Source organism: Mesorhizobium sp. M0052, from assembly GCF_040323255.1.
GTDB lineage: Bacteria > Pseudomonadota > Alphaproteobacteria > Rhizobiales > Rhizobiaceae > Mesorhizobium.
This window is the reverse complement of the sequence record NZ_JAMYUS010000004.1, coordinates 1-56,602: the sequence shown is the minus strand read 5'-3', so window position 1 is coordinate 56,602 and position 56,602 is coordinate 1. Positions and strand designations below refer to the sequence as shown.

General features: G+C 63.4%; 51 protein-coding genes and 1 pseudogene (1 of these 52 cut by a window edge). 27 read left to right on the top strand and 25 right to left on the bottom strand.

Annotated features, from left to right (window positions below; genetic code table 11):
• A protein-coding gene (locus tag NKJ77_RS06120; protein WP_023702648.1) for an amidohydrolase family protein crosses the window boundary here: on the bottom strand, positions 1-264 show its start. It extends 1,017 nt beyond the left edge of the window; 264 of the gene's 1,281 nt are visible here — the first part of the coding sequence; its start codon is at positions 262-264; its stop codon lies beyond the left edge, outside the window.
• Positions 265-439: 175 nt separating this feature from the next.
• On the opposite strand from NKJ77_RS06120, the gene NKJ77_RS06115 reads away from it, so the two are divergent.
• Positions 440-2,197, top strand: coding sequence for an ABC transporter ATP-binding protein (locus NKJ77_RS06115; protein ID WP_023685110.1), 1,758 nt, complete (start codon positions 440-442; stop codon positions 2,195-2,197).
• Between the two features lie 68 nt (positions 2,198-2,265).
• On the opposite strand, the gene ilvD is transcribed toward NKJ77_RS06115, so the two are convergent.
• Positions 2,266-4,110: a dihydroxy-acid dehydratase gene (gene ilvD / locus NKJ77_RS06110; protein WP_023806963.1), complete on the bottom strand. Its 1,845-nt coding sequence runs from the start codon at positions 4,108-4,110 to the stop codon at positions 2,266-2,268.
• A 270-nt stretch (positions 4,111-4,380) separates the two neighbouring features.
• Between ilvD and NKJ77_RS06105 the strand changes: the two genes are divergently transcribed.
• Positions 4,381-4,851 (top strand): VOC family protein, encoded by a 471-nt coding sequence (locus NKJ77_RS06105; RefSeq protein ID WP_023823794.1) that lies wholly within the window; start codon positions 4,381-4,383, stop codon positions 4,849-4,851.
• Positions 4,852-5,029: 178 nt separating this feature from the next.
• Here the strand turns inward: NKJ77_RS06105 and NKJ77_RS06100 are convergent, their stop codons facing one another.
• Positions 5,030-6,622 carry a peptide chain release factor 3 gene (locus NKJ77_RS06100; RefSeq protein ID WP_023831174.1) on the bottom strand — a complete coding sequence of 531 codons (1,593 nt, stop codon included), beginning with the start codon at positions 6,620-6,622 and terminating at the stop codon, positions 5,030-5,032.
• 140 nt (positions 6,623-6,762) lie between these two features.
• Between NKJ77_RS06100 and NKJ77_RS06095 the strand changes: the two genes are divergently transcribed.
• Positions 6,763-7,836 (top strand): NAD(P)/FAD-dependent oxidoreductase, encoded by a 1,074-nt coding sequence (locus NKJ77_RS06095; RefSeq protein WP_023831175.1) that lies wholly within the window; start codon positions 6,763-6,765, stop codon positions 7,834-7,836.
• Here the strand turns inward: NKJ77_RS06095 and NKJ77_RS06090 are convergent.
• From NKJ77_RS06090 to NKJ77_RS06080, 3 genes are all read right to left on the bottom strand, one after another.
• On the bottom strand, positions 7,830-9,203 hold the full coding sequence (locus tag NKJ77_RS06090) for an amidase (protein ID WP_023736179.1): 1,374 nt from the start codon (positions 9,201-9,203) through the stop codon (positions 7,830-7,832). The genes NKJ77_RS06095 and NKJ77_RS06090 overlap by 7 nt on opposite strands.
• 300 nt (positions 9,204-9,503) lie before the next feature.
• Positions 9,504-10,298 (bottom strand): class II glutamine amidotransferase, encoded by a 795-nt coding sequence (locus NKJ77_RS06085; protein WP_352534575.1) that lies wholly within the window; start codon positions 10,296-10,298, stop codon positions 9,504-9,506.
• A 15-nt stretch (positions 10,299-10,313) separates the two neighbouring features.
• Entirely contained in the window at positions 10,314-10,568 is a 255-nt protein-coding gene (locus tag NKJ77_RS06080; RefSeq protein WP_023685117.1) for a DUF6356 family protein, read from the bottom strand.
• A 114-nt stretch (positions 10,569-10,682) separates the two neighbouring features.
• Between NKJ77_RS06080 and NKJ77_RS06075 the strand changes: the two genes are divergently transcribed.
• The 6 genes from NKJ77_RS06075 to NKJ77_RS06050 all read left to right on the top strand — a co-directional run bounded on the left by NKJ77_RS06075 (position 10,683) and on the right by NKJ77_RS06050 (position 15,270).
• Positions 10,683-11,153, top strand: coding sequence for an Lrp/AsnC family transcriptional regulator (locus NKJ77_RS06075; protein WP_023690042.1), 471 nt, complete (start codon positions 10,683-10,685; stop codon positions 11,151-11,153).
• An 85-nt stretch (positions 11,154-11,238) separates the two neighbouring features.
• Positions 11,239-11,724 carry a dUTP diphosphatase gene (dut, locus tag NKJ77_RS06070; protein ID WP_023690041.1) on the top strand — a complete coding sequence of 162 codons (486 nt, stop codon included), beginning with the start codon at positions 11,239-11,241 and terminating at the stop codon, positions 11,722-11,724.
• Positions 11,725-12,384, top strand: coding sequence for an HAD family hydrolase (locus NKJ77_RS06065; RefSeq protein ID WP_023831176.1), 660 nt, complete (start codon positions 11,725-11,727; stop codon positions 12,382-12,384).
• A 176-nt stretch (positions 12,385-12,560) separates the two neighbouring features.
• Positions 12,561-13,379 carry a hypothetical protein gene (locus NKJ77_RS06060; protein ID WP_245266108.1) on the top strand — a complete coding sequence of 273 codons (819 nt, stop codon included), beginning with the start codon at positions 12,561-12,563 and terminating at the stop codon, positions 13,377-13,379.
• Between the two features lie 76 nt (positions 13,380-13,455).
• Complete coding sequence (locus tag NKJ77_RS06055; RefSeq protein ID WP_023831178.1) at positions 13,456-14,259, top strand: isocitrate lyase/PEP mutase family protein; 804 nt, start codon at positions 13,456-13,458, stop codon at positions 14,257-14,259.
• Between the two features lie 12 nt (positions 14,260-14,271).
• Positions 14,272-15,270 (top strand): proline racemase family protein, encoded by a 999-nt coding sequence (locus NKJ77_RS06050; protein WP_023692651.1) that lies wholly within the window; start codon positions 14,272-14,274, stop codon positions 15,268-15,270.
• A 5-nt stretch (positions 15,271-15,275) separates the two neighbouring features.
• Here NKJ77_RS06050 and NKJ77_RS06045 read toward each other — a convergent pair whose 3' ends face one another.
• Complete coding sequence (locus NKJ77_RS06045) at positions 15,276-15,977, bottom strand: sulfate transporter family protein (RefSeq protein ID WP_023831179.1); 702 nt, start codon at positions 15,975-15,977, stop codon at positions 15,276-15,278.
• A gap of 197 nt (positions 15,978-16,174) precedes the next feature.
• Positions 16,175-17,077 carry a DMT family transporter gene (locus tag NKJ77_RS06040; protein ID WP_023831180.1) on the bottom strand — a complete coding sequence of 301 codons (903 nt, stop codon included), beginning with the start codon at positions 17,075-17,077 and terminating at the stop codon, positions 16,175-16,177.
• A gap of 215 nt (positions 17,078-17,292) precedes the next feature.
• Here NKJ77_RS06040 and NKJ77_RS06035 point away from each other — a divergent pair, with 215 nt between their 5' ends.
• Positions 17,293-18,285 carry an adenosine kinase gene (locus NKJ77_RS06035; RefSeq protein WP_352534572.1) on the top strand — a complete coding sequence of 331 codons (993 nt, stop codon included), beginning with the start codon at positions 17,293-17,295 and terminating at the stop codon, positions 18,283-18,285.
• A gap of 71 nt (positions 18,286-18,356) precedes the next feature.
• On the opposite strand, the gene NKJ77_RS06030 is transcribed toward NKJ77_RS06035, so the two are convergent.
• From NKJ77_RS06030 to NKJ77_RS06020, 3 genes are all read right to left on the bottom strand, one after another.
• The gene (locus tag NKJ77_RS06030; protein WP_352534570.1) at positions 18,357-19,430 is read right to left on the bottom strand and encodes a diguanylate cyclase domain-containing protein; all 1,074 of its coding nucleotides are present in this window, start codon (positions 19,428-19,430) and stop codon (positions 18,357-18,359) included.
• A gap of 124 nt (positions 19,431-19,554) precedes the next feature.
• Positions 19,555-21,834, bottom strand: a complete 2,280-nt coding sequence (locus tag NKJ77_RS06025) for an NADP-dependent malic enzyme (protein ID WP_023745223.1) — start codon at positions 21,832-21,834, stop codon at positions 19,555-19,557.
• Positions 21,835-21,977: 143 nt separating this feature from the next.
• A complete protein-coding gene (locus NKJ77_RS06020) occupies positions 21,978-23,159 on the bottom strand; it encodes a glycosyltransferase family protein (protein WP_032897583.1) in 1,182 nt (393 codons plus the stop codon).
• Between the two features lie 165 nt (positions 23,160-23,324).
• Between NKJ77_RS06020 and mutS the strand changes: the two genes are divergently transcribed.
• From mutS to NKJ77_RS06005, 3 genes are all read left to right on the top strand, one after another.
• Entirely contained in the window at positions 23,325-26,054 is a 2,730-nt protein-coding gene (mutS, locus tag NKJ77_RS06015; protein ID WP_352534567.1) for a DNA mismatch repair protein MutS, read from the top strand.
• Positions 26,055-26,127: 73 nt separating this feature from the next.
• Positions 26,128-26,592: a nuclear transport factor 2 family protein gene (locus tag NKJ77_RS06010; protein WP_352534565.1), complete on the top strand. Its 465-nt coding sequence runs from the start codon at positions 26,128-26,130 to the stop codon at positions 26,590-26,592.
• Between the two features lie 66 nt (positions 26,593-26,658).
• Positions 26,659-27,213: a TetR/AcrR family transcriptional regulator gene (locus tag NKJ77_RS06005; RefSeq protein WP_023755661.1), complete on the top strand. Its 555-nt coding sequence runs from the start codon at positions 26,659-26,661 to the stop codon at positions 27,211-27,213.
• Positions 27,214-27,217: 4 nt separating this feature from the next.
• Here NKJ77_RS06005 and NKJ77_RS06000 read toward each other — a convergent pair whose 3' ends face one another.
• From NKJ77_RS06000 to NKJ77_RS05985, 4 genes are all read right to left on the bottom strand, one after another.
• Positions 27,218-27,976, bottom strand: a complete 759-nt coding sequence (locus NKJ77_RS06000; RefSeq protein ID WP_023685132.1) for an MBL fold metallo-hydrolase — start codon at positions 27,974-27,976, stop codon at positions 27,218-27,220.
• 52 nt (positions 27,977-28,028) lie between these two features.
• Positions 28,029-28,874, bottom strand: a complete 846-nt coding sequence (locus tag NKJ77_RS05995; RefSeq protein WP_023685133.1) for an aldo/keto reductase — start codon at positions 28,872-28,874, stop codon at positions 28,029-28,031.
• 92 nt (positions 28,875-28,966) lie between these two features.
• Positions 28,967-29,350 (bottom strand): CopM family metallochaperone, encoded by a 384-nt coding sequence (copM, locus tag NKJ77_RS05990; protein ID WP_023685134.1) that lies wholly within the window; start codon positions 29,348-29,350, stop codon positions 28,967-28,969.
• A gap of 43 nt (positions 29,351-29,393) precedes the next feature.
• Positions 29,394-31,907, bottom strand: a complete 2,514-nt coding sequence (locus tag NKJ77_RS05985; protein WP_023831185.1) for a heavy metal translocating P-type ATPase — start codon at positions 31,905-31,907, stop codon at positions 29,394-29,396.
• Between the two features lie 176 nt (positions 31,908-32,083).
• Here NKJ77_RS05985 and NKJ77_RS05980 point away from each other — a divergent pair, with 176 nt between their 5' ends.
• The 6 genes from NKJ77_RS05980 to NKJ77_RS05955 all read left to right on the top strand — a co-directional run bounded on the left by NKJ77_RS05980 (position 32,084) and on the right by NKJ77_RS05955 (position 40,027).
• Positions 32,084-32,926 (top strand): glycosyltransferase family 25 protein, encoded by an 843-nt coding sequence (locus tag NKJ77_RS05980; protein WP_023690024.1) that lies wholly within the window; start codon positions 32,084-32,086, stop codon positions 32,924-32,926.
• Positions 32,927-32,959: 33 nt separating this feature from the next.
• Positions 32,960-35,755 (top strand): [protein-PII] uridylyltransferase, encoded by a 2,796-nt coding sequence (locus tag NKJ77_RS05975; RefSeq protein ID WP_023715570.1) that lies wholly within the window; start codon positions 32,960-32,962, stop codon positions 35,753-35,755.
• A 58-nt stretch (positions 35,756-35,813) separates the two neighbouring features.
• Entirely contained in the window at positions 35,814-37,421 is a 1,608-nt protein-coding gene (murJ, locus tag NKJ77_RS05970; protein ID WP_352534562.1) for a murein biosynthesis integral membrane protein MurJ, read from the top strand.
• Between the two features lie 174 nt (positions 37,422-37,595).
• The gene (gene trpS, locus NKJ77_RS05965; RefSeq protein ID WP_023672858.1) at positions 37,596-38,663 is read left to right on the top strand and encodes a tryptophan--tRNA ligase; all 1,068 of its coding nucleotides are present in this window, start codon (positions 37,596-37,598) and stop codon (positions 38,661-38,663) included.
• 101 nt (positions 38,664-38,764) lie between these two features.
• On the top strand, positions 38,765-39,256 hold the full coding sequence (locus NKJ77_RS05960; RefSeq protein ID WP_023672856.1) for a universal stress protein: 492 nt from the start codon (positions 38,765-38,767) through the stop codon (positions 39,254-39,256).
• Between the two features lie 201 nt (positions 39,257-39,457).
• On the top strand, positions 39,458-40,027 hold the full coding sequence (locus NKJ77_RS05955; RefSeq protein WP_352534560.1) for a NifU family protein: 570 nt from the start codon (positions 39,458-39,460) through the stop codon (positions 40,025-40,027).
• A gap of 183 nt (positions 40,028-40,210) precedes the next feature.
• On the opposite strand, the gene NKJ77_RS05950 is transcribed toward NKJ77_RS05955, so the two are convergent.
• Positions 40,211-40,828 (bottom strand): L,D-transpeptidase, encoded by a 618-nt coding sequence (locus NKJ77_RS05950; protein WP_023692663.1) that lies wholly within the window; start codon positions 40,826-40,828, stop codon positions 40,211-40,213.
• A gap of 238 nt (positions 40,829-41,066) precedes the next feature.
• Here NKJ77_RS05950 and cueR point away from each other — a divergent pair, with 238 nt between their 5' ends.
• Positions 41,067-41,486 (top strand): Cu(I)-responsive transcriptional regulator, encoded by a 420-nt coding sequence (gene cueR, locus NKJ77_RS05945; RefSeq protein ID WP_023703112.1) that lies wholly within the window; start codon positions 41,067-41,069, stop codon positions 41,484-41,486.
• Between the two features lie 259 nt (positions 41,487-41,745).
• Here cueR and NKJ77_RS05940 read toward each other — a convergent pair whose 3' ends face one another.
• The gene (locus NKJ77_RS05940; protein ID WP_352534558.1) at positions 41,746-42,018 is read right to left on the bottom strand and encodes a hypothetical protein; all 273 of its coding nucleotides are present in this window, start codon (positions 42,016-42,018) and stop codon (positions 41,746-41,748) included.
• Positions 42,019-42,169: 151 nt separating this feature from the next.
• On the opposite strand from NKJ77_RS05940, the pseudogene NKJ77_RS05935 reads away from it, so the two are divergent.
• Positions 42,170-42,322 (top strand): annotated as a pseudogene (locus tag NKJ77_RS05935) (transposase family protein); the annotation flags it as partial.
• A 106-nt stretch (positions 42,323-42,428) separates the two neighbouring features.
• Here the strand turns inward: NKJ77_RS05935 and NKJ77_RS05930 are convergent.
• Positions 42,429-43,280, bottom strand: a complete 852-nt coding sequence (locus NKJ77_RS05930) for a DUF3800 domain-containing protein (protein WP_081732365.1) — start codon at positions 43,278-43,280, stop codon at positions 42,429-42,431.
• A gap of 5 nt (positions 43,281-43,285) precedes the next feature.
• On the opposite strand from NKJ77_RS05930, the gene NKJ77_RS05925 reads away from it, so the two are divergent.
• Positions 43,286-43,471: a hypothetical protein gene (locus NKJ77_RS05925; RefSeq protein ID WP_023819521.1), complete on the top strand. Its 186-nt coding sequence runs from the start codon at positions 43,286-43,288 to the stop codon at positions 43,469-43,471.
• 5 nt (positions 43,472-43,476) lie between these two features.
• Here the strand turns inward: NKJ77_RS05925 and NKJ77_RS05920 are convergent, their stop codons facing one another.
• Both NKJ77_RS05920 and NKJ77_RS05915 read right to left on the bottom strand, forming a co-directional pair.
• Positions 43,477-43,743 (bottom strand): hypothetical protein, encoded by a 267-nt coding sequence (locus NKJ77_RS05920; RefSeq protein ID WP_155923952.1) that lies wholly within the window; start codon positions 43,741-43,743, stop codon positions 43,477-43,479.
• A complete protein-coding gene (locus tag NKJ77_RS05915) occupies positions 43,743-44,024 on the bottom strand; it encodes an NAD(P)/FAD-dependent oxidoreductase (protein WP_023819519.1) in 282 nt (93 codons plus the stop codon). The genes NKJ77_RS05920 and NKJ77_RS05915 overlap by 1 nt, the downstream gene beginning before the upstream one ends.
• A 519-nt stretch (positions 44,025-44,543) precedes the next feature.
• On the opposite strand from NKJ77_RS05915, the gene NKJ77_RS05910 reads away from it, so the two are divergent.
• On the top strand, positions 44,544-45,044 hold the full coding sequence (locus NKJ77_RS05910; RefSeq protein WP_023819518.1) for an MmcB family DNA repair protein: 501 nt from the start codon (positions 44,544-44,546) through the stop codon (positions 45,042-45,044).
• Positions 45,045-45,097: 53 nt separating this feature from the next.
• Here the strand turns inward: NKJ77_RS05910 and nhaA are convergent, their stop codons facing one another.
• The 5 genes from nhaA to NKJ77_RS05885 all read right to left on the bottom strand — a co-directional run bounded on the left by nhaA (position 45,098) and on the right by NKJ77_RS05885 (position 52,059).
• A complete protein-coding gene (nhaA, locus tag NKJ77_RS05905; RefSeq protein ID WP_023732524.1) occupies positions 45,098-46,285 on the bottom strand; it encodes a Na+/H+ antiporter NhaA in 1,188 nt (395 codons plus the stop codon).
• Between the two features lie 372 nt (positions 46,286-46,657).
• The gene (locus NKJ77_RS05900; protein ID WP_023672848.1) at positions 46,658-47,221 is read right to left on the bottom strand and encodes an ActR/PrrA/RegA family redox response regulator transcription factor; all 564 of its coding nucleotides are present in this window, start codon (positions 47,219-47,221) and stop codon (positions 46,658-46,660) included.
• Positions 47,222-47,307: 86 nt separating this feature from the next.
• Positions 47,308-48,633, bottom strand: a complete 1,326-nt coding sequence (locus NKJ77_RS05895; protein ID WP_023738116.1) for an ActS/PrrB/RegB family redox-sensitive histidine kinase — start codon at positions 48,631-48,633, stop codon at positions 47,308-47,310.
• 32 nt (positions 48,634-48,665) lie between these two features.
• A complete protein-coding gene (gene hrpB, locus NKJ77_RS05890; protein WP_352534554.1) occupies positions 48,666-51,128 on the bottom strand; it encodes an ATP-dependent helicase HrpB in 2,463 nt (820 codons plus the stop codon).
• A gap of 40 nt (positions 51,129-51,168) precedes the next feature.
• On the bottom strand, positions 51,169-52,059 hold the full coding sequence (locus NKJ77_RS05885; RefSeq protein WP_023831190.1) for a DMT family transporter: 891 nt from the start codon (positions 52,057-52,059) through the stop codon (positions 51,169-51,171).
• Positions 52,060-52,085: 26 nt separating this feature from the next.
• On the opposite strand from NKJ77_RS05885, the gene NKJ77_RS05880 reads away from it, so the two are divergent.
• The 4 genes from NKJ77_RS05880 (at position 52,086) to NKJ77_RS05865 (ending at position 56,494) form a co-directional block, all read left to right on the top strand.
• Positions 52,086-52,784 (top strand): PIG-L deacetylase family protein, encoded by a 699-nt coding sequence (locus NKJ77_RS05880; RefSeq protein WP_023715560.1) that lies wholly within the window; start codon positions 52,086-52,088, stop codon positions 52,782-52,784.
• Positions 52,785-53,038: 254 nt separating this feature from the next.
• On the top strand, positions 53,039-54,370 hold the full coding sequence (locus NKJ77_RS05875; RefSeq protein WP_023755609.1) for an ABC transporter substrate-binding protein: 1,332 nt from the start codon (positions 53,039-53,041) through the stop codon (positions 54,368-54,370).
• 229 nt (positions 54,371-54,599) lie between these two features.
• The gene (locus NKJ77_RS05870; RefSeq protein ID WP_032897586.1) at positions 54,600-55,547 is read left to right on the top strand and encodes a carbohydrate ABC transporter permease; all 948 of its coding nucleotides are present in this window, start codon (positions 54,600-54,602) and stop codon (positions 55,545-55,547) included.
• Entirely contained in the window at positions 55,544-56,494 is a 951-nt protein-coding gene (locus tag NKJ77_RS05865) for a carbohydrate ABC transporter permease (protein WP_023711245.1), read from the top strand. The genes NKJ77_RS05870 and NKJ77_RS05865 overlap by 4 nt, the downstream gene beginning before the upstream one ends.
• Positions 56,495-56,602: the final 108 nt, after the last annotated feature.

Here is a 56,602-nt window from a genome sequence, read left to right as displayed (position 1 = left end):
CTTCAGCTCGCCCCATAGCGAAATGCCCTCCAGCAGCGTACCCGAAGCGTTGATGCGTGGAATGCCGTAGGACAGCGTTGCATCCATATGGAAATGCGGATCGACGAAGGGCGGCGAGATCAGATTGCCACGGGCGTCGATCGACGTGCCGGCGCTGACATGCAGTTCGGGCTCGATGGCGACGATCGTCTCGCCGATGATGCCGAGGTCGGCGACGGTGCCGTCGGGCAGCGTTCCGCCGCGCACAACAAGGTCGAAATCCATCTGTCGTCATCTCCCCGCAGATCAATCGCCGCAATCGTGGCGCAAAAGACACCGTGCCGCAGCCGATTGTCTCCGCGACAGCGAAAGGTTCCATCCGGCCACAACTCGCTCTATAAGCCGCCTTTCGCCCTGGTGGCGAATCCGAAATTCGTCAGTCAGGCATGGGATCGGCCATTTGTTTCGCTTCTTCCGTTCGACGGAAAACCAGCGCCTTATCGCAAGGCTTTTGCGGGAATCCTTTCACGCGCATAGATTTGGCTACGCTGCGGCCATTCTGTCGATGCTGGTGGTGGCGGCAACGACAGCAGCCAGCGCCTATATGCTGCGCGAAATCACCAATGAATTCGTGGTTTACAAGCGGATTGGGCAGGTCAATCTGATCGCGGCGGCGACCGGAGCGATTTTCATTCTCAAGGGCTTCGCAAACTTCATCCAGGCCTACTTCATGAGCAGGGTCGGCAATGCCATCATCGCCGACCGGCAGCGCAAGATCTATGACAGCATTCTTGCGCAAGGCATCGAATTCTATCATTCGACCTCTTCGTCCGAACTGATTTCGCGCATGACGAACAATGCCCAGGCCGCGCGCAGCGTGCTCGACCAAATCGTCACGTCCTATGTTCGCGACCTGGTGACGCTGGCTGCGCTGGTGGGTGTGATGGTCTGGCAGCAGCCGGCGCTGTCCCTGATCTGTCTGGTGATCGGGCCGATCGCCATTTACGGCGTCAATCGTATCCTGAAGCGCGTCCGAAAAATTGCCTCGCAAGAATTCCGTTCGCTCGGCCAGATCGTGCAGGTGATGCAGGAAACTGCGATCGGCGTGCGCGTCGTCAAATCCTTCGGTCTCGAAGGCGCCATGCGCAAGCGCATGTACAAGGCCGTGTCGGACGTGGAGAGCCGCGCCAACAACATCGCCACGCTGGAGGCCGCCACCAGCCCGGTTATGGAAACGCTTGCGGGGCTGGCCATCGCTGGCGCCGTTTTTGTCAGCGGCTTCCTGGTTCTGGGCGGCGGCGGTCAGATGCCGGGCAACATCATGGCCTTCATCGCGGCGCTGCTGTTGGCCTATGAGCCGGCCAAGCGCCTGGCCCGCGTACGCATCTCGCTTGAAACCGGCATTGTCGGCGTGCGCATGATGTTCCAGCTCGCCGACCGGCCGCTGACGCTGGCCGAAAAGCCGGATGCAAAGCCGCTGCGGGCCGGGCCGGGCGAGATCCATTTCGACAATGTCAGCTTCGCCTACCCCGAAAGCGCGCCGGTGTTCGAGGGACTGGACCTGACGCTTGCCGCAGGCAAAATGACGGCGCTCGTCGGACCCTCGGGCAGTGGCAAGTCGACCATCCTCAACCTGATCATGCGCATGTACGACCCGCAGAGCGGCAGGGTGATGTTCGACGGGCAGGACATTTCTTGTGCCACGCTCACCTCGGTCAGGGAAAAGATCGCCTATGTCAGCCAGGACACGTTCCTGTTTGCCGGCACGATCATGCACAACATCAGGCTCGGGCGCGAGGGCGCCACGGACGAGGAAGTAATGGCCGCCGCAAGGGCCGCCAATGCACATGACTTCATCAGCGCCCAGGCGAAAGGCTACGACACGGATGTCGGCGAGAATGGCGCGCTGCTGTCAGGCGGCCAGCGCCAGCGCATCTCGATCGCACGCGCCATGCTGCGCAATGCCGAAATCCTGCTTCTGGACGAGGCGACCAGCGCACTCGACGCCGAATCCGAGGCGCTGTTCCGCGACGCGCTGCAGCAGCTGACGGTCGGGCGCACCACCATCGTCATTGCCCACCGCCTGTCGACCGTGCACCAGGCCGACACGATCGTGGTGCTGGAGGCCGGCAAGGTGGTGGAAAGCGGCGCGCATCGCACGCTGCTCAACCAGGGCGGGCTGTATCAGAAGCTTTACGAATATCAGCTGATGCCGTGAGCTTTACCCTCCCCCTTGTGGGGAGGGTCGCTGCGCAGCAGCGGGGTGGGGGTCGGCGCCGCACCCCCTCACTGCGGCACGTGCCTCACCGCGCCCTTGTCTGCGCTGGTGGCGAAGGCTGCGTAAGCGCGCAGCGCGGTCGTCACCTTGCGCTTGCGCTTTTCCTCGGGCTTCCAGGCCATGGCGCCCTTTGCCTCCATGGCCGCGCGGCGCGCATCTAGCTCGGCGTCACTGACCGCCAGACGTATGGTGCGGTTGGGGATGTCGATCTCGATCGTGTCGCCCTCTTGCACCAGCCCGATCAATCCGCCTTCGGCCGCCTCCGGTGAGGCATGGCCGATCGACAGGCCTGATGTGCCGCCCGAGAAGCGGCCGTCGGTGACCAGCGCGCAGGCTTTGCCGAGGCCTTTCGACTTCAGATAGCTGGTGGGGTAGAGCATTTCCTGCATGCCGGGGCCGCCACGCGGCCCTTCATAGCGGATGACGACGACATCGCCGGCCTTGATCTCGTTGGACAGGATCGCTTTGACGGAAGCGTCCTGGCTTTCGAACACGCGGGCCGGGCCGGTGAACTTCAGGATCGACTCGTCGACCCCGGCGGTCTTCACGATGCAGCCGTCGAGCGCGAGATTGCCTTTCAGAACCGCAAGCCCGCCGTCTCTGGAGAACGGCGTTTCGGCCGAACGGATGACGCCCTTCTCGCGGTCGAGGTCGAGCTCGTCCCAGCGGCGGTCCTGGCTGAAGGCGACCTGTGTCGGCACGCCACCCGGAGCGGCGAGAAAGAAGTCGCGGACGCTCTGGCTCGAGGTGCGGGAGATGTCCCAATGGTCAAGCGCTTCGCCGAGGCTTGCCGTATGCACCGTGGGCAGGTTGCGGTTGAGCAGCCCGGCATTGTCGAGCTGGCCGAGGATCGCCATGATGCCGCCGGCGCGGTGGACGTCTTCCATATGCACGTCGGACTTGGCCGGTGCGACCTTGCATAGCACCGGAACCCGCCGTGACAGCCGGTCGATGTCTTCCATGGTGAAGTCGACTTCTCCCTCGTGCGCGGCGGCAAGGATATGCAGCACGGTGTTGGTCGAGCCGCCCATGGCGATGTCGAGCGTCATGGCGTTCTCGAAGGCGCCCTTCGACGCGATGCTGCGCGGCAGCGCCGTCTCATCATTCTGCTCATAATAGCGCTGGGCGAGATCGACGATAAGGTGACCCGCCTCGACGAACAGCCGCTTGCGGTCGGCGTGGGTTGCCAGCGTCGAGCCGTTGCCCGGCAGCGAGAGCCCCAGTGCTTCGGTCAGGCAGTTCATCGAATTGGCGGTGAACATGCCCGAGCACGAGCCGCAGGTCGGGCAGGCCGAGCGCTCGATGACCTTGACGTCCTCGTCGGAGATCTTGTCATCGGCGGCGGCAACCATGGCGTCGACCAGGTCGAGCGCTTGTGTCTTGCCGGCGAGCACCACCTTGCCGGCTTCCATCGGCCCCCCGGAGACGAAGACGCTTGGGATATTGAGGCGCAAGGAGGCCATCAGCATGCCGGGCGTGATCTTGTCGCAATTGGAGATGCAGACCATGGCATCGGCGCAATGCGCGTTGACCATGTATTCGACCGAGTCCGCGATCAGCTCGCGCGACGGCAGCGAATAGAGCATGCCGTCATGGCCCATGGCGATGCCGTCATCGACGGCGATGGTGTTGAATTCCTTGGCGACACCGCCGGCCTTCTCGATCTCGCGCGCAACCAGCTGGCCAAGGTCCTTCAGATGCACATGGCCGGGCACGAACTGGGTGAAGGAGTTGACCACCGCAATGATCGGCTTGCCGAAATCCGAGTCCTTCATGCCTGTGGCGCGCCACAGGCCGCGGGCGCCGGCCATGTTGCGGCCGTGGGTGGTGGTGCGGGAGCGATAGGCAGGCATGAATTTTCCTTGGCTGGCTGGCTGCGCTCAACGCGGAGCGTGGCGGCGCTGGATTTGGATCGCAGGGTTTATAGACCGGCAAGTATGGTCTGGCCACATTTTTGCAATGCGCCAGAGTCTCGCTGAAATCAGGGTTTCGAAAAAGATTGCCGGCCAGTGTCGGATCGCTAGCCCGGCATCCGTCCTTGGGACGACGGCAAGGGAATGGCACCATTTCAATAAGTCAGCAGCTTCACCTGTAACCGCAACCAAACACCCGAGGAGCATGACATGCAAAAGATCACCACCTGCCTGTGGTTCGATGGCCAGGCCGAAGAGGCGATGAATTTCTACGTTTCCATCTTCAAGAACTCGAAGGTGCTGAGCGTGCTGCGTTGGCCCGAAGGCCATGCCGATGCCGGCAAGGCGCTGGTGACCACGTTCGAACTCGACGGCGTGCAGTTCCAGGCACTCAACGGCGGACCGCAATTCAAGTTCAATGAGGCGATGTCACAGTCGATCGACTGCAAGACCCAGGAAGAGGTCGATTATTTCTGGGACAAGCTCATCGAAGGCGGCGGCGAACCGTCGCAATGCAGCTGGCTGAAGGACAAGTTCGGCGTCTCCTGGCAAGTCGTGCCGGAGCAACTGCCGCGCCTGCTTCTGGATCCGGACCGGGCCAAGGCCGGGCGGGTGATGTCGGCGATGATGCAGATGAGCAAGATCGATATTGCCAAGATCGAGGAAGCTGCGAAGGGGTGAGAAGCGGCCGCGTAGCGGACGAAAAGCCAATTGCTTTGCTTTTCGAGCTTCGAACGCCCTGAGCCATGCGAACGGCCGGCGCGCGTTGGAGCCAATTGACCCTTCAACGTCGGCGCTGCCCCTCATCCGCCCTTCGGGCACCTTCTCCGCGTAAACGGGCAGAAGGAAAAGGGGCGCCTTACGCCGCGTTGTCGCGGACCTGGTAGTCCTTGATGGTGGCGAAGCGGATCGCCCTCCAGCGTTCGGCTTCGTAGTTCAGCGAGAAGGCGTTCTGGGCCAGAAACACCGGGTCGTTGTCGAGATCACGGGCGATGTCGCCGCGATGCGCCTCAATGAAGCGAAGCGTCTCGGCCTTGTCGTCGGCAGAGATCCAGCGGCAGACCGAGAAGCGCGACATCTCGAATTCGACCGGCAGCGTGTATTCGAAATTCAACCTTTCCTTCAAGACGTCGAGCTGCAGCGCGCCGACAACGCCGACGATGGCCGGCGAGCCGTCTTCCGGCGAAAACAGCTGCACGACGCCTTCCTCGGCCATCTGGTGCAGCGCTTCCTTGAGTTTTTTCGCCTTCATCGCGTCGCCGAGGCGCACACGGCGCAGGATTTCCGGCGCGAAGTTAGGTACGCCGCGGAACAGTATCTCCTCGCCTTCGGTCAGCGTGTCGCCAATGCGTAGCGTGCCGTGGTTGGGGATGCCGACGACATCGCCGGCAAACGCTTCGTCGGCGGTGACGCGGGTGCGGGCAAAGAAGAATTGCGGCGCCGACAGGCTCATCGGCTTGCCGGTGCGCACCAATTTCGCCTTCATGCCGCGCTCGAGCTTGCCCGAACAGACGCGCACGAAGGCGATGCGGTCGCGATGGTTGGGGTCCATGTTGGCCTGGATCTTGAACACGAAGGACGTCATCTTCTCCTCCGTCGCCTCGACCTTGCGGGTGTCTGCGTCCTGCGCACGCGGCGGCGGGCCGAAGGCACCGAGCGCCTCGATCAGGTCGAGCACGCCGTAATTGCGCAGCGCCGAGCCGAAATAGACCGGCGTCAGATGGCCCTCACGGAACGCGACAATATCAAGAGGTCGGCAGGCCTCGCGCGCGAGTTCCAGCTCCTCGATGAAGGCTTCGCGCTCGTTTTCCGGCAGCAGGCCGGCGACGCGGTTGGAGTCGGGGCCGTTGACCGGCGTGCGGTCTTTCTCGGCATCGCCCCTGCGCACAGCGTTGAGCGCCAGGTGGTAGGTGCCGGCAAAAGTCTTGCCGCGGCCGATCGGCCAGGTGATGGGGGCAGTGTCCAGCGCCAGCTTCTGCTCGATCTCGTCCAAAATCTCGAAGGGGTCGCGGCTTTCGCGGTCCATCTTGTTGATGAAGGTGATGATGGGGATATCGCGCAGCCGGCAGACCTCGAACAGCTTCAGCGTGCGCGGCTCGATGCCCTTGGCGGCGTCGATGACCATGACGGCCGAGTCCACCGCCGACAGCGTGCGGTAGGTGTCGTCGGCAAAATCCTCGTGGCCGGGCGTATCGAGCAGGTTGAAGACATTGTCCTCGTATTCGAAGGTCATCACCGAGGTGACGACCGAAATGCCGCGCTCGCGCTCGATCTTCATCCAGTCGGACCGCGTCTGGATGCGGTCCTTCTTGGCCTTGACCTCGCCCGCAAGCTGGATGGCGCCGCCGAACAGCAGCAGCTTTTCGGTGAGCGTCGTCTTGCCGGCGTCGGGGTGGGCGATGATCGCGAAAGTGCGGCGGCGCGATACCGCCTGTTCGATGTCTTCAGCCAATTTCTGGAATCCTGTCTGTGGCGCGGGCTTCTAGCAGCGCATTGCCAGCCTGTCGACCGTTTCGGGCCGGCAGGCCTCGACCGCCCTTGAGCTTAACCCGCTGCGGTGGCATCAGAGGAGCCCATTTTGAGAGGTTCGGTATGAGCAGCGCTAAAGAAGTCATCGTCATCGGCGCCGGCATTATCGGGGCGTCCATCGCCTGGCACCTGACCAAGGCCGGGGCGCGGGTGACTGTGATTTCCGATAGTGGTGCCGGCGGCGTCGCCACGCCAAACTCCTTTGCCTGGATCAACGCCAGCTGGGGCAATCCCGAAATCTATTTCCGGCTGCGCATCCGTGCGATGGCCGAATGGAAGCGGCTGGCAAACGAGCTGCCCGGCCTGCCGCTCGCCTGGTGCGGCGGGCTGTGCTGGGATTTGCCGGCCGACCGGCTCGAAGCCTACGCGGCTGAGCACGCTTCCTGGGGTTACGGCATCGAACGCGTCGACGCCGGGCGGGCAGCGCAAATCGAGCCCAATCTCGTCGAGCCGCCGGAATTCGCTGTCTATGTCGCGGAAGAAGGCGTGGCCGAACCGGTCGCAGCGGCCAAGGCGCTGCTGGCCGACGCAGAACGGCAAGGTGCGCGCGTTCTCTCCAGTTCTGTAACCGCACTTGTCCAGACCGATGGCAGGATTGCCGGTGTCGATACATCGCATGGGCTGATGCCTGCCGAAGAGGTGGTGATCGCAGCCGGTGTCGGGGCGCCCGATATTGCCGCTACCGTCGGCATCAAGCTGCCGATCGAGACGCCGCCCGGTCTGATCGTCCACTCGCAGCCCTACAAGAAGCTCCTCACCGGGCTGGTGCATGCCGAGAGGCTGCATATGCGCCAGACGGCGGAGGGCCGCATCATCGCCGGCTCGGATTTCGCGGGGAGCGATCCCGGTGAGAATCCCGACGCCACGGCGCGCGAGCTGTTTGCAGCAATGAAGGCGGCCTTGCGCGGCGCCGACGAACTGGAATTCGATTTCCACACGGTTGGCTACCGGCCGACGCCGATCGACGGCTTTCCGATCATCGGCCGCGCCGAGGGCGCCGACGGCCTCTATGTCGCCGTCATGCATTCCGGCATCACGCTGGCGCCAGCGGTCGGGCTGTTCGCCACGCGCGAAATTCTCGACGGCGAGCGTGATCCGCTGCTGACGCCTTATGGGTTGGGTCGGTTTGCTCAGTAGCCCGGCGGACGCTTGAAGCCGCCGGTCAGCGCTTCGATCGCCTTGGCGATGCCGAGCAGCCGCGATTCCGACCAGCGCTTGCCGACCAGTTGCAGGCCGATAGGCAGGCCGTCGCGGTCTTGCCCGCAGGGCAGCGAGAGTGCCGGATGGCCGGAATAATTGAAGACCGCGCCATAGGCCGGTAGCATCCAATAGCTTTGCTCCTTGCCGTCGACTTCGATCGGCGTGCCGGGCTCACAATGCGCGAAGGCCGTGGTCATGGCGACCGGGCACAGCAAGGCATCGCAGGTTTCGAAGAACCTGTCCCAGGCCAGGATCGAGCGGTCGCGGCGAGCGAGCGCCTCGAACCAATTGGTGATCGGCGTTGGCTGCTCCGGCGGTTCGGGCTGCGCTGCCTCCAGCATCATGCCGATCAGATCGCCGCCCTGCTCCAGATCGTCATGCAGATCGATCTCAGGCAAGTTCGCTTCTTCCACAATCACCCCTGCTGATTGCAAGCGCTTGGCCAGGCTTTCGACCGCGGCAGCGATTTTACCAGCCACCGGAAAGCCGGGGAAGGACGGCGCGACGGCGATGCGCAATGTCTTGAGGTCGAGCCTGGGCATGGCCTCTACGGGCACCGGCGCGAGGTCGGTGTCTGCTCCGTCCGGGCCGGCGATGATTTTGTAGATCAGCGCAAGATCGTCCACGCTGCGCGCCAGCGGGCCGAGGCAGGACATCAACCGCACGCTTCGCGCCGCGCCGTTCGGATCGGGGAAGGCGCCGGCCAGCGACACGCGGTGCTCGGTCGGTTTCAACCCGTAGACACCGCAAAAAGCCGACGGCAGGCGGATCGAATCCTGCATGTCGGTTCCCACATCGAACGGCGTCATGCCGGTCGCCACCGCTGCCGCGGCGCCACCGCTGGACCCGCCTGACGTGCGCGAGCGGTTCCACGGATTGCTGGTGCGACCGAACAGCGGATTGTCCGACTGCCAGTCGCCCAGCATGGTCGCGACATTGGTCTTTCCAATCAGGATGCCGCCTGCGGCTTTCAATCGGGAGACGACCGGGCTGTCCGATTTTGCCGTATGGTTGGCGAAAGGCGGGAAACCGACCGTGGTCTCCATGTCGGCCGTTTCGTGCGTATCCTTCAGGGTGAAGGGCACGCCATGCAGCGGGCCGAGCGCATCGCCATGCGCCAATGCCACGTCGGCGTTTTCAGCGCGCTCACGGGCGCCTTCGCGGTCGAGATTGACGATGGCGTTGACGGCCTCGTTGTGTCGGTCGATTTGGACCAGATGGGCGTCCAGAGCTTCGACGGCGGAGATCTTTCGCGCCGCGATTGCGGCGGCGAGATCGATGGTCGAGGAAAAGGCGAGGTCCATGATTGCTCCGGCTGCTGCCAAACGTATCGCGGTTTGAAACCAAGTTCAGCATTCGGAGATCATCGGCGCTTGATCAAAATTGCGCTTGCCGGTCGGTTGAGGTTGGCGCTCTACGGCGCCCCCCTCTGTCCTGCCGGACATCTCCCTCACTTTGGGGGAGATTGGCAGCTTTGGCTTCGGCGCCCCTTTTCCTGCGTTGAAAATTGGCGAAGGCCGCCGTGACCTCCAATCTCCCCCCTCGTGGGGGAGATGTCCGGCAGGACAGAGGGGGGCGCGAAGGAATGCGGCTTAGACTAGGGCCTAGACGACCAGTGCCAGCCTTGCCACAGCCGGCACGAACGGCCGAATGCTCATCCCATCGCCAGTGATCGTGACAAAACTCGCCGGCGGGATCGCCTGCCAGTCGCCGCCTTCGCGGTCGAAGGGTTCGGACACGATGCAACGACCGCCGTTGCGGAGCGACGTGTACAGCGTCGGTGCGTGGGCATCGCTTGCGTAGCGCACGGCATAGAGCGCGCGCCCATCCGAAAGGGCCGCAGTGAGTTTCAAGGCCGGTTCGAGACCGGCGTGGCGTGACGCCTCCAGAACCCGAGCGGTGGCGCGCGATACTGCCCCTTGCGGGTCGCCAGCAAGACCCTCGTCGATCATCAGCAGGAAAAGCAGCTCGGAATCGGTGGTGCCTTCACGCTGGTCGAAGACGGCGTCGCAGAGCGAGTTCTCCAGCGCGCGGCGGATCTTTTCGAAGCCGCCGATCTGGCCATTGTGCATGAACGACCAGCTGCCGGAGATGAAGGGATGGCAGTTCATGCGGCTGGTGGCGCCGCCGGTCGACGCCCTGACATGGGCGAGGAACAGGCCGGATTTGATCTGCCGGCACAGGCTTTTCAGTTTGGGATCCGACCAGGCCGGCAGGATGTCGCGGTAGAGGCCGGGCTCGGGCCGGTCGCCATACCAGGCAAGGCCGAAACCGTCTCCATTGGTCGGCGACTTGGCTTCCTGGGCGCAATGGCTCTGGGCAATCAGCGAGTGGCAAGGCGCGGTGACGACGTCTTCGAGGAAGACCGCTTCACCCAGATAGGCCGCCCATCGGCACATCGCTTCTAACCAATCCTAGGCGCGATCCAAGAGAGCCTGGGGCTCCTTGACCGCGTGCGAGCCTCTGTTGTGCGTCCGTTCATAGAGTTCGCGAACGATTCGGCTTGCCGTAGTTTCGAAGAGAAACGGCAAGAAAGCGTGAACGAGTGCCGCACCAGCGGCCATCAGGAGGCGCGAGCAGAACCAGGCGGCAAAGGCCATATGGCTGAAATAGGTCTCGCCCACCTTGGCCGGGTGAGAGGTGAACAGCTTCGAAAACAGCGTCGTCATGGTGATCCCTCCTGCCGGGATAAGCCCCGATGTGGGTATCCTGCCACGGGGTAAAGGTTCATCGGTCTCAATTTGTCCTTGTCTAACGCCGTGGTTCGGGACATTCATCCCAACATGGCGCTTGAATTTGATGAAATCGACCGAAGATTGCTGGCCGAGCTGCAACGCGACGGCACACTGTCGGTCGATCAGCTCTCCGAAAAAGTGTCGCTGTCGCGCAACGCCTGCTGGCGCCGGGTCAAGCGGCTGGAAGAGGACGGCGTCATCACCGGGCGGGTGGCGCTGGTCGATGCCGACAAGCTCGGGCTCGGGCTTTCGGTGTTCATCCTGATCCGCACGTCCAATCATGACCCGGACTGGCTGCAGAAGTTCCGTGCGGCGGTGACTGGTTTTCCCGAGATCACCGGAGTCTATCGCATGTCCGGCGATCTCGACTACGTGCTGCGCGCCCGCGTCGCTGACATGAAGGCCTATGACCGGCTCTATCAGCGGCTGATCGCCAAGGTGGCGCTGTCGGACGTTTCGGCCTCCTTCGTCATGGAGGAGATCAAGGAGACGACGGTCGTTCCGGTGGAATTGCGCTAGGTCACACTGACGCCCGAAAGAAAGCCGTTGATAGGCCTGCGGACGAGTTGACCGAATCGCCGTTCGCGCCGATAGGATCGATTTTATGCGCGCAGCCCTCCACAATTCCTCCGTCATCGGTCCAACCGTCGGCTTCGTCAGGTTGCCGCATGGCGATGGACTTCCCCTTCCCGCTTACGAAAGCACCGGCGCCGCCGGCATGGATCTGCGCGCCGCGGTGCCGGAAGACCGGCCGCTGCTGATCCTGCCTGGCAAGCGCGCCTTGGTGCCGACCGGTCTGATCCTGGAAATTCCCGAAGGAATGGAAGGCCAGGTGCGGCCGCGCTCCGGCCTTGCCTTCAAGCATGGGCTGACCGTCCTCAATTCACCAGGCACGGTCGACAGCGACTATCGCGGCGAGGTTAAGGTGCTGCTGGTCAACCTCGGCGACGAGGATTTCGCGGTGACGCGCGGCATGCGCATTGCCCAGATCGTCTTTGCCGCGGTGACGCAGGTGACGGTTGAGGAGCGCTCGCTGGCCGGCGCCACGACGCGCGGCGCGGGCGGGTTCGGATCGACCGGCACCGCCTGAATGAGCATACCGAAACTGGTCATCTTCGACTGCGACGGAATCCTGGTCGACACCGAGAACCTTGCCAACCGGCGGCTTGCCGAGTGGTTTGTTGCCGCCGGTTATCCCACCACATTCGAATATTGCCGCAAATATTTTTCCGGCCGCAGCATGGCTTCGGTGCAGAAGGAAATCGAAGAGACGACCACGGTGCGGCTCGGCGCCGATTTCGTCGATCGCTGGAATGCCGGCCTGCCCGATCTGTTTGCGCATGGCGTCGAGGCGATCCCCTATGTGCGCGACTTCATCGAGGCGGTTCGCGCGGCCGGCATTCCCTATTGCGTCGCCACTTCTGCGCGTATCTCGAAGATGCACATCACGCTCGGCCAGACCGGGCTGCTGCCGCTGTTCGAGCATGCCATGTTCTCTTCGACCATGGTCAGCCGCGGCAAGCCGTTCCCGGACCTGTTCCTGCATGCGGCAAAGACCATGGGTTTTGCGCCGGCCGACTGCATCGTCATCGAGGACAGCGTTGCCGGCACGCAGGCCGGCATTGCCGCCGGCATGCGTGTCTATTCCTATCATGGCGATCCCTATTCCGACCGCGATGGCCTGGCCAGCGCCGGCGGCGTCCTTTTCGACGACATGCGCGAACTTGCCGGGCTGGTGCCGATCCACTGAAGCTGTGTTAGGTTCCGCGCGGCCAGCCTGAGGCGCCCATGCCAACGAACCTGCTTCGCTCCATCCTAAAGCGTTTCACCGTTTCATGGAAACGGCGAACCGCTCTATCTTTTTGTTTTGTTGCAATTTCCGGCCGGAAAACCGCACACACTTTTCTTGAAATTGCTCTAGCGCTTGTGCTGCTGCCGTGGCTTTGGACCGCAGCCGGCGCGCAAGCCGTCAGCTTCCCGGAATTCGGCAGCGCCATCCCCGGCCACATGGATGTGACCTATCTGGACCTCGCAAGGATGGTCATTCCCGGCCTCGCAGGTGACAGCAACGGTTTCTACCGGGGTGGATTGCCGATCGAGATGCGCCACATCGAGGGACCGGATGGCGGCGGTTCGCCGCCTGAGACATCGGGCCTCTCCAACGCCGGCGTGCTCGCCATCAAGGCCGGGGGCAAGGACCGGCTGGCGATGCTCTACGACCTCGGCGACTCTCCCGACAGCGCCGAAGGCTATGCCGTGCTGGCGCTCTACGACATCACAGACAAGCCGAAGCTGCTCGACGCCGTCAATGTCGCGCTCGACCGCGGCACCTATTTCCGTGAACCGGGCAAGCTTTCCGTTGGGCCGAACGACGACATCGTGATCACCATGAGCGCGCATTTCAATTCAAGCCAAAACTACGCGATCACGCCGCTGATCATGGTGCGCGACGACAAATTCCAATTGATCGACATGATCTTCACCTTCGATGAGAACCTGTGCGCCTACAGCCGCAAGCAGGACGTTGCTTTCCAGACGATCGCTGACGGGCAGCCTTATGCCACAGTCAAAGTGACGGTGACCGACGCCACGGTGCTCAACGGCGAGAGCTGCGACGGCCAGCCGCCCAAGCCTGAAGCCCACGCAATTTCCGTTGCCTATCATTGGGACAAGAAGACGTTGCACTACGTCAAGGATTCCGACGCGCTGGACAGATTGGCAGGAGAGAACGCCAAACGCTTCTGAGCCAACCGCATTCGTTTGCCCGGTGCATTTCTGCACGATAGAATCTGCCGATATTCCGCATCTGAAGGGAGCACTCATGGACAAGGGCAAGATCTTTCGCGACCTGCACGCCTCGACCTTCGTCATGCCCAACCCCTGGGATGTCGGCACGACCAAGCTCCTGGCCTCCTTCGGCTTCAAGGCGCTGGCGACGACCAGCGCCGGTTTTGCCTTCTCGCGCGGCCTGCCCGATGGCGCAGTGACCTTCGAGGCGATGATCCACCATTGCCGCGAGCTGACGGCGGCAACCAGCCTGCCGGTGTCGGCCGATCTCGAGAAAGGCAAGGGCGACAGCGCGACGAGTGCCGCCGAGACGGTTTTTGCGGCCGAAGCGGCAGGTCTCGCCGGCTGCTCGATCGAGGACCATACCGGCGATCCCGACAAGCCCATCTATGAGTTTTCACACGCCGCCGAGCGCGTTGCAGCTGCTGCTGAAGCCGCGCGCGCGCTCAAGCACGATTTCGTCTTCACCGCGCGGGCCGAGAATTTCCTTTGGGGCAAACCGGATCTCGACGACACGATCAAGCGGCTGCAGGCCTTCGAAAAGGCCGGCGCCGACGTGCTCTATGCGCCGGGCCTCAAAGATGTCGAGACCATCCGGAACGTCTGCTCGGCAGTGAGCAGGCCGGTCAATGTCATGGCACTCCCGGCCTTCACCATCGCCGACCTCGCCATGGCCGGGGTCAAGCGCATCTCGCTTGGACCGTGGCTGACCAATTTCGCCTTCGGCATGCTGGAAACCGCGGCGCGGGAGATCCAGCAGGACGGCACGTTCGGCTTCACCCGGGCCGCCATGCCGTTCGGCAAATTGCAGGCGCTGTTTTCCAAATCCTCAGGCTAGGGTTCCCGGCGCATGACGCTCACCGTCGTCGACATGCATACCGGCGGCGAGCCGCTCAGGATCGTCACCGACGGCTATCCAGACATTCCCAAAGGCACGATCCTGGAAAAGCGCGCCTATGTGCGCGACCACCTCGACCATTTGCGCAAGCTGCTGATCTTCGAGCCGCGCGGCCACTACGACATGTATGGCGCGCTGCTGGTGGAGCCCGACCTGCCCGGCGCCGAGCTGGCCGTGCTGTTCATGCACAATGAGGGCTATTCGACGATGTGCGGCCACGCCATCATTGCGCTTGGCCGCTACGCCGTCGACGAAGGGCTGGTGGTCAAGCAGGAGCCAATCACCACCGTCAACATCGAGGCGCCGTGCGGCATGGTCGTCGCCTCGGTCGAGGTCAGGGACGGCAAAGCGGGATCGGTGTCGTTCGAAAGCGTGCCGGCCTTTCTGTTTGCCCATGACCAACAAATCGAATTGGGGGGATACGGCAAGATTGCGTTCGACATCGCCTATGGCGGCGCCTTCTACGCGCTGGCCGACTGCCATCAATTCGGCCTGGAGTTCGGCCGCAGCCGGGTGCGCGATTTCGTCGACGCGGCAACCGCGCTGACCGAGCGGCTGAAGGCGGCGTTCCCTCTATCGCATCCCGACCATGCCGATCTCGCTTTCCTCTACGGCACCATCCTCACCGATGGACACGATGCGTTCTCCGGCGAGGCAACAAAAAACATCTGCGTCTTTGCCGATGCCGAGGTCGACCGCTCGCCGACCGGCTCCGGCGTCACCGCGCGGCTGGCGGCAATGCATGCCAAGGGTGAGATCAACCCTGGTCAGGAGCGGTCCTTCGAAAGCATCGCCGGCTCGCGCTTTTCCGGAGCGGTGGCGCGCACGACCATGGCCGGCCCGCATGATGCGATCATCGCCCGCGTCGGCGGCCGCGCCTACTATTCGGGCCGGGCGGAATTCACCGTCGAGCCGGATGACGAATTGGGACGCGGTTTTCTTCTGCGTTGATAGGCCTATCGCCCGGCGCTCTCCCGCGCGCCGACCGCCTTGTGCAGATGCACCATCATGGCGGCGGCAAAGAGCGGCGTCAGCAGGTTGAGCAGGGGCACGGCGAGGAAGGCAGCGATGAGCAGCCCGGCCAGAAAGACGGTGCCGGCATATTTCCGGCGCAACGCCCTCGCCTCATCTTTCGGGCGGAAGCGCATGGCGGCGAATTCGAAGAATTCACGTCCGAGCAGATAGCCGTTGACGATGAAGAAGGCGGCGATGTTGACGCCTGGAACCAACAGAAGGAGCAAGGCGACGATGTTGCCCAGGATGACGACGCCGAAGAATTTCACCGACAACACGAGCGAGCGCAGCGCCGGCATGGCGCGTCCGACGGGATCGGCCGGATAGTCGGTGCGCTCGACCACTTCGGCGATGTCGTCGAGAAACAGGCCGGCCACGATTGCCGTCACCGGCGCGATCAGCAGCGCCATCCCGAAGGCAAGCGCGATGGCAGCGATGATGCCGCTCAGCCATCCGGCCCATGACGGCAGGCCGGGCAGCAAGGAGTGAACCCATGGCAGCGCCAGCCAATCGACAAGCCCGGTCAAGACGAACCACAACGCGACCAGCGCCAGCACGGTCAAGCCCAGCGTCTTCAGGAAAACCGCGCGGAATTCGGGAGAAAACAGCCGGCTGAAGGCGGCGCGGGCAGCGTTGAAGATCACGGCGTTTCACCCCCAGGAACGAACGGATATCTCCGACATAGGCTGAGACCCTGTCAGCCGCAAGCCTGCCGGAGCGGGCGCAATTCCGGACGGGAACTAGAGCATGATCCCAAAAAGTGGGTACCGGTTTTTGGAAAAGATCATACTCCAACAAAGGGTTAGATCATGATGAGATTTCAACCAAATCTCATCATGATCTAGCGCGCCAGCGCCCGGGAGCGGGCTGGGATGGTCATTGCCGCAACGCCGGCGACGACGCAGCCCATGCCCCAGAGCGCCGTCGGCCCGATGCTTTCGCCGAGAAACACGACGCCGATGCCGACGCCGATCGGCACGCGCAGATAGGCCTGCGACGTCGTGCCGACCGAACCCAGCGTGTGGATGAGGCGGAAAAAGATGCAGAAGGCCAGCGCCGTGGAGAACACCGACAATGCGAACAAGGCCAGTATCGACGCCATTGAAGGCGACAGCGTCCACGGGCGGTCGAAGGCCAGGCTCAAGGGGACGAGGATGACCGCGCCGCACAGCATCGAGCCGGCGGCCGGCAGCATCGGGTCGAGTCCCCTAAAGCCGCGGCCAAAGATGGCGGCGCCGGCATAGCAGACCGTGGCGGCAACGACGGCAAGTTGCGCCCACAATTGATGGCCGAGCCCGCCAAGCGCCTGGGTGCCGACGATCAGGCAAATGCCGGCAATGCCGGCACCGACACCGAACAGCTTGCGTGCGGTCACGGATTCGTGGCGGGTGATGAGCGCGGTCAGCAGGAAGGTGAAGATCGGCGAGGTCGCGTTGAGAATGGTGGCGAGGCCGGCGTCGATGGAGCGCTCGGCGGCGGCGATCAGCGTGAATGGCACGACGCTGTTGAGACAGGCCTGGACCATGAACCGCCACCAGGTCGCGCCGTCCTTGGGCATGGAAAGGCCGCGCCAGCGGATCAGCGCGAGCAGGATGGCGCCGGCGATCAGGGTGCGAGCAGCGATGAAGGTTATCGGCGGGATCGTCTCGACACCGATCTTGATGAAGGTATAGGACGCGCCCCACAGGGCGGCCAGCACGCCAAGCAGCGCCAGTTCGGTGGTCATGTCGGTCTTTGCTTGCATGCAGGGTGCTTCCAGCGCTTGATTTGAGGCCAAGCTTGTAGGCGACCCGGCGGTCAGATGCTTCGGCCACGGTCGAACTGTGATGGAGCCTCGTCCCAGGCGCGCGCGCCGGCTTGGGCCGGCAAAGGATGGAAATCGGTTGCCATTTTTCGGGGTGATGCTGTAGACCCGCCCGGGCGCGGCAGAAAGCCGGCAGGTTCCAGGCGGAGACATTGATGCCCGATTATGACGTGCTTTGCATCGGCAATGCCATTGTCGACATCATCGCCCAGTGCGACGACGCTTTTCTCGAGACCAACGGCATCATCAAGGGTGCGATGAACCTCATCGACACCAAGCGCGCCGAGCTGCTCTACAGCCGCATGGGCCCCGCGATCGAGGCCTCCGGCGGCAGCGCCGGCAACACGGCGGCGGGCATTGCCAGCTTCGGCGGCCGCGCCGCCTTCTTCGGCAAGGTGTCGAACGACCCGCTCGGCGAAATCTATGCCCACGACATTCATGCCCAGGGCGTCGCCTTCGACACCAGGCCGCTCGAGGGACAGCCGCCGACGGCGCGCTCGATGATCTTCGTCACCCCCGACGGCGAGCGCTCGATGAACACCTATCTCGGCGCCTGCATCGAGCTCGGCCCGGAAGACGTCGAGGCCGACAAGGCATCCGGCGCCAAGGTTACCTATTTCGAGGGCTATCTGTGGGATCCGCCGCGCGCCAAGGAGGCGATCCGGCAGACGGCGAAGCTCGCACACGAGGCCGGACGCGAAGTGTCGATGACGTTGTCGGATTCGTTCTGCGTCGACCGCTACCGGGACGAATTCCTCGAGCTGATGCGCTCGGGCACTGTCGACATCGTCTTTGCCAACAGCCACGAGATCAAGTCGCTCTACCAGACAAAATCCTTCGACGAGGCGCTGGCGGCTATCCGCAAGGACTGCAAGATTGCCGCTGTCACCCGCTCCGAAAAAGGCTCGGTGATCGTGCGTGGCGAGGAGACCGTCACCATCCAGGCGACGACGATCCGCGAACTGGTCGACACCACCGGCGCCGGCGACCTCTACGCCGCCGGTTTCCTCTACGGCTACACCTCGGGGCGCAGCCTGCAGGATTGCGGCGATCTCGGCTCACTCGCAGCCGGGCTGGTGATCCAGCAGCTCGGACCGCGGCCACGGCAGAATCTGCGCAGCGCTGCCCAACTGGCGGGGTTGCTGTAGGACCGTCTTTCGGCCTGCAGCGCCCAGCCAGATGAGGGGTGCCCGCCGGTTCAGGCTGTCGGGCGCTCCGCTCAGGCGGTGCGGCGAAGGTCGTCGGACGTAGGCCCGGGTTCCAAAGCCCCGGCGGTGACCAGCCGGTTGCGGCCGCTCTTTTTGCCGATGTACATCAGTTGGTCGGCGAGCGTTATCAGCGCCTCCGAATCGGACGCTTCCGCCGGGTAGATGGCGACGCCAACGGTGCAACCAACATGGATGGCACCATTCGGCGTCGGCACCTTGATCCGCAGCTTTTCCAGGATACGTTCGGCGACGCCCACGGCCTTCTGTCGGGCCCGGCTAGCCTCTCCTGAAAACAGGAATGCGAACTCGTCTCCACCGAGCCGCGCCACGAAATCAGCGCTGCGCAGGACGGTGCGAAGCTGACCCGCCACCTCCTGCAGCAGCGCGTCGCCGGCCTCGTGGCCGAGCGTGTCGTTGACCTTCTTGAACCTATCGAGGTCGATGAACAGCAGGCCGGCTGCCTGGCCGGTGCTGTCGCAGCGGTCGATCACCGACCTCAGCTCGTTGTGAAAGGCGCGCCGGTTGGGCAGGCCGGTCAATGCATCGTGGTTGGCCGAGTGGTCGCTGTGCTGCTTGGCCAGCTCGATCTCGCGCTTTTGTACGGAGAGTTCCTCATTGGCGGCCTTGAGTTCGAGCAGCAGCTCGGCGTTGAGATCCTCGACGACCTTGCGGTCGCTGATGTCGACGACGAAACCTTCCAGGAATTCCAGTTCGCCGGCCTCGTCCCAGACGCCGCCGCCGATCTCGCGGACCCAGAGCGGCTCGCCGACCTGCGGCACGATGCGGTAGTCAACGTTCCAGTTGCAGCGCGCCTCGAGCGCGGTATCGACGGCGGCATAGACCGCAGCGAGATCATCCGGGTGGATCGCCGAGACATAGTCGCGCACGGCATTTTGAATGAAGTCGCTCGGCCGATAACCGCTGACGGTTAAAATGCCGTCGCTGATGTAGAGCATGGTGTAGGACGCATCGTTGCGGCAACGGTAGAGATAACCGTCCATGCGGCCGGTGATGCTCAGCAGCGCATCCAGGCGCTCGTCGTGATAGACCCCCTGGCCGACCACAGATGCCGTGTCATGCTTCATGGCCGCACCCCCGTTTTGGCGGTCTGAGCGCGCCGCCAATGCCATAAGGCCATAGGGGGCGAGAACGTTCCCTATAGCAGCCGAATATTATCAATCTCTTATGCGTTGGCGATTTTGCCGCCAATCAGGCTCCCGCGCTATAGGCCGCGATCGCAGCCATGTTGACGATGTCCGAATCCTTGGCGTTGAGCGAGACGATCTGGACCGGTTTGTTCAAGCCGACCAGCAGCGGGCCGATGACGGTGGAGCCGCCGAGTTCCTGCAGCATCTTGGTCGAGATCGAGGCCGAGTGGAACGCCGGCATGATCAGCACGTTGGCCGGGCCGGTCAGCCGGATGAACGGATACTGCGCCATGGCACGGGCGTTCAACGCAACGTCGGCGGCCATCTCGCCGTCATATTCGAAATCGACGCGGCGCTTGTCGAGGATACGCACCGCTTCCTGCACCCGCTCGGAGCGTTCGCCCTGCGGGTGGCCGAAGGTCGAATAGGCAAGCATGGCGAGCCTCGGCTCGTAGCCCATGCGGCGGGCAAATCCCGCCGCCTCTTCGGCGATGTCGGCGATCTGTTCGGCATTGGGCATGTCGTGCACGGCGGTATCGGCGACGAGGACTGTTTTGCCCCGCGCGAGCACGATGGAGACGCCGATGACGCGGTGGCCGGGCTTGGCGTCGATGATGCGGCGGATGTCATCGAGCGCCGTCGAATAGTTTCGGGTCACGCCGGTGACGATGCCGTCGGCATCGCCCAGCGCCACCATGCAGGCGGCGAAGTGGTTGCGGTCGTTGTTGATCAGGCGCTGGCAGTCGCGGAACAGGAAGCCTTTGCGCTGCATGCGCTCGTAGAGATAATCGGTATAGATGCCGTTGCGGCGCGACAGCCTGGCATTGATGATCTCGATGCCTTGCTTGTTGAGGTCGATGCCGGCGTGCCTGGCGTTTTCCTTGATGACATCGTCGCGGCCGAGCAGGATCGCGGTGCCGAGCTTCTGGTTCACATAGGAGACGGCGGCGCGCATCACCTGTTCTTCCTCGCCCTCGGCAAAGACGATGCGCTTGGGCTGGCGGCGGACGCGATCGTAGATGCGCTGCAAGGTCGAGGCGATCGGGTCGCGGCGGGCCGACAGCTCCTGCGCGTAGCGGTCGAGGTCGAGGATAGGCTTGCGGGCGACGCCTGACTCCATCGCCGCCTTGGCCACCGCGAGCGGGATGGCCGAGATCAGGCGCGGATCGAACGGCACCGGGATGATGTAGTTCGGGCCGAATTTCGGCCGGTTGCCCTGATAGGCGGCGGCGACATCGTCGGGCACGTCCTTGCGCGCCAGGTCGGCCAGCGCTCTCGCTGCGGCGATCTTCATGTGGTCATTGATGGTGGTGGCCCTGACATCCAGCGCACCGCGGAAGATGTAGGGGAAGCCCAGCACATTGTTGACCTGGTTGGGGTAGTCGGAACGCCCGGTGGCCATGATGGCGTCGGTGCGGATTTCGGCCACTTCCTCCGGCGTGATCTCCGGGTCGGGATTGGCCATGGCGAAGATGATCGGGTTCTTGGCCATCGACTGCACCATCCTGGTGGTCAATGCGCCCTTGGCCGACAGGCCGAGGAAGACGTCGGCGCCGTCCAGCGCCTCGGCCAGGCTGCGCGTGTCGGTCTTGACCGCATGCGCCGACTTCCACTGGTTCATGCCTTCGGTGCGGCCCTGGTAGACGACGCCCTTGGTGTCGCACAGGATGATGTTCTCGGGGGCAAAGCCCATCGCCTTCATCAGTTCGATGCAGGCGATACCGGCGGCGCCGGCGCCGTTGCAGACCATTTTCGTGGTCTTCATGTCGCGGCCGGTGATCTCCAGCGCGTTGATCAGCCCGGCGGCCGAGATGATGGCGGTGCCGTGCTGGTCGTCATGGAAGACCGGGATGTCCATCAATTCACGCAGCCGCTGCTCGATGATGAAGCATTCCGGCGCCTTGATGTCTTCCAGGTTGATGCCGCCGAAAGACGGCCCAAGAAAGCGCACGCAATTGATGAACTCGTCGGCATCCTCGGTGTCGACTTCGAGGTCGATGGAGTCGACATCGGCGAAACGCTTGAACAGCACCGCCTTGCCTTCCATAACCGGCTTGGAGGCCAGCGCGCCGAGATTGCCGAGGCCGAGAATGGCGGTGCCGTTGGATATGACGGCGACCATGTTGCCGCGCGTCGTGTAGTCGAAAGCGCGGCTGGGGTCTTCGGCAATGGCCAGCACAGGAACCGCGACACCCGGCGAATAGGCGAGGCTCAGATCGCGCTGCGTCGCCATCGGCTTGGTGGCGACGATCTCCAGCTTGCCGGGGCGGCCCATGGCGTGGAATTCCAGCGCCTCCTCGGCGCTGACGGAGGGGCCGCTGTTTTCGGTTTTCTTGGCCATGATGCTTTTGATTTCCTCGCCGGTGCCGCACCCTTGAGACGGGTGCGTGTTTTTGAAACTTCTGAATCAAGGCTACACGCCACCGCTGTAAACCGCCAAGCAATCTTCACGCCCGCAGCGAAATCTCCCGAGGTCGAACGGCGTCACGTCGGCTCTGGCTCGCTGACGAAGGCAGCGATTTCGCGCACCGTTCCCCGACGCATCATGCCGTCTGTGCCGGGGAAAGGCCAAGTCTCGATGGGTGGCGCACGGCTTCCCTTGCGCCGCAGCAATGCAGTCAGGAACGCCATGAGTTCGATGCGCTGGGCGTGAACCTTCTCCAGCGTGCGGCGGCGGATGTGCTGACGCGGTATGGCACGATCTCGCAGCGTCTCGACGGCGCGGCGAATGGCAGCCGGTTCCGGATCGGCGACGATGCAATAATCCGGATCGAAATAGACGTCGCGACCGCCAAGGCTCGGCGTACTGACGATCGGAAGGCCGGCCATCAGATATTCCATCGAGGAGTACATCGCTCCTTCCACGGCCGACAGGCACAGCCCGACGGCGGCCTGGTTGTAGACGTGGTTGACCTGTTGCGCCGTCAGCTTGCCCGGCCAGCCGTCGACGAGCGGATTGGCGATCTGGTGCAGCAGCGATTGCGCCTGCAGTCGCCGGACAAAGGCGCGGGCGGCAACCGGCGGCAATTCGCCGATCGAATAGGTGATGTGGGCCAGCCGCTCTATGTCGAAGGCCAGGTGATGGCGTTTGATCGGCGAGATGCGGCCATTGTAGACGGCGTCGAATTCGACCGGCACGTCCGGCAGCGGCCGGAAGATATCCTCCGATACCATCAGATTGTGGTTGGAGAAGATGGCATTGCCGCCCGCAGCCGCGACGAGACGGCGCTCTTCCTCGGTGTTGCACAGGAAGATGATCTCGTGCAGCGGAAAGCGGCCGGCGTACCAGGCGAGGTCGCGGCCCATCCGGGAGATGACCGCCGGCCGCTCCATGGTCCAGGTCTGCATCGTCAGGAAGGTGACGCGCCGTCCCGCCAGGCGCCGGCCAAGGGCCGCCAGCGGATAGAGCGGACGGGCTCCGCCAATCGGGACATAGAGCACCAGCGGGTCGCGGCTGAGCACATGCAGCGACATCTCGATGCCGCCATCGACATCGGACAGCGGTCCGTGTTTCGGCAGGAGGAAGGGGACGCGCTTGCGCACTGTCCCCCTAAGCTTGCTTTTGGTGCGGTGGACGCGCCGCGCCGCCAACAGCAGCAGGCGCTCAAGCGCCGATCCAGCCGGACCGACCAGCTCTTCGAACGCCTCCTGTTTGTCCTGATCCATGCCGCTTATCCCCGCCATGGCGATCATAGGGTCTGGTTGGCGCCCGAAGCAACCAACGGCTTCACCCGGCGTAGAGGGAGCACAAGCCGCCGTCGAGGCCGGTCGTCCCCTGCTTTTCGGGCCGCCGGCATTAAACCCCGCACCCACATCTGCTAGCGTGCGGGCATGAACATGCACACTTCAGCAGAAACCGACGCCCCCGAGGTGACACCGCCTGCGCCCGTCGGCAGCGTCACGCCGATGATGGAGCAGTTTATCGAGATCAAGGCGGCGAACCCGGATTCTCTGCTGTTCTACCGCATGGGCGATTTTTACGAGCTGTTCTTCGACGACGCCGAAAAGGCGAGCAAGGCGCTGGGCATCGTCCTGACCAAGCGCGGCAAGCACCAGGGTAACGACATTCCGATGTGCGGCGTGCCGGTGCATGCGGCCGACGACTATCTGCAAAAGCTGATCGGCCAAGGTTTTCGCGTTGCCGTCTGCGAGCAGATCGAGGACCCGGCGGAAGCCAGGAAGCGCGGCGGCAAATCGGTCGTACGCCGTGACGTGGTGCGCCTGGTGACGCCAGGCACCATCACCGAGGATAAATTGCTGGCGCCGTCGGAATCGAGCTTCCTGATGGCGCTAGGGCGGGTGAAGGGCGGCAACAGCGGTGACGCCTTCGCCCTGGCCTGGATCGAGATCTCGACCGGCGTCTTCCGCGTCGCCGAAACCACGACCGACCGCCTGCTGGCCGATGTCTTCCGCGTCGACCCGCGCGAGCTGATCGTCGCCGAGCCGGTGTTTTACGATCCCGAGTTGAAGCCGGTGTTCGACGTCATCGGCCGCGTCGCCAGCCCGCAGCCGCCGTCGCTTTTCGATTCGGCTTCGGCAGCGGGGCGGATCGCGCGCTTCTTCGAAGTGGCGACGCCTGACAGTTTCGGTGCCTTCTCGCGCGCCGAATTGTCGGCGATCTCGGGCGCCATCGCCTATGTCGAAAAGACGCAGAAGGCCGAGCGGCCGCCTTTGTCGCGTCCCGAACGCGAGGAGCAGGGCTCGACGCTGTTCATCGATCCTGCGACACGCGGCAATCTGGAACTGTTGCGCACGCTGTCGGGCAGCCGCGACGGCTCGCTGTTCAAGGCTATAGACCGCACGGTCACCGGCGGCGGCGCCAGGCTGTTCGCCGACCGGCTGATGGCGCCGCTAACTGACCCGGCGGCGATCGGCGCCAGGCTCGATTCTGTGTCGTTCTTCCGTGCGGAGACGCAGCTTTGCCAGGCGGTGCGGTCAGGCCTGAAGAGCGTCGCCGACATGCCGCGGGCGCTGTCGCGGCTGGCGCTCAACCGCGGCGGCCCGCGCGATCTCGGCGCGCTGCGTGCCGGCTTCGAAGCGGCGGCCACCATTGCCGAACTGTTCGGAACGGCCGTCCTGCCCGCGGAGCTGACAGCGGCACTTGCCGCGATAAAGGCGCTGCCGCGTGCGCTGGCCAAGCATCTGGCCCAGGCTCTTGGCGAGGAACTGCCGCTGCTCAGGCGCGACGGCGGCTTCGTGCGCGGCGGCTACCATGCCGAGCTCGACGAAATGCGGGCGCTGCGCGACGAATCGCGCAAGGTGATCGCCGGACTGGAGCGCTCGCTGATCGAGGAGACCGGCATCCGCTCGCTGAAAATCCGCCACAACAATGTGCTGGGCTATTACATCGAGGTGACGGCCAACCACCATTCAATCATGACCGGAAGCGACGGCGCCAAGGCGCGCTTCATCCACCGCCAGACCATGGCCAACGCCATGCGTTTCACCACGACCGAACTTGCCGAACTCGAGACCAAAATCGCCAATGCCGCCGACCGGGCGCTGAGCATCGAGCTTGCCGCTTTCGACACGCTGACGACAGAGGCGGTCGCCGAGGCGCAGAAGATCCGCGCCGGCGCCGATGCGCTTGCCGTACTCGACGTGTCGGCGGCGCTCGCGCTGTTGTCGGAGAGTGAAGCCTGGTGCCGGCCGCTGGTCGATTCCAGCCTCGCCTTCGATATCTCGGGCGGACGCCATCCGGTGGTGGAACAGGCGCTGCGGCGCTCGGGCGAAGGGCCGTTCGTCGCCAATGATTGCGATCTGTCGCCGCAAGACGGGGCCAAGGCCGGCGCGATCTGGCTGCTCACCGGTCCGAATATGGGCGGTAAGTCGACCTTCCTGCGGCAAAACGCACTGATCGCCATCCTCGCCCAAACCGGTTCCTTCGTGCCGGCGACATCGGCCCATATCGGCGTCGTCGACCGGTTGTTCTCGCGGGTCGGCGCCTCGGACGATCTGGCGCGTGGCCGCTCCACCTTTATGGTCGAGATGGTCGAGACGGCGGCGATCCTCAACCAGGCCGGTGAGCGGGCGCTGGTGATCCTCGACGAAATCGGCCGCGGCACCGCCACTTTCGATGGCCTGTCGATCGCCTGGGCGGCGGTCGAGTATCTGCACGAGAAGAACCGCTGCCGGGCGATCTTCGCCACTCATTTCCACGAAATGACGGCACTCTCCGGCAAGCTGCCGCGACTGCACAATGTCACGATGCGGGTCAAGGAGTGGGAAGGCGACGTCGTCTTCCTGCACGAGGTCGGCAAGGGTGCCGCCGATCGCTCCTATGGCGTTCAGGTCGCTCGCCTTGCCGGTCTGCCGGAAGCGGTGGTCGGCCGCGCCAAAGAGGTGCTGCATCAGCTCGAGGAAGGCGATGTCTCCGGCAAGGCGAACCGACTGGTCGACGATCTGCCGCTGTTTTCGGTGGCAATGAAGCGGGAAGCGGCAAAGCCTGCGGAGAGCGACGCATTGGGCGCAGCGCTGGGTGAGATCAATCCAGACGAGATGACGCCGCGCGAGGCGCTGGAAGCGCTCTACCGGCTGAAGGGGCTGGCGGGGAAAACCTAGCCCGATTTCGGCCTTGACCAATTGTACCGATTGGTACAATGCTCGCCATCGCCTTTGCCGATGGGAGAATGACATGAGCCGTCCGCCGCTGCCGCCCTTCACCGCCGAGACCGCCGCGCAGAAGGCTCGGCTTGCCGAAGACGCCTGGAACAGCCGCGATCCCGAACGGGTTTCGCTCGCCTATACGCGGGACAGCACCTGGCGCAACCGCGCCGAGTTCGTCTCGGGCAGAAATGAGATCGTCTCCTTCCTCACGCGCAAATGGGCTCGCGAGCTCGACTACCGCCTGATCAAGGAGGTCTGGACCTGGAACGACAACCGCATCGCGGTGCGCTTTGCCTATGAATGGCGCGACGACAGTGGCCACTGGTTCCGCTCCTACGGCAATGAGAATTGGGAATTCGACGCGGCCGGGCTGATGCGTAGGCGCGTCGCCAGCATCAACGACCTGCCGATCGCCGAGGGTGAGCGCAAATATCACTGGCCGCTCGGCCGCCGACCGGACGACCATCCCGGCCTGTCCGAACTCGGATTTTAGAATATGATCCCTAGAGCTGTGTCGCGGTTTTCGGCAAAGATCATGCTCAAGCGGAAAAACTAGCGCATGCGCAGGATCGCGCCCGATCGCGCCGATTTGCTCTCCATCATCGGCGAGGTTTTCCGCGAACACGGCTATGAAGGGGCGAGCCTGGCGCGGATCGGTGCGGCGACCGGCCTAGGCAAAGGCAGCCTTTACCACTTCTTCCCCGGCGGCAAGGAAGAGATGGCGGCGGCTGTCATTGCCCATATAAATGGCTGGTTCGAGGAGAATGTCTTCGTGCCGTTGCAGGACAGGGCCTACCCTCGCACGGGTATCGATCGGATGTTCGAAGCGACCGACAGCTATTTCCGCTCGGGACGCCGGGTGTGCCTGATCGGCGCCTTCGCGCTGGACGAATCCCGCGACCTCTTCGCCATTGCGATCAAAAGCTATTTCGGCCGCTGGGTGGCGCATCTTGCCGAAGCGCTGACCCGAAGCGGGCACAGCGCTGCCAGGGCGGACGAACTCGCCGAAGAAACGGTCGGCGCCATCCAGGGCGCGCTCACGCTGGCGCGCGCCTTCGACGACACCGCAGTGTTTTCGCGCGCGTTGCGACGGGCGCGGGCGGCGCTCGGCTAGAGTGCTACAAGGGCTCGAAGCGGAAAGCCGTCTCGGTTCGAAAAACCCGGCCGACGCCGGGCGAATCAAGATGCGCGCCGGCGACGTAGCAGTCGTTGTTGGCCGCAAGCGCCAGCATTTGCAACCGGCTTGCCCTCGCCTGCTGCTGGTCTGCGTCGAATTCCCACGTGATCTCGGGTCGAGCGAATTGAAGCGACGGCACATGTACGATGTCGCCCCAGATCAACAGTGTTTCGCCTGCGCTCACAACGCGAAAGCAAGTGTGGCCGGCTTCATGGCCAGCGGAGCCGATCGTATCGATGTCAGCGCTGACGCGCTGTCCAGCATCGAGAGGCTGGGCGCGATCGTGGAAGCATTCCAGCCTCGCCACGTCGCGAAACATGCCGAGCTCAGCGCGCGGGACAAGCAGGCGAGAGAGCTGCGGGAAGCCGTCGCCACCATCGGCAAGGATGAGCCCGTGTATATGGTCGAGATGGGTGTGGGTGAAAGCAACAGTCCGAATCCGGTCGGTGGCGATCTTCGCCTCGCGCAGCGCCTCGGGCAGGTGCCCCATTGTCGGGTGCCAGGCGTTCGAAGCCCCTGTGTCGATCAGCGTGATGTCGTCGCCGTCATCGATGGCGAAGGCGTTGACCGACAGCCTGAGCGCACCGTCGACGAGCGGTACATGCGAGGGCAGGTTGTCACCGAATGTCCGGTCTCCGGGCTGGCGCAGCCGCCTGATTGGCATGTCGACGTAACCGTCGCGCAGCGACGTGACCGTCATGGCTCCGACTCTATACGCCGTATGATGATACCCGGTCGAAACCCGTTCCAATCTAGATCATCTCCAGCCCGCGCTTGCGCGTCGGCGGTGGAAAGGCGCGGTCGAGTTCGGCGAGGTCTTCGGCCGTCAGCTCGATGTCGAGCGCGGCAACATTCTGGCGGACATGCTCCTGGCTGCTCGCCTTCGGGATGGCGATGACACCGGGCTGCGCCATCACCCAGGCAAGCGCGATCTGTGCTGCCGTGGCGTTGTGGCGGGCGGCGATGGTTTCCAGCCTGGAATTGCGCGCCAGCGCGCCCTGCTCGACCGGCGAATAGGCCATCAGCGGGATGCCGCGCTGCCGGCTCCACGGTGCGAGATCGAATTCGGGGCCGCGCCGCGACAGATTGTAGAGCACCTGGTTGGTCTGGACATGATTGCCAGACGACAGGCCGGTCAGCTCCTCCATTTCGTCGGTGTCGAAATTGCTGACACCCCAGTGGCGTATCTTGCCGGCCTCCTTCAGCGCCTCGAAAGCCTCGACGGTTTCAGATAGAGGCACACTGCCCGGCCAGTGCAGGAGATAGAGATCGATGCGGTCGGTGCGCAGGCGCTTCAAGCTGTTTTCGCAGGCCCGCGCCACGCCGGCGCGCGAGGCATTGGACGGCAATACCTTGGAGACAAGAAAGAGTTCGTCGCGGCGCCCGGCAATGGCTTCCGCTACCACCTCCTCGGCGCCGCCGCTGGCATACATTTCAGCGGTGTCGATCAACGTGATGCCGAGGTCCAGCCCGAGCTTCAGGGCATTGACCTCGCCGGCGCGGCGGCGGGAATCCTCGCCCATCTTCCATGTGCCCTGTCCCAGCACCTGGACGGCCTCGCCCGAAGGCAGTGTGGTGGCTCTTATCGTCGATGGCATGTGGGCTCCTGGCGCCGTGTAATCGATGCGAATGGCATCACAAGCACGGAGAGAAATCCAGAATGAATCTCTCCGGCATGGCCGTTGCTGCCTTACTTCGCCGGATGGGCGGCGAGCCAGGCCTGCATCTTGGCGATCTCGGCTTCCTGCGCGGCGATGACATCTTCGGCCAGCTTGCGGATTTCGGGATCCTTGCCATTGGCGAGTTCCACCTTGGCCATGTCGATCGCGCCCCGATGATGCGGGATCATGCCGCGCACGAAATCGACATCGGCATTGCCGGAATATTCGATCATCATGTCGGTGTGCATCTTGTCCATCGCCGCCTTGTAGCCGTCGGTCGAAGGACCTTGCGCGCCCATCGCGCCCATGTCGTGTTTCATCTCTTCGGATTGCGCCGGGACGCTTTCGAGGAAAACGGCAAGCAGCATTCCCGCCGCCATCATCAAAAGCACGATCTTCTTAGCCAAGGTCATCCATGATCTCCTGTTGATTGATATTCGTATCTGGGGGCTTTGCTCAGAGTTTCAACGTCCGCAGCCGCAATGCGTTGGCGATGACCGAAACCGAAGACAGGCTCATGGCCGCCGCCGCCAGCATCGGCGACAAAAGCGTGCCGGTGAGCGGATAGAGCACGCCGGCGGCAACCGGCACGCCAAGCACATTGTAGAGGAAGGCGAAAAACAGATTCTGGCGGATGTTGCGGATCGTCCCCTGGGCGAGCGTTCGGGCCCTGACGATGCCGTTGAGATCGCCCTTGACCAGCGTAATGCCGGCGCTCTCGACAGCGACATCGGCGCCGGTGCCCATGGCGATGCCGACATCGGCGCTGGCCAGGGCCGGCGCATCGTTGACGCCGTCGCCGGCCATGGCTACGCCGGCACCTTTCGCACGCAACTCCTCGACAAGGGCTGCCTTTTGTTCCGGCAGCAGGCCGGCGCGCACCTCGTCAATGCCAAGGCTTTTGGCGATGGCGCGCGCCGTGCATTCATTGTCGCCGGTCGCCATGATGATCCGCAAGCCTCTGTCGTGCAGCGCCCTGATCGCCTCGGCTGTCGTTGCCTTGACCGGATCGGCGACCGCGACAATGCCGGCCAGTTTTTTGTCCACCGCAACGAACATCGCCGTCTTGCCTTCTGCCTGCAGCGCCTCGGCCCTGGCCGACAGGGAAGCGGTGTCGATGCCGACATCGGCCATCATGGCGGCGTTGCCGAGCGAAACCTTCCTGCCAGACACCGTGCCGGATACGCCCTTGCCGGTGACGGCGTCGAAGCCGCCGGCCTCAACGAGCGTCAGGCCGCGTTCGCCGGCGCCGCCGACAATGGCCTCGGCCAGCGGATGCTCCGAGCCTTTTTCCAGGCCGGCGGCGAGCGCCAGCAATTCATTCTCAGACAGGCCTTCGGCAGCGACGACATCGGTCAAGCGAGGCTTGCCTTCGGTCAAGGTGCCGGTCTTGTCGACGATCAACGTGTCGACCGAAGCGAAGCGCTCGAGCGCGGCCGCGTCCTTGATCAGCACGCCCGCGTGCGCCCCGCGCCCGGTGGCAGTCATGATCGACATCGGCGTCGCCAGGCCGAGCGCGCAGGGGCAGGCGATGATCAGCACCGAGACCGCCGAGACGATGGCAAAGATCAAGCTGGGTTCGGGACCGAAGATCGCCCAGGCGGCAAAGGCCATGAGCGCGACCAGCACGACGGCCGGCACGAAGTAGAAGGAGACGCGATCGGCTAAACCTTGAATCGGCGCGCGCGAACGCTGCGCCTTTGCGACCAGCTCGACGATGCGCGAAAGCGTCGTTTCGGAGCCGACCTTTTCGGCGCGCATGATCAGCGAACCGTTCTTGTTGAGCGTGCCGCCGGTCAAGGCATCGCCTTTCGTTTTTTCGACCGGCAGCGGCTCGCCCGAGATCATCGATTCGTCGATGGAGGAACGGCCTTCCGTTACAGTGCCGTCGACCGGCACGGCGTCGCCCGGACGGAGGCGTAGGTGGTCGCCGGCCTTGACCGCAACGAGCGGCACGTCGGTGTCGGAGCCGTCCTCCCCGATCAGCCGTGCCGTCTTCGGCGCCAGGTCGAGCAGCGCACGGATGGCCGAGCCGGTCTTTTCGCGCGCCCGCAATTCGAGCACCTGACCGAGGAATACCAGCGCGACGATGACGGCGGCTGCCTCGAAATAGACCGGCACTGTGCCGCCATGACCGCGGAACTGGTGTGGAAAAATGTCCGGGAACAGAGTGGCCGCCACGCTGTAGAGATAGGCAGCGCCGACACCGAGCGAAATCAGCGTCCACATATTGGGGCTGCGGTTGACCAGCGACTCCCAGCCTCGGTGGAAGAACGGGAAGGCCGCCCACAGCACGACGGGGCTGGCCAGCGCCAATTCCAGCCAGACCATCGTTCGCCCGTCGACAAACGCCTGGAACGTCAGGCCGAGCATCGGCGCCATGGCAACGATCAGCAGCGGCAGGGACAGCACCGCGCTGACCCAGAACCGTCTGGTGAAGTCTACCAGTTCGGGGTTCGGGCCCTCATCGCCAGTGGGAACGCCCATCGGCTCAAGCGCCATGCCGCAGATCGGGCAGGAGCCGGGCTTGTCTCTTATCACTTCGGGATGCATCGGGCAGGTGTATTGCGTGCCTTTCCGCACTGGCGACGGCGTCGGCCTGTCACCGAGATAGTTTTGCGGCTCGGCCTCGAACTTCGCCCGGCAGCCGGCCGAGCAGAAATAGAAACCCTGGCCTTCGTGGCGGAAAAAATGCCTGGCGGTAGCGCGGTCGACACTCATGCCACAGACGGGGTCGGTGGCGGTCAGGTATTTTTCGGGCCCGGCGACGAATTTCGTACGGCAACCCTCGCTGCAGAAGTGAAAGAGACGGCCGCCATGCTCGGCCGTCGGCTTACCGGCTGCCGGATCGACGCTCATGCCGCAGACCGGATCGCGCACCACTGCTTCGGCGGCCGGCTCAGCAGCCTTTGCCGTACAGCAGTTGCCATCGGCCGCGTGCGCGTGGTGGTGATGCTCGGAATGCGCCATCGAAAAGTGCCTTATATCTGTCTGGGTGAGGAGGTAGTGCTTCCAGTAACTGGAAGGTCAAGGGGCGATTTCCACTTTTCGATCGTGGCCGTCATCGCGCACATCGAGGGAAAATCGCTTACGCAACTTTGTTCCCATGCTATGGACGCGCGTCCCACTGCATCGATCCCACCCAAATGAAATGCCTGATTATCAATCTCGATCGGTCCCGCGATCGCCTCGCCCATGTAACGGCGGAGTTCGCGCGCATCGGCATCGCCTTCGAGCGGGTCGCCGCCATCGATGCGCGAGATCGGCCGGATCTGGCCGAAATGCCGCAGGGCAAGAAGCATTTGCGCCTGGCCGACGCCGAGATTGCCTGCCTGCTCAGCCACCAACAGTGTTGGTCGACGATCGCTGCAGGTGAGGATGCTTACGCGGCGATTTTCGAGGACGATGTCGTTTTCCCGGACAAAGCCGGCGCTTTGCTTGCCGATGCGGGCTGGATTCCCGCCGATGCGGACATCGTCAAGTTGGAAACGTTCTTCAACCGGACCGTAATTTCACGCAAGCAAGTTGCCTGCGGCCACGGTTTTTCTGCGAGCAGACTGCACGGGCTCCATATCGGTACGGCGGGATACATCCTGTCCAGACAGGCCGCGCGGGACCTTCTTGCGGCAACGAATGAGATCAGCATTCCCGTCGATCACCTCATCTTCAATCCGCGTTTTGCTACCTCGTCCGACAAGGTCATTTACCAACTCGTCCCAGCATTGTGCCTGCAGGCACAATTCCTCGGCGACAGTCCGGTGAGATTGCCAAGCCTGCTCAAGCAGGAGCGAACAGAGGAATGGGTGGCAAGCGGGATAGGTAAACGGCGCCCCAGGCCAATCACCGCCAAGGTAAGGATCGAGACCAGGCGGTTGACGCGGCAGATCGCCGATCTCTTCCGGCTCCGGCGCGAGATGATCATCCCTTTCTGGTATCGCGGCCGACGCGTCCGTCCGCCCCATACACAGCGCCGTGAAAACGCGCTATAGACGCCGCGCAAAGGCGAGGCCCACCGGCAATCCATGGCAAAAATCTCCCTCAAGCTCGACGCGCTGATCGACAGCGAGGCTTTGCGCCGCGACATGACGGCGCTGATCTCGGCGGCCAGCGGCATCGAGCCCGGCGCGCGCGTCGGTGCGCTCCGGCTGCTGAAGGATCGGCTGACCGAGGGCCGCAAGGTTGCCGAGCGCATGCTGATGGACGATGGCAGCGGCACGGCCTGCGCCGCCCGGCTGTCGCATCTGATGGACGAGATCATCCGCGCCCTCTACGAGTTCGCCGCGACCCACGTCTACCGGGTGAAAAGCCCCTCGACCGCAGAGCGCATGGCGGTCGTCGCCGTCGGCGGCTATGGCCGCGGCACGCTGGCGCCGGGCTCCGACATCGACCTGTTGTTCCTGCTGCCCTACAAGCAGACGCCGTGGGGCGAACAGATCGTCGAATATATGCTCTATATGCTGTGGGACCTCGGGTTGAAGGTTGGCCACGCCACCCGCAACATCGACGAGTGTCTCAGGCTGTCGCGCAGCGATATCACCATCCGCACCACGATCCTGGAAGCGCGGTTCCTGTGGGGCGAACAGAAGCTCTTCGACGAATTGCTCGCTCGCTTCGACCATGAAGTGGTGCGCACCACCGGACCGGAATATGTGCAGGCCAAGCTCGCCGAACGCGACGATCGCCATGCCAAGGCCGGCGAAAGCCGCTATCTGGTCGAGCCCAACGTCAAGGACGGCAAGGGCGGCCTGCGCGATTTGCAGACGCTGTTCTGGATCGCCAAATACTTCTATCGCGTGCGCACCGGCGAGGAATTGGTCGAGAAAGGTGTCTTCACCGAGGCCGAGTACCGCGAATTCCAGAAGGCCGAAGACTTCCTGTGGGCGGTGCGCTGCCACATGCATTTCCTCACCGGCAAGCCAGAGGAACGGCTGCATTTCGATATCCAGCGCGAGATCGCCGAACGGCTGGGCTACACCACCCATCCCGGTCTGTCGGCGGTCGAGCGCTTCATGAAGCATTACTTCCTCGTCGCCAAGGATGTCGGCGACCTCACCCGCATCTTCTGCGCCGCGCTCGAGGAAGAGCAGGCCAAGCATGTGCCCGGCTTCAACCGCATCTTCCTCACCTTCCAGCGCCGCAAGCGCAAGCTGGCAGGCACGTCGGACTTCATTGTCGACAATCACCGCATCAACGTCGCCGACGACAGCGTGTTCGAGCGCGACCCGGTCAATCTGCTCAGGCTGTTCTGGTTCGCCGACAAGCACGGGCTGGAGTTCCATCCCGATGCGCTGAAGCTGCTCACCCGCTCGCTCGGTCTGGTCAACAAGTCGCTGCGGCGCGACGAGGAGGCCAACCGGCTGTTCCTCGACATCCTGACCTCGGACCGCAATGCCGAGCTTAATTTGCGGCGCATGAACGAGGCCGGCCTGCTCGGCAGGCTGATCCCCGATTTCGGCAGAATAGTCGCCATGATGCAGTTCTCGATGTACCACCACTATACGGTGGACGAGCACCTGATCCGCTGCATCGGCGTCTTGGCCGAGATCGAGCGCGGCGACGGCGAAAAGGTGCATCCGCTCTCGCACACGCTGATGCCGGGGCTAGAGAAGAGCCGCGAGGCGCTCTATGTCGCGGTGCTGCTGCACGACATCGCCAAGGGCCGGCCGGAGGATCACTCAGAGGCCGGCGCCCGGATCGCGCGCCGCATCTGCCCGCATATGGGGCTGTCGGCGGCCGACACCGAGACAGTCGCCTGGCTGGTCGAGAACCATCTGGTGATGTCGATGACGGCGCAGACGCGCGACCTCAACGACCGCAAGACGATCGAGGATTTCGCCTCGATCGTGCAATCGGTCGAGCGGCTAAAAATGCTGTTGATCCTGACCGTCTGCGACATCAGGGGTGTCGGGCCGGGCGTGTGGAACGGCTGGAAGGGCCAGCTCCTGCGCACGCTCTACTACGAGACCGAACTGCTTTTGACCGGCGGCTTCTCGGAAGTGTCGCGCGCCAAGCGGACGGCGGCGGCGCGCGAGCGGCTGGCCGAGGCGCTGGCCGATTGGCCGGACAAGGCCCGCAAGCGCTATGTCGGCCTGCATTACGAGAACTATCTGCTGACGGTCGACCTCCCCGATCAGCTGCGCCATGCCGAATTCATTCGCGAAGCCGACGCGGCAGGCAAGAAGCTCGCCACCGTGGTCAGGACCCACCAATTCGAGGCGGTGACCGAGATCACCGTGCTGGCGCAGGACCATCCGCGCCTGCTTTCGGTCATTGCCGGCGCCTGTGCCGGCGCCGGCGGCAACATCGTCGACGCGCAGATCTTCACCACGTCCGACGGCCGCGCGCTGGACATCATCCTGATCTCACGGGAATTCGACCGCGACGAGGATGAGCGCCGTCGCGCCGAGCGCGTCGGCCGGCTGATCGAGGACGTGCTGTCGGGCAAGAGCTGGCTGCCGGAGATGATCGAGAAGCGCACCCGGCCGCGGCGCGGCGCCAAGGTGTTCAAGATTCCGCCGCGCGCCGAAATCCGCAACACGCTGTCGAACCGGTTTTCGGTGATCGAGGTCGAGGGACTGGACCGGCCTGGGCTGTTGTCGGAAATCACCAGTGCGTTGTCCGATCTCTCGCTCGACATCGCCTCGGCTCACATCACCACCTTCGGCGAGAAGGTGATCGACACTTTCTATGTCACCGACCTTACGGGGCAGAAGATCGACAACCCGGCACGCACCGCCACCATCCACGCCAGGCTGATCGCGGCGCTTGAAGGCGTTGTCCCAGAGCGCGGCGGCAAGGCCAAGGCGGCGGCCGAGTGACCATCACTTTGTCCCAATCATCCCCTTTGTCCCGATCATCCAGGCAATCTCCCCGCGCATGAGCCTCGTCAAAAAATTCGCCACGGTTGCGTCCGGCACGCTGATGAGCCGCGCCCTTGGCTTTGGCCGCGAAATGCTGATGGCGGCCGCACTCGGCACCGGGCCGGTGGCGGACGCCTTCAACGCCGCCTTCCAGTTTCCCAACACGTTTCGCCGGCTGTTTGCCGAAGGCGCCTTCAACGCCGCTTTCGTGCCGCTGTTTGCCAAGGAGATCGAGACCCACGGCACCGACGGCGCCAAGCGCTTTTCGGAGGAAGTGTTCGGCGTCCTGTTCACCGCACTTCTGGCGCTGACCATCGTCATGGAATTGGCGATGCCGCTGATCGTGCGCTATCTCGTGGCGCCGGGCTTTGCCGACACGCCGGGCAAATTCGAGACGACCGTCCTGCTGGCGACGATCATGTTCCCGTATCTCATCTGCATGTCGCTCGCAGCCATGATGGCCGGCATGCTGAATTCGCTGCGCCGCTATTTCGCGGCTGCCGTGGCGCCCGCATTCCTCAACATCATCCTGATTAGCGTGCTCGGCTACGCCTGGTACCACGGCATGGATGCCCGTGAGGTTGGTTTCAGCCTGTCCTGGGGCGTGCTGGCGGCGGGGCTGGTACAGCTTGCCATCGTCTGGGTGGCGGTGCGCAATGCCGGCATCGCCATCGGCTTTCGCCGGCCGAAGATGACGCCCAACGTCAAGCGCCTGCTGATCCTGGCGCTGCCGGCGGCGATCACCGGCGGCATCACCCAGATCAACCAGCTGATCGGCACGGCGATCGCGTCGGCGCAGGACAGCGCCGTGTCGTCGCTCGCTTACGCTGACCGCATCTACCAGCTGCCGCTTGGCGTCGTCGGCGTTGCCGTTGCCATCGTGCTGCTGCCGGAGCTGTCGCGAGCGCTGAAATCGGGCAATCTGGTCGAGGCGGCCAATCTGCAGAACCGCTCGGTCGAGTTCACCCTGTTCATGACCTTGCCGGCGGCGGCGGCACTGTGGGTGATGGCGGAGCCGATCGTGCGGCTGGTCTATGAGCGCGGCGCCTTCGCCGCCAACGGCTCGACGCCGACGGTGGCCGCAATCCTGGCGATCTTTGGCCTCGGCCTGCCGGCCTTCGTGCTGATCAAGGCTTTCACTCCCGGCTATTTCGCCCGCGAGGACACGCGCACGCCGATGATGTTCGCCGCCATCTCGGTCGGCGTGAACGTGATCACCGCGCTGACGCTGTTCCCCAAAATGGGCGCGCCCGGCATTGCGGTGGCCTCGGCCGTCGCCGGCTGGGTCAACGCGGTGATGCTGCTTGCGGTGCTGATCCGACGTGGCCATTGGGGCCGCGACGTGCCGCTGTTGAAGCGCATTCCGCGCCTGGTGCTGTCGGCTGCGGTGATGGCGGTGGCGCTCTATTTCGCCGAGCACTGGCTGGCCGTCAGGCTCGGCCCCGGCTCGCCACTGGTGATCAAGGCCGTGACGCTTCTCTCATTGGTAGCCGGTGGCGCTCTGCTCTACTTCATCACGGCCTTTGCCACCGGCGGCGCCGATTTCGGCATGATCCGGCGCAATGTGAAACGCGGCTCGGGCAAGGCAGCGGCGCCAGCGCCAAAGGCCGATCTGGACGAATAGTCCGGGCGAGCTAACAGCAACACCGGTCTTGATCCTCTCCGCCCCTTCGTCCATAAGCGCGCCGTCGCAAGACTTTCGCCGCGCGTGGTTTCCCAGCCGCGTGATTGGCTCCGAAAGGTCTGCAACTTTTCGGAAACACGCTTAATCGGCCCTCCACAAGCCCATGAGGAACCCATGACCGCCTTCAAACAGCTCGTCTTTTCCGGGGTACAGCCGACCGGCAATCTGCATCTCGGCAACTATCTCGGCGCCATCAAGAAATTCGTTGCGCTTCAGGACACGTCAGACTGCATCTATTGCGTCGTCGACCTGCATTCGCTGACCGCGCAGCTCGTCCATGACGACCTTGCCGACCAAACCCGCTCGATCACCGCTGCCTTCCTCGCCTCCGGCATCGACCCGAAGAAGCACATCGTCTTCAACCAGTCGCGGGTGATGCAGCATGCCGAGCTTGCCTGGATCTTCAACTGCGTGGCGCGCATCGGCTGGATGAACAAGATGACGCAGTTCAAGGACAAGGCCGGCAAGGACCGCGAGAACGCCTCGCTGGGCCTGCTTGCGTATCCCTCGCTGATGGCGGCCGACATCCTGCTCTACCGCGCGACCCATGTGCCGGTGGGCGAGGACCAAAAGCAGCATCTGGAGCTGACCCGCGACATCGCGCAAAAGTTCAATAATGATTTTTCGAGCCGCATCGCCAGTCTTGGCGTCGGCGTCGAGATGCAGGTTGGCGAAGAGACGGTAAACGGGTTCTTCCCGATAACCGAACCGGTGATCGGCGGGCCGGCGGCGCGCATCATGAGCCTGCGCGACGGTTCGAAGAAAATGTCGAAGTCGGACCCGTCCGACCTGTCGCGCATCAATTTGACCGACGATGCCGACACCATCTCGAAGAAGATCCGCAAGGCCAAGACCGACCCGGAAGCGTTGCCAAGCGAAGTCGACGGCCTGGAAAGCCGCCCGGAAGCGGAAAACCTGGTCGGCATCTATGCAGGGCTGGCCGAGATGTCGAAGGCGGACGTGCTGAAGGAGTTCGGCGGCCAGCAGTTTTCCGTGTTCAAGCCGGCGCTCGCCGACCTTGCCGTGGAAAAACTGGCGCCGATCGCCGGCGAGATGCGCCGCATCGAAGGCGACCGCGCCTATGTCGACGCGGTGCTGAGAGACGGCGGCGAACGCGCCGGCGCGCTGGCTGAGACCACCATGAAGACGGTACGCGACATTATAGGCCTGTTGCAGGGCTGATCCTACCGTCAGTGCACCGCACCATTCTGGCCCAAGGCCGGCGGCTTGCCGCCGGTCTGCCGCGGTGGCAGATTGCGGCCGAAAACATCGAGTAGATAGACATGGTCTCCAAACGCCTCAGTCGCGAAGCCGGCCATCGCAGGAAATTCCTGACGATCATCGACGACACGCCGGAGTGCGAGCGCGCCGTCGCCTACGCCTCCAAGCGGGCGCAGAGCACCAGCGGCACGCTGGTGCTGCTCTACATCATCACACCGGACGACTTTCAGCACTGGCTGGGCGTCGAGAAGATCATGCGCGAGGAAGCCAATGCCACGGCACGCGCGGCACTCGACGGCTACGCCAACAAGGTGCGCCAGAAGCTTGGCATCGAGCCCGAGATGGTGGTGCGCGAAGGCAAGCCGACCGAAGAGATCCACAAGCTGATCGAGGAAGACCAGGACATCGCCATCCTGGTGCTGGCGGCAGGTGCCGGCAAGGAAGGACCCGGGCCGCTGGTCGGGGCTGTTGCCGGCAAGGGCGCCGCCTTCCCTATTCCGGTCACAGTGGTGCCGCAGAACCTGTCTGACGAGGAGATCGACAGCCTCGCATAGAGAGTGATGCCGGAAGTGTGAAGCGGTTTCGGATAACATCACGATCCTGGATTTATAGCCCGCGCGGGATTCATTCCCAGCCAGCAAAAACATTCCGCCAGCCAGCCGTTTTGAGCGACGCGTTTCGCTTGAATGTCCAGCCGATTGAGCCTATTTAGAACTATTCCAAACTAGCTGCCCGACTGGGGCACGGAGACGGCCATGTTCATCCAGACCGAATCGACGCCGAACCCGGCAACGCTGAAGTTCCTGCCCGGCAAGGAAGTCCTTGTTGAAGGCACCGCCGATTTCCGCGACGCCGACAGTGCAGCCAGCGCCTCGCCGCTGGCCGGCCGGCTGTTCGAGATCCCCGGCGTGACCGGCGTCTTCTTCGGCTATGACTTCATCACCGTGACCAAGGACGGCCCGGACTGGCAGCACCTGAAGCCGGCGATCCTGGGCGCCATCATGGAGCATTTCATGTCGGGCGCGCCCGTGATGATCAACGCCGGCCCCGCCGCCGAGACCAGCCAGACCGGCGAATTCTACGACAAGGCCGATGAGCAACTGGTCATCACCATCAAGGAACTGCTCGACACCAGGGTGCGCCCGGCGGTTGCCCAGGATGGCGGCGACATCACCTTCCGCGGCTTCGAGAACGGCACCGTGTTCCTGCACATGAAGGGCGCCTGCGCCGGCTGCCCGTCCTCGACGGCGACGCTGAAGCACGGCATCCAGAACCTGCTCCGCCACTTCGTGCCGGAAGTACAGCAGGTCGAGCAGGTCTCCTAAGACCCCTTCACGCATTCGAGCGAGCAACAAAAAACCGGGCCAGATTGCCCGGTTTTCTGTTTTGGACGTCCGTTGTTGCCTAGACGGTCCGCGTACGAAGGGTAACGCCTATTTTGACCATGATCTTCCCGAAAACCGGTTCCACTTTTCGCTTTCGTGGACCTCGGTTCCGGATCATGGTCCCTACATCACGATGACCTTGGCACCGACCGACGTGCGGTCGTAGAGGTCGATGATGTCCTGGTTCATCAGCCGGATGCAGCCTGACGACATCGCCTTGCCGATCGAATTCCATTCCGGACTGCCGTGCAGGCGGTAGCCCATGTCGCCGCCCTTGTTGAACAGATACATGGCGCGCGCGCCGAGCGGGTTCTTCAAGCCCGGCTCCATGCCGCTCGCGAACTTCGCTAGCTCCGGCTGGCGCTGGATCATCTGCCGCGGCGGCGTCCAGGTCGGCCATTCGCGCTTCAGCGCGATATGGGCGGTGCCGTGCCATTCAAAGCCTTCGCGGCCGACGCCGATGCCGTAGCGGATCGCCCGGCCGTCGCCTTCGACGAAGTAGAGAAACTTGTTCTGGGTATCGACGACGATGGTGCCCGGCTTTTCCGAGGTGTCGTAGTTCACCTCTTGCCGGTGGTACTTCAGCGGCACCCTCTCGATCGGGATGCGCGGCAGTTGGTAGCCTGCATCGTTCACCGAACCGTAGTTGTTGGTGAACAGTTGCGAGCCGATCGTGCTGCAACCCGAGATCGCGGCCGACAACGCAAGTGCGGCGACGATTGCAAATGACTTCATGCGCATGAAATGGTCCGATGCCCCGCCAAGATGTCGCGACACGTTACGGCCGCTTTTCCTGAAATCATTCATGCTGGCATTTGCTTTGCTTGCCAAGCGCGCGATGCCTATATGCAGGAGCTTACGTGCCGGTAAGCCGTCAACTATGGCATTTCGGCAACAGGACTCACGGGATTGTGAAGGAAAAACAATGGGCGGCCCTGTCGGATAGCCTAGAATCAGGGAACCACATCGAGGAATCACAATGAATGTAGGCGATGCCGCGGCGCGGTCCGGCCTGCCGGCCAAGACCATCCGCTACTATGAAGAGATCGGCCTGATCGCGCCGGCGCGCGCCGGCAATGGCTATCGCGATTATTCCAGCGACGACATCCATCGGCTGGCCTTCCTGCGCCGTGCCCGCAACCTCGGCTTTTCAATCGACGATTGCCGCCAGCTGATGGCGCTCTACCGCGATCGCAGCCGCGCCAGCCACGATGTGCGCGAGATTGCCGCCGCCCATGTGAGCGCCATCGAGGAAAAGGTGCGCGAGCTGCAGTCGATGCGCACGACCTTGCAGACGCTGATCCAGGCCTGCCATGGTGACGACCGGCCGGATTGCCCGATTTTGGATGACATTGCGGGGGCTGCGCTACTCGAGAACAGGCCGGCTTCGGCCATATAGGTAGTATCTCGACTGACTAAAATACGGGAACGTCCAAGGGACAAGAACGGAACCAAAGCGGTTACATCAGACCTTTGCGTTCACGGCGCAAGACTTTAGTCCGGCCGCCTTATAGCTAAGAACGGAAGTTGATCGGCGGACGCAGGGGCGTTCCGGAGCAATACCAGACCGCGCCGATACAGATATGGTGCGATCGCAGAAGGCGCTCGGATCAAGTCGCAGCCTCAGTTCTGTCAACCGTATAATCGCCGCCATTCCCCTACGGCTGGGTAGCGCTCGTGAGCAGTGGGTCATCTAGCTCTGCCTTTGTCTTCAGGACGGCATCAACGAGGGAACCGAACTCCTCGACGCTGAATGTGCAACTATCCTGGACCGCTCCCATATGGCTGAGGCGGAAGCGTACGAATTTCCGGTTTTCGGCTGGGATGCGCTTCACCAGAAACATGAATGAATAGGGACCCGCGATCGCTGAGTACCGGCGCAACTCTTCGGTCGCGGGGAAAAGCCGGTTGATGAATCCCAAAAACCCCATGGTGTCTCCCCTCGTGCCAAGGACTGTGCTTCTTATCATTGCGAGAGAAAATTCGCCTATGGTTTGTCAATCATACATCGCCATGGCACAGGCGATTATCCGGTTGACAAACCCAAAGTGATTACGTGGGGTAAGGGCATAGGAGATTTCCATGTCCGTTCTGTCCCGCCCCGAGTTCCACGACGAAGCCAAGGCTTTCGAGCATGTGGAAGGCATCCTTTGGCCGAATGGTCCGGTCTGCCCAAAGTGCGGCTCTGTTGATCGCCACTACTCGTTGAAGGGCGTTCGCACCAAGCCCTCCAAGAAGCTTTTTTCTGTACAACGTATTGAACGCCGATAGGAAAAATGTCATATTTGGGATGGCAGGCAAGCGCCGGAGCTACCCCGAGTTGCCCTAGGGCAGCAGCATCCTAGCGATGTGCATCAGGGGTCCGGGGGCCTGTCACCTTGATTAATTCGGCGATAAATGCTCCCTGCTCTTTACTGAGCGGGGAGCGCCCTATCGGCGGGATCAATGTCAGGCCGCAGTTCAATATGCGCTTCCGTTCCTTCAAGTAGCGGGCCTTCAGCGATAGCGCATAGCGCGGTTCTACATTCCCGTATTCGTTTGGCTCCAAGCCAGCGCACGTTGCGCTCGTCACTACATCGGCAATCTGCAATCCGGCTCGCACAGCGTGATTTTCCACCCTTATGTTGGCAGGATCAAAAACGCTCCAATCTATTGAGCGGACCGGTTTCAATAGCTCTCGCCCATCCCTCATGAATTCGAAGTAGTCCCGCATCACTTGGTAGTCGGTGCCAGATCGTCGGGAGAAGGTGACAAAGAGGCTTGCCGGACCATTGCCATCGACGCGAGCCTTTTCCCGGCAAGCCGCTGTGAGGCGCTCAAGAAGCCAGCGAACAAGATAGTTGTAGAGATGCTGCTTTCGCTTGAATACCTCTAGTTCCTGGCTGTCGAGGATCGTTTCCTTGTTTGAGGCTATGACGCAAATGCCTAGGGGCTTCTCACGAAGGATATTGCAAGCAGCTACACGTTGGCTGTGATTGAGGTGTCGGAAATGTAGATCCCGTGGATTCTTTTTCTTCGGGAAAAGTGATACGATCTCGTCGCGCCAAGACGGCATAAAGCGGTCATTCCTCTCGGAGACGAGAACAGCGCCAACGCCAAGCCAATGGGATTGGCCCGTAGTTCCGGGGAGCCGAAGTTTTCCGAAACCTTCGTCTCCTGCTTCGTCAACATAGGCTGAGAAAGAACAAGGCATCCATCATGGGAATCAAGGAAAAGTCCAAGAGTCAACTCGACAAGTTCAAAGAAGCCGCCAACGAGTTGAAAACGGATAAATCCGACGCCGCTTTTGAGGCTATCGTCAACAAGATCGCCCACGCGCCGAAGCTCACCAATGAGCAGATAAGGGAATTGGTGCGGCGGAAGCGCGGTGAGGCACAGGGCTGAAGCTCCTAGGTCTTCGGCTTTCCTGCATTGTAGGGATCGCTAAATTCCCAGTCTGGCGGCGCAAGTTCGGCCATATCGCGCATGATGCCCTGAAACATCCATTCGTCCATTGATCCGTCGAACTCACATGACACGTTGAAGGGCGGGCCGCCCCAAGGCCAGCGCCACCATTCGGCAGTGTTGAGTTTAGTTAGACCGTCAGTGGGACAACAGCCATAGGATCGAAGCCGCTTCTCCCATTCATGCCGCTGAAGCAGCCGAACGGCGATCATTAGGCGGCTATCTTGGCCACGTAGTCAGCGGTTGTCTGCTCAGAAGGCGCATCTGGAAGCGGCAGGCGCGCGCTGGTCATCGTCACTCGAACCGATTTCCCAACCATCTCACTGATGATGGTTTCCAGCGCAGGTATGATGTCGGCAGTGACCAAAGCTGGGATGCTATGCGAAAGCCTAAACCCTGGAACGTCAGGGCTGGATACACGAAGCCCGCCGTCTGGCCGCTTCTCGAAGACCACCGATACATGCTCCAAGTGCGAATAGTCGATTTTCTTCATGGCCGCCTCCCCAGAGGTTCAACGGGATCGTAAAGTGATTTGCCATGAAAAGCCATACCAGCCCTCTTGACTCGAATCAGTTAACGAGTCCTCGCATTTCTGGTTCCTGTTAGGAGAGCCATGCCCCTACGGCTGGGTAGCTTTCGGAAATTGCGCACGGTATGGTTCGCGTTCCATATTCTTTGAGGCGCTCCGTGCCACTTCCGATGTTTCTTTTTGCTGCAACGCCAGTCTTGATATTTATATATTTCAGTCTTTTAGATAACAGAGCAAATAGGTGGGAAAAGAGCGAGAGGAACCCCCTGCTATACGTCTACATGGCACTTCATCTCGCCGTAATTATTGGAATAATTGTGTCCTTTTTTGAGTTATATATTAAAGATTGATAGCGGGGCCTGAAGCTTCCCCTGTGCCGCCCTGTCAGGCATGTAATCCTATTTGACTTTGGGTTTGTCAACCGGATAATCGCCGTCCAAGCACGGGTTCAAACCATGAACAAAATCTGGCATGGTGGCTGCCATGCCGATCATCTCCCCGATTCTCCTCAATCCTCTCATCGACGGCCGCCAGTCCGAACGCGCCATGCTGGTGCGGCGTGGCGTGCAGCGGCTGCTGACGCAAATGGGCATGCATGTGCTGCCCGAACTGTCGCTGGCCACCGGGCGGCGCGCCGACCTTGTGGCGCTGACCCGGCAGGGCGGCATCTGGATCATCGAGATCAAATCCTCGATCGAGGATTTTCGCGTCGACCGCAAATGGCCGGATTATCGGCTGCACTCCGACCGCTTCTTCTTCGCCACCCATCCGGGCGTGCCCTCGGAGATCTTCCCGGAGGAATGCGGCTTCATCCTTTCCGACGGCTACGGCGCCGAGATTTTGCGCGATGCGCCCGAGCACCGGATGGCGGCGGCAACGCGCAAGGCGCTGATGCTGCGCATCGCACGGGCGGGTGCGGCGCGGCTGCTGGCGGCGGAACTGGCGGGTGTGGCGGTGCCGGCGCTGGCGGGAGAGAGCGAGTAGACGAAGCTCAAGTTCCTCGCCCCGCTTTGCGGGGGCGAGGAACCCAAGAACACCTACTCCACCACCTCCTCCACCCCTGCCGCCGGCGCCATCAGGAGCACGGCGGCACCCAGCAGCGCTGCAACGAAGGACCCCGCCAGGATGCCGACCTTGACGGCGTCCTGCAGCGCCATGTCGTTGGCGAAGGCGAGCAGGCCGATGAACAGGCTCATGGTGAAGCCGATGCCGCAGAGCAGCGAAATGCCGATCATGTGCAGCCAGCCGGCATTGACCGGCAGGTCGGCGAAGCCGAGCCGGATCGCCAGCGCCGAGGAGCCGAAGACGCCGGCCAGCTTGCCCAGCACCAGGCCGGCGGCAACGCCGAGCGTCAGCGGCTCGACCAGGGCAGAGGCGCTGAGGCCGGCCAGCGACACGCCGGCATTGGCAAAGCCGAAAATCGGGATGACGAAGAACGGCACGATCTTGTGCAGGCCGTGCTCCAACCGGTGCAGCGGCGAATGGTCGAGATCGTGCCCGCTGCCGGGAGAAGTTTTCAGCGGAATGGTGAGCGCCAGCGCCACGCCGGCCAGCGTCGCATGCACACCCGATTTCAGCACGAGCACCCACAGCACGGCGCCGAGCACGAGGTAAGGCGTCAGCCTCGTCACCCGCATGCGGTTGAGCACGATGAGCACCGCGATGACGGCGAAGGCCGCACCGAGATAGGCCAGCGACAGGCCGCTTGTGTAGAAGATGGCGATGATGATGACGGCGCCGAGATCGTCGATGATGGCGAGCGCGGTGAGAAAGATCTTGAGCGACGCCGGCACGCGGTTGCCGAGCAGCGACAGTACGCCGAGCGCAAAGGCGATGTCGGTGGCGGTCGGGATCGCCCAGCCGGAGAGCGCGGCGGCGTTGTTGCGGTTGATGGCGACATAGACGAGTGCGGGAACCAGCATGCCGCCGGCGGCGGCGACGCCCGGCAGCACGCGGCGCGGCCAGGTCGAGAGCTGACCGTCGAGCATCTCGCGCTTGATCTCGAGGCCGACCAGCAGGAAGAACACCGCCATCAGCCCATCATTGATCCAGTGCGACACGCTGAGCGGGCCGAGATAGGCGTGGAGAGCGGCGAAATAGGTTTCGGCCAATGGTGAATTGGCGACGATCAGCGCAAGGGCTGCCGCAACCATCAGGATGATGCCGCCCGCCGCCTCGCCGTCGAGGAATTCGCGAAGGATGGATTTCGGCTGCTTGTCGCGCATCTGTGCTCCGTTGCCGGGTTTTCCGGCGGCGTTATTGCCGATGATGGGCAAAGGTCGATGGCACGGCAAGCGCAACTGTTTCCAGCGTTGGCGCCGCCCCTCATTGTCCTGCCGGACGTTCGTCATTCGAAAAGCCAAGCAGTTGGCTTTTCGTCCGCTTCGCGGACCATTCCTCAACTCCCCACATAGCGACGGGGAGAAAGAGGCAGCTTCAGCCTCGCCGTCGTCTCCTGCAACGCCGGCGATTGGCGAAACCGGCGATGAGAGCGCCCCTCTCCCCCGTCTCTATACCGGGGAGAGGATGCCGGCAGGCAGGTGAGGGGCAGCGCTGAGGTTCGGCAATTGGCGGCCGGCGCCGCCGGCGCGTGAACCTCAGCGTGGTGCGCGCTTGGCGAGTATCCGCTGCAGCGTGCGGCGATGCATGTTGAGCCGGCGCGCGGTTTCCGACACGTTGCGGTCGCACATTTCGTAGACGCGCTGGATGTGTTCCCAGCGCACGCGGTCGGCCGACATCGGATTTTCCGGGGGGGCGGCGCGCTCTCCGGCGGTGCGGGTGAGCGCTGCAAACACGTCGTCGGCGTCAGCCGGCTTCGACAGATAGTCGATGGCGCCGAGCTTCACCGCGGTCACCGCGGTGGCGATGTTGCCGTAGCCGGTGAGGATGACGGTGCGGGCATCGTCGCGCTTCTCGCGGATGGCGGCGACGACGTCGAGGCCGTTGCCGTCGCCAAGCCGCATGTCGACCACCGCATAGGCCGGCGGGTGGGCGCGCGCCTTGGCCACTGCCTCCTCGACGCTCTCGGCCGTCTCGACCACGAAACCCCTGGTTTCCATGGCGCGGGCCAGCCGCGTCAGGAACGGCTTGTCGTCGTCGACGATGAGCAGCGAGGTGTCCTCGCCTTCGACCATTGCGCCAATTGCTTCTTCGCCAGTCATTATCTCAAAAAATCCTGCTGCCTTAATTTTACGCAGATATAGTTCCTGAACGCCATTGTCCAATTTTGCCGCCTCCGCCAAGGCTTTTACGCGGTGTCGAACATCGAGATCCCCACCGATTCCGGGTTGAGGAAGACCGTGCGCGGCCACGATATCTGCACGATCGCGCCTTCGCCCAGTCCGCTCGAATTGCGGAAATCGAGCGTGGCGCCGGAGCGTTCGAGCAAGGTCTTGGCGATGAACAGCCCGAGACCCAGGCCACCGCCAGCCTCGTTGCCCTGGCGTGTCGACATATAGGGCTCGCCGATGCGATCGATGATTTCGGGGGGAAAGCCCGGCCCGTCGTCGATGATCGAGAAGGTGACGTCGAGCTCGTCCCAGCTCCATCGCACCGTCACACTGTTGCGGGCGAAGTCGACGGCGTTCTCGACCAGATTGCCGAGGCCGTAGATGACGCCGGGGTTGCGCCGTCCCACCGGTTCGGGGCCGACGCGCTCGCCCGGCCGAAGCTTGATCGAGATGCCGAAATCGCGGTGCGGCGCGGTCACCTCCTCGACCAGCGAGGTCAGCGGCAGACGCGACAGATGCGCCTCGCCCTCGGAGGACAGGCTGGTCAGCCGCTTCAGGATCTCGCGGCAGCGCTCGCTCTGCGACCGCAACAGCTTCACATCCTCACCATATTTCGGATCGTTACCCAGCGCCTTCTCCATTTCCTTGGAGACAAGGGCGATGGTGGCGAGCGGCGTGCCGAGTTCGTGCGCGGCGGCGGCGGCGAGGCCATCGAGCGCCGACAGATGCTGCTCGCGCTGCAACACCAGTTCGGTGGCGGCAAGCGCATTGGCGAGCAGGCGGGCTTCCTCGGCGACGCGGAAGGCATAGATGGCGGTGAAGGCGATCGAGGAAAACACCGCCATCCATATGCCGGCGACATAGATGAATGGCATGGGCAGCGGCGCGCCCTCATACCATGGCAGCGGCTGGTGGAAGAAGACCAGCAACGTGGCCGCCGCCATGACCAGCGCGCCGAGCACCGCAGTCAGCCGCAGCGGCAGCGACGCCGCCGAGATGACGACGGGCACGGTCATCAGCACCGAGAACGGGTTGGTGAGGCCGCCAGTCAAATAGAGCAGGCCGGCAAGCTGCAGGCTGTCGAAGGTCAGGATGAAAAAGGCTGAGAACGGGGTCAGCCGGTGCGCCGCCGGATAGCGGAAGGTCAGCACCAGGTTAAGCCAGGCCGAGCAGGCGACCAGCGCGAAGCAGAGGCTGACCGGCAGCGGGAATTTGAGCCCATAGGCGACGACCAGCACCGCCAGGCTCTGGCCCACGATGGCCAGCCAGCGCAGCCGGATCAGCGTGTTGAGGCGCAGCCGCTGGCTTTGCTGGAAGTCTGGCGCGTGCACGATGTTGATCATGGCCAAGGATTATAGCCGGGAAAGGACGAGCGCTAGGTCCCTCGCGGTTTGGCGCGGGCGGTGGCCGCAGCGAGCAGCGGATTTTCCGGCCAGACATGGCGGGGATAGCGGCCGCGCATGTCGGTGCGCACATCGGCCCAGGAGCCGCGCCAGAAGCCGGGCAGGTCGCGCGTCGTCTGGATCGGCCGGTGCGCCGGCGACAACAGCTCGAGCGTCAGCGGCACGGTGCCGTTGGCGATTGCCGGATGGCGGTCAAGGCCGAACAGTTCCTGCACGCGGATGGCCAGCACCGGCCATTCGCCGTCATAGCGGATCGGCACATGGCTGCCGGACGGCGCGTCGAAATGGGTCGGCGCCAGTGTGCCGATCTTGCGCTGCAAATCATGCGGCACCAGCGCCATCAGGCCCGACGACAGCGTGCCGGGGTCGATGGCGGCGAAGGACGCCTTGCCCGACAGGAACGGCAGCAGCCAGTCGTCGAGGCGTTCGAGCAGGGCGGCTTCCGAAACATCGGGCCAAGGCGCGCCGAGGCCGCGATGCAGCCAGCCAAGCCGTTGGCGCAGCGTCTCGCCGTCCTTGCCCCATTCCAGCAGCGACAGGCCGTGCTCGCGCAAGGCATCCAGGATGGCGCGGTCGGCGTCTGTTCCAGTTGGTGCGGGCAGCATGCGCTCCGACAAAGTGATGGCGCCGAGCCTGGCGGTCTCGCGCACGCGCACCGCGCGCCGCTCGCGGTCGAAGCTCGTCTCGCGGCGCGTTACGATCCTGTCTGACAGTGCGGCGCGGATATCGGCCTCGTCGACCGCTGCTGCCGCCGTAATGCGGGCGTTCTGCGCCTTGCCCTGCAGATCGGCGACGACCAGCCAGGTCTCGCCGGCCAGCGGATCGGCGGCGTCGACCATTGCACCGGAGCCGTTGGCGAGCACGAAACGGCCACGCTCGCCGCGCGCCCTGGCGACGCGGTCCGGCCAGGCGTGGATGAGCAAAAGACCGGCAGAAGCGGCTTCGCTGCTCTTGGCGCCGCCCGCCTGCTTCGCCAGCCGCTCGGCCAGCTGCCTTGCCCCGACGGCGCGCGGCGACTTCTCAGTGCGAAAACGGATGAGCCGCCGTTCGAGATCGGCGCCATCGCCGCCGAGGCCACGCTCGGTGAGCAGCACGGCTAGCATCGCAGCCTCCAGCGCGTGGCCGGTGCCTGCCGCCTCGGCGACCATGTGCGCCAGCCTTACCGGCAGCGCCAGCTTGCGCATCGCGCCGCCCTGCTCCGTCAGCCGTCCGGCCGCGTCGATGGCGTGCAGCGCCATGAGCAGCGCCCTCGCCTCGTTGAGCGCCGGGGCCGGCGGCGGGTCGAGGAAGGACAGGCTCGCCGGATCGGCGACGCCGAAGGCGGCGCAATCGAGCAGCAGGCCGGACAGGTCGGCTTCCAGAATCTCGGGCGGGGTGAACGCGGGAAGGGCCGCCGTCTGCTCGGCCCGCCAGAGGCGGATGGTGACGCCTGGCTGCGTGCGCCCGGCGCGGCCGGCGCGCTGGTCGGCGGACGCCCTGGAAACGCGCACCGTCTCCAGCCGGGTCAGGCCGCTTGCCGGCTCGTAGCGCGGCAGCCGCGACAGGCCGGAATCGATGACGACGCGCACGCCGTCGATGGTGATCGAGGTCTCGGCGATCGACGTCGCCAGCACCACCTTGCGGCGGCCCGGCAGCGCCGGTTTGATGGCTGCATCCTGCGCCCTGTTGTCGAGCTGGCCGTAGAGCGGCACGATGTCGGTGTCGGCGCCGAGGCGGCCCTGCAGCCGCTCGGCCGTGCGCTCGATCTCGCGCTGGCCGGGCAGGAAGGCGAGCACGCTGCCGCTCTCGCCGGCAAGAGCGGAGCGGATCGCCTTGGCCATGGCGTCTTCGATGGGAACGCCGGCTGGCCGCTCGTCGTATCTGACATCTACGGGGAACGCACGGCCTTGGCTTTCGATCACCGGGGCGCCGGACAGGAGTTTCGCGACGCGCGCGCCATCGAGCGTTGCCGACATCACCAGCAGCCGCAAATCCGGCCGCAGCGCGCCCTGCACGTCGAGCGCCAGCGCCAGGCCGAAATCGCCGTCGAGCGAGCGCTCGTGGAATTCGTCGAAAATCACCGCCGAGACGCCGGGCAGCTCGGGATCGTCTAGGATCATGCGCGCCAGGACGCCTTCGGTGACGACCAGGATTTTTGTCCGGGCCGATGTGCGGTTTTCCATGCGCATGGCATAGCCGACGGTGGCGCCAGGCTCTTCATCAAGCAATTCGGCCATGCGGCGGGCGGCGGCGCGGGCGGCGAGCCGGCGCGGTTCGAGCAGGACGATCTTGCCGGCGACCAGCCAGGGCGCATCGAGCAGCGCCAGCGGCACCAGCGTCGTCTTGCCGGCGCCGGGCGGCGCCACCAGAACGGCGCTGTTGCCGGAGCCGAGCGCCTGGCTCAGGGCCGGCAGCACGGCGGATACCGGAAGCTCCGGCAAGGATCTCGTCGTCATTGCGTCCGCATATCAGCGGTCACCACAACCGTGCAACGGCTCAAAGCCTCGTGCGCGCAAACGGGTTCCAGCGCACCGTGCCCAGCCGCACCTCCTCGCGCACCATGGTGAGCAGGCCGGACGCGCCGACGACGGCCAAGCCGACCAGCGATATCCAGTCCGGATACTCCTGGAAGAACAACGCACCGAGGATCACCGCCCAGACGATCTGCGAATAATGCGTCGGCGCGATGCGGTTGGCCGGTGCGTATTTGGCGGCCAGCAGCTGCAGCAATTGGCCGCCGGCGGTAAAGGCGCCGCCCAGCACCAGCCACAGCAGCTGCATGGCGTTGGGGAGGGTGAACGATGTGGCGATGGTGCCGGCCCCGTTGAACAGCAGCCCGTAACCGATGAGCACGCCGAGCATGGTGGTGCGCTTTTCCTGCTGGGCGAGCGACCGCATCAGGATGACGCTGACCGCGGCAAGGAAGGCCACCGTGAAGGCGGCAAGGTGTCCGAGATGCAACTCGCGAAAACCTGGCCGCACCACCAGCATGACACCTGCAAAGCCGGCAACCACCGCCAGCCAGCGCCATGGACCGACCTTTTCTTTCAGGATGACGGTCGAGAGAATGGTAACGCAAAGCGGCGCCAGGAAGATCAGTGCATAGGTCTCGGCCAGCGGAATGGTGGTGAAGGCGTAGACGCTGAGCACGCCCGAGGCGATGCCGGCCCAGGCGCGGGCCTGCACCGCCCATGGCCGCCCGGTGCGCCAGAAGTCGCGCCAGCGCTCATCGACTGGGCGGCTGAAAAACAGGAAGCAGCCGGCAAACAGCGTGATGAAGAAGCCGATCTCGAAGACGGTGAACTGTCCGCCAAGGCTCTTGATAACGGCATCGCTGCACGAATAGCTTGCATAGGCGATGAGGGCGAGCAGGATTCCGTTCGTCACGTTTTTCCATTTCCGGGGAGAGTGCAGTGAAGGTATTGGCGCTCGGCGCGCATCCCGACGACATCGAGATATTCATGTTCGGTACGCTGGCTGCCTATGCCACGCAAGGCGCAGAACTGACTTTTGCCGTGGCCACGGATGGCGCCAGGGGCGGCATGGGCGACCCGAGCGTTTTGGCTCGTGTCCGCCGCGACGAGGCGGCGGCCGCTGCGGCGCTGCTCGGCGCAACCCTTCGCTTTCTCGACTTTCCCGACGGCGAACTGGTGGCTGATGCGGCACTGATCGCTTCGCTGAAAGCGCTGATACGCGAGACCGCGGCGGATCTGGTTATCACGCATGCCCCCAACGACTATCACGCCGACCATCGTGCTTTGTCGGACGGCGTGCGCATCGCGGCCTCGTTCGGCGTCCCCGTGCTGCATGCCGACACGATGGGCGGCACCGGCTTTGCGCCGACGCATTACGTCGACATTTCCGCCTACGGCGATATCAAGACGCAGGCGATCCGAGCGCACCAGTCGCAGTGGCCGGAGCAATATGTCGACAGAGCGCGCGTCCAGAATGAGTTTCGCGCCGGGCAATGCAACAGCGTTCCCGGCTCCCTGGCCGAGGCCTTCCGATTCGAGCCGACTTTTCCCTTCGCCGACATCCGCGCGCTGCTGCCGCCCGCGCCCCCTGTTCGGCCGGTGACGCCGCAGACGAAAATTATAGGCGACCCCGGCTAAGCAACTTCCGGGCGAGCCGTCCGGCAATCATTTCCCAACGATTTCAATCGCCGTTTCGCCATGTTGCGGCGCAGCGACGAATTCGCTTGCCTTGTTTAGTAAAAATTGCATCACTAAACAAATTACTAAACATCTGCGGCGCACCGCGCCGCCCTGGCGACGCATAGCGCGCCGTGTTTAGCCCCTCGGAGGAGCGAGGGTTGAGGGGTTCTTGAAACGGCCATCCGGGCGCGTTTCGCAAATGGGAGGAAGGCATGAAATCGAGCTTGAAACTGGCGTTGGGGCTGGCCTCGGCGATTACCGCGTCGACAGCCGTCTCGAACGCCGCGCACGCTGAAGACCTGACGCTTTGCTGGGCCGCCTGGGATCCGGCAAACGCGCTGGTCGAACTGTCCAAGGATTTTACCAAGGAAACCGGCATCGGCATGAAATTCGAATTCGTGCCGTGGACCAACTATGCCGACCGCTTCCTCAACGAGCTCAACTCGCACGGCAAACTGTGCGACCTGATCATCGGCGACAGCCAGTGGATCGGCGGCTCGGCCGAGAACGGCCACTACGTCAAGCTGAACGACTTCTTCGACAAGGAGAAGATCAGCATGGACGACTTCGTGCCGGCAACAGTCGTCGGCTATTCCGAATGGCCGAAGAACACGCCGAACTACTGGGCGCTGCCGGCCATGGGCGACGTCGTCGGCTGGACCTACCGTAAGGATTGGTTCTCCAAGCCGGAGCTGCAGAAGGAATTCAAGGAAAAATATGGCTGGGATCTCGGCCCGCCGACCACCTTCGACCAACTGAAGCAGGTCGCCGAGTTCTTCCAGAAGCGCGAGATCGACGGCAAGACCGTCTATGGCGCTTCGATCTACACCGAGCGTGGCTCGGAAGGCATCACCATGGGCGCCATGGACGTGCTCTACAGCTACGGCTTCCAGTATGAAAACCCCAAGAAGCCCTACGAGATGGAAGGCTTCGTCAATTCGCCAGACGCGGTCAAAGGCCTGGAGTTCTACAAGTCGCTCTACGATTGCTGCACGCCTCCGGGTGCCTCGAACAGCTATATGGGCGAAGGCGTCGACGCCTTCAAATCCGGTCAGGTGGCCATGCACATGAACTTCGCCTTCACCTGGCCCGGCCTGCAGAAGGACGAGAATGTCGGCGGTGACAAGATCGGCTACTTCGTCAATCCGAAGGGTCCCGGCAGCGCCCAGTTTGCGCAGCTTGGCGGCCAGGGCATTTCGGTCGTGTCCTATTCAGACAAGCAGGAATCGGCGCTGAAATACATCAAGTGGTTCGCCAACAAGGATGTGCAGGCCAAATGGTGGTCGCTCGGCGGCTATTCCTGCCTGAACGCGGTGGTCAAGGACCCGGCCTTCCCGTCCAGCCAGCCCTATGCACAGACCTTCCTCGACTCGATGGCGATCGTGAAGGACTTCTGGGCCGAGCCGAGCTACGCACCGCTGCTGCAGGCGTCGCAGAAGCGCTTCCACGACTATGTCGTAGCCGGCCAGGGTTCGGCCAAGGACGCGCTTGACGGCCTGGTCAAGGACTGGACGCAAGTGTTCCAGGACGACGGCAAGATGTAACCGGACCAACGGCTCCTCCCGAGCCTGACCCCAGAGGCGGATGATTTTCAGGCCGAATCGATCAGAAATCATCCGCCTCAGGGCTAAAAAGAGAGAGAGCATGATGTGGTCCGAAAACCGCTTCACACTTTTCGGCATCATGCTCTTGGTCCCGTGCTGCCCTTGGCACGGGACGCAGTTCAGATAAATTCCAGTGTCGAGACTTGACGTGACCGAAGCAGGACTCACCATGCTCAATCGGACTGCGGAGAACGTTGCCCGGGCGACCCCGGAGCCGTTGGCCCGCAAGGTCCGGGGGATCAGCGACAAGGGCCTCGCCTGGCTGTTCATCTCGCCGACGATCCTGTTGCTCTTGGCCATCAACATCTTCCCGCTGTTCTGGGCGATCTACCTGTCCTTCACCAACTTCCGCGCGAACCGCCCGAACGAGGTGGTGAAAAACCTCGGCTTCGCCAACTACCAGCGCATCCTCGGCGACCAGGACATCTGGATCGCCATGCAGACGACGGCGCATTTCGTGTTCTTGACGATCCTGCTGCAGACGCTGATCGGTTTCACGCTGGCGTGGCTGATCGACAGGAAGTTTCGCGGCCACGCCTTCTGGACGACCATCATCCTGGTGCCGATGATGCTGTCGCCGGCGGTGGTCGGCAATTTCTGGCGTTTCCTCTACGAGCCGCAGATCGGCCTGTTCGCCTACGCCATCTCGTTCGTCACCCGGATACCACCGACCGACATCCAGATGCTGTCCAACGTGTCGCTGGCGCCGTGGTCGATCATCATCGTCGACACCTGGATGTGGACGCCCTATGTCATGCTGATCTGTCTCGCCGGCCTGCGCTCCATCCCCGAATACATCTATGAAGCCGCCGAGGTCGACCGCGCGTCCAACTGGCGGCAGTTCTGGTCGATCACGCTGCCCATGGCGCTGCCCTTCATCATGCTGGCGGTGCTGTTTCGAGGCATCGAGAACTTCAAGATGTTCGACATGGTCAACCTGCTGACCGGTGGCGGGCCGGGCTCGACCACCGAGGTCGCCTCGATCACGCTGAAGCGGCAGGCGTTCGAGAGCTGGCGCACCGGATATTCCTCGGCCTTCGCCATCATCCTGTTCGTCGCGGTGTTTGGGCTGGCCAACATCTACGTCAAGGCGCTGAACAAGGTGAAGCAGAGATGAGCCTGACCACCGCCCACTCCGTCGTCGCCCCCTCAGCCAATTCGAAGCGGATCGCCGGCACGATCATCGTGCTCTACGCGCTGATCTCGATCGTGCCGCTGCTGTGGATCTTCGCCACCAGCTTCAAGACGCCGCCGGATTCGATCGCCTATCCGCCCAAGATTCTGTTCCAGCCGAGCATCGAGGGCTATTGCAACCTGTTCACGACGCGCACCAGGCAAACGCCCGAGTACATCAACTCGCTCGGACCCGCGACCGGTTTCTGCGACGAGACCTCGCGCAAGCGCAACATGGTGATTGCCGGCCCGTCCAATTTCCTGCCGCGCTTCGTCAATTCGCTGATAATCGCCTTCGGCTCGACCTTCTGCGCGGTCTTCCTCGGCACGCTGTCTGCCTATGGTTTCTCGCGCTTCAAGGTGCCGCTGGCCGATGACCTTCTGTTCTTCATCCTGTCGACGCGCTTCATGCCGCCGATCGCGGTCGCGATTCCCATCTACCTGATGTACCGCGAGCTCGGCCTGTCCGACACCGCGCTGGGCATGATCCTGCTCTACACGGCGGTAAACGTGTCGCTGGCGGTGTGGCTGCTGAAAGGCTTCATCGACGAGATCCCGCGCGAGTATGAGGAAGCGGCGATGATCGACGGCTACACCAGGCTGCAGGCCTTCTGGCGCACCGTGCTGCCGCAAGCCACCACCGGCATCGCCGCGACCGCCATCTTCTGCCTGATCTTCGCCTGGAACGAATATGCCTTCGCGGCACTGCTCACCTCCGGCACGGCGCAAACCGCACCGCCCTTCATCCCGACTATCATCGGCGAAGGCGGCCAGGACTGGCCGGCGGTGGCGGCCGGCACGACGATCTTCCTGGTGCCGATCCTGGTCTTCACCATCCTGCTTCGCAAACAATTGCTGCGCGGCATCACCTTCGGCGCGGTACGCAAATGATTGGTGTGTCAAGTCGACCCCCCCACCCTAGCGCGTAGCGCCACACCACACCCCCCCACCACGGGGGAGAGGGAGGACGCGAACATCAATAAGGCAGGCTGCCTAACA

Bases quoted from the DNA above. Each gene is read 5' to 3' on its own strand.
- NKJ77_RS06085 (WP_352534575.1), bottom strand. From the start codon at position 10,298: ATGTGCCGATGGGCGGCCTATCTGGGTGAAGCGGTCTTCCTCGAAGAC.
- murJ (WP_352534562.1), top strand. From the start codon at position 35,814: ATGAGCCTCGTCAAAAAATTCGCCACGGTTGCGTCCGGCACGCTGATG.
- NKJ77_RS06000 (WP_023685132.1), bottom strand. From the start codon at position 27,976: ATGACGGTCACGTCGCTGCGCGACGGTTACGTCGACATGCCAATCAGG.
- NKJ77_RS05915 (WP_023819519.1), bottom strand. From the start codon at position 44,024: ATGAAGAAAATCGACTATTCGCACTTGGAGCATGTATCGGTGGTCTTC.
- NKJ77_RS06035 (WP_352534572.1), top strand. From the start codon at position 17,293: ATGCCCGATTATGACGTGCTTTGCATCGGCAATGCCATTGTCGACATC.
- NKJ77_RS05930 (WP_081732365.1), bottom strand. From the start codon at position 43,280: ATGCCTTGTTCTTTCTCAGCCTATGTTGACGAAGCAGGAGACGAAGGT.
- NKJ77_RS06090 (WP_023736179.1), bottom strand. From the start codon at position 9,203: ATGGACCTCGCCTTTTCCTCGACCATCGATCTCGCCGCCGCAATCGCG.
- NKJ77_RS06055 (WP_023831178.1), top strand. From the start codon at position 13,456: ATGGACAAGGGCAAGATCTTTCGCGACCTGCACGCCTCGACCTTCGTC.
- NKJ77_RS06025 (WP_023745223.1), bottom strand. From the start codon at position 21,834: ATGGCCAAGAAAACCGAAAACAGCGGCCCCTCCGTCAGCGCCGAGGAG.
- NKJ77_RS05870 (WP_032897586.1), top strand. From the start codon at position 54,600: ATGCTCAATCGGACTGCGGAGAACGTTGCCCGGGCGACCCCGGAGCCG.
- ilvD (WP_023806963.1), bottom strand. From the start codon at position 4,110: ATGCCTGCCTATCGCTCCCGCACCACCACCCACGGCCGCAACATGGCC.
- NKJ77_RS06095 (WP_023831175.1), top strand. From the start codon at position 6,763: ATGAGCAGCGCTAAAGAAGTCATCGTCATCGGCGCCGGCATTATCGGG.
- NKJ77_RS05980 (WP_023690024.1), top strand. From the start codon at position 32,084: ATGAAATGCCTGATTATCAATCTCGATCGGTCCCGCGATCGCCTCGCC.
- NKJ77_RS05920 (WP_155923952.1), bottom strand. From the start codon at position 43,743: ATGATCGCCGTTCGGCTGCTTCAGCGGCATGAATGGGAGAAGCGGCTT.
- NKJ77_RS06010 (WP_352534565.1), top strand. From the start codon at position 26,128: ATGAGCCGTCCGCCGCTGCCGCCCTTCACCGCCGAGACCGCCGCGCAG.
- NKJ77_RS05865 (WP_023711245.1), top strand. From the start codon at position 55,544: ATGAGCCTGACCACCGCCCACTCCGTCGTCGCCCCCTCAGCCAATTCG.
- NKJ77_RS06050 (WP_023692651.1), top strand. From the start codon at position 14,272: ATGACGCTCACCGTCGTCGACATGCATACCGGCGGCGAGCCGCTCAGG.
- NKJ77_RS06075 (WP_023690042.1), top strand. From the start codon at position 10,683: ATGGCGCTTGAATTTGATGAAATCGACCGAAGATTGCTGGCCGAGCTG.
- NKJ77_RS05940 (WP_352534558.1), bottom strand. From the start codon at position 42,018: ATGGGGTTTTTGGGATTCATCAACCGGCTTTTCCCCGCGACCGAAGAG.
- NKJ77_RS05975 (WP_023715570.1), top strand. From the start codon at position 32,960: ATGGCAAAAATCTCCCTCAAGCTCGACGCGCTGATCGACAGCGAGGCT.
- NKJ77_RS05995 (WP_023685133.1), bottom strand. From the start codon at position 28,874: ATGCCATCGACGATAAGAGCCACCACACTGCCTTCGGGCGAGGCCGTC.
- NKJ77_RS05910 (WP_023819518.1), top strand. From the start codon at position 44,544: ATGCCGATCATCTCCCCGATTCTCCTCAATCCTCTCATCGACGGCCGC.
- nhaA (WP_023732524.1), bottom strand. From the start codon at position 46,285: ATGCGCGACAAGCAGCCGAAATCCATCCTTCGCGAATTCCTCGACGGC.
- trpS (WP_023672858.1), top strand. From the start codon at position 37,596: ATGACCGCCTTCAAACAGCTCGTCTTTTCCGGGGTACAGCCGACCGGC.
- mutS (WP_352534567.1), top strand. From the start codon at position 23,325: ATGAACATGCACACTTCAGCAGAAACCGACGCCCCCGAGGTGACACCG.
- NKJ77_RS06105 (WP_023823794.1), top strand. From the start codon at position 4,381: ATGCAAAAGATCACCACCTGCCTGTGGTTCGATGGCCAGGCCGAAGAG.
- dut (WP_023690041.1), top strand. From the start codon at position 11,239: ATGCGCGCAGCCCTCCACAATTCCTCCGTCATCGGTCCAACCGTCGGC.
- NKJ77_RS05955 (WP_352534560.1), top strand. From the start codon at position 39,458: ATGTTCATCCAGACCGAATCGACGCCGAACCCGGCAACGCTGAAGTTC.
- NKJ77_RS05900 (WP_023672848.1), bottom strand. From the start codon at position 47,221: ATGACTGGCGAAGAAGCAATTGGCGCAATGGTCGAAGGCGAGGACACC.
- NKJ77_RS06040 (WP_023831180.1), bottom strand. From the start codon at position 17,077: ATGCAAGCAAAGACCGACATGACCACCGAACTGGCGCTGCTTGGCGTG.
- NKJ77_RS05960 (WP_023672856.1), top strand. From the start codon at position 38,765: ATGGTCTCCAAACGCCTCAGTCGCGAAGCCGGCCATCGCAGGAAATTC.
- NKJ77_RS05895 (WP_023738116.1), bottom strand. From the start codon at position 48,633: ATGATCAACATCGTGCACGCGCCAGACTTCCAGCAAAGCCAGCGGCTG.
- NKJ77_RS06080 (WP_023685117.1), bottom strand. From the start codon at position 10,568: ATGACGACGCTGTTTTCGAAGCTGTTCACCTCTCACCCGGCCAAGGTG.
- NKJ77_RS05950 (WP_023692663.1), bottom strand. From the start codon at position 40,828: ATGCGCATGAAGTCATTTGCAATCGTCGCCGCACTTGCGTTGTCGGCC.
- NKJ77_RS05985 (WP_023831185.1), bottom strand. From the start codon at position 31,907: ATGGCGCATTCCGAGCATCACCACCACGCGCACGCGGCCGATGGCAAC.
- NKJ77_RS05875 (WP_023755609.1), top strand. From the start codon at position 53,039: ATGAAATCGAGCTTGAAACTGGCGTTGGGGCTGGCCTCGGCGATTACC.
- NKJ77_RS06065 (WP_023831176.1), top strand. From the start codon at position 11,725: ATGAGCATACCGAAACTGGTCATCTTCGACTGCGACGGAATCCTGGTC.
- copM (WP_023685134.1), bottom strand. From the start codon at position 29,350: ATGACCTTGGCTAAGAAGATCGTGCTTTTGATGATGGCGGCGGGAATG.
- NKJ77_RS06030 (WP_352534570.1), bottom strand. From the start codon at position 19,430: ATGAAGCATGACACGGCATCTGTGGTCGGCCAGGGGGTCTATCACGAC.
- NKJ77_RS06020 (WP_032897583.1), bottom strand. From the start codon at position 23,159: ATGGATCAGGACAAACAGGAGGCGTTCGAAGAGCTGGTCGGTCCGGCT.
- NKJ77_RS05925 (WP_023819521.1), top strand. From the start codon at position 43,286: ATGGGAATCAAGGAAAAGTCCAAGAGTCAACTCGACAAGTTCAAAGAA.
- NKJ77_RS06005 (WP_023755661.1), top strand. From the start codon at position 26,659: ATGCGCAGGATCGCGCCCGATCGCGCCGATTTGCTCTCCATCATCGGC.
- cueR (WP_023703112.1), top strand. From the start codon at position 41,067: ATGAATGTAGGCGATGCCGCGGCGCGGTCCGGCCTGCCGGCCAAGACC.
- hrpB (WP_352534554.1), bottom strand. From the start codon at position 51,128: ATGACGACGAGATCCTTGCCGGAGCTTCCGGTATCCGCCGTGCTGCCG.